43 protein-coding genes and 2 pseudogenes (1 of these 45 running past the window's edge) are annotated in these 49,554 nt (G+C 72.9%); 18 read left to right on the top strand and 27 right to left on the bottom strand.

Annotated elements, in window-relative coordinates; genetic code table 11:
• From AB0K00_RS05845 to AB0K00_RS05835, 3 genes are all read right to left on the bottom strand, one after another.
• Nucleotides 1-441: hypothetical protein (locus tag AB0K00_RS05845; protein ID WP_363515940.1), on the bottom strand; the 441-nt coding region annotated here is incomplete at its 3' end.
• Between the two features lie 5 nt (nucleotides 442-446).
• Complete coding sequence (locus AB0K00_RS05840; protein ID WP_363515937.1) at nucleotides 447-1,055, bottom strand: TetR/AcrR family transcriptional regulator; 609 nt, start codon at nucleotides 1,053-1,055, stop codon at nucleotides 447-449.
• A 40-nt stretch (nucleotides 1,056-1,095) separates the two neighbouring features.
• Entirely contained in the window at nucleotides 1,096-1,668 is a 573-nt protein-coding gene (locus AB0K00_RS05835) for a TetR/AcrR family transcriptional regulator (RefSeq protein ID WP_363515934.1), read from the bottom strand.
• A gap of 96 nt (nucleotides 1,669-1,764) precedes the next feature.
• On the opposite strand from AB0K00_RS05835, the gene AB0K00_RS05830 reads away from it, so the two are divergent.
• Nucleotides 1,765-2,709, top strand: a complete 945-nt coding sequence (locus AB0K00_RS05830) for a DUF2867 domain-containing protein (protein WP_363515931.1) — start codon at nucleotides 1,765-1,767, stop codon at nucleotides 2,707-2,709.
• A 25-nt stretch (nucleotides 2,710-2,734) separates the two neighbouring features.
• On the opposite strand, the gene AB0K00_RS05825 is transcribed toward AB0K00_RS05830, so the two are convergent.
• From AB0K00_RS05825 to AB0K00_RS05815, 3 genes are all read right to left on the bottom strand, one after another.
• The gene (locus AB0K00_RS05825; protein ID WP_363515928.1) at nucleotides 2,735-3,142 is read right to left on the bottom strand and encodes a VOC family protein; all 408 of its coding nucleotides are present in this window, start codon (nucleotides 3,140-3,142) and stop codon (nucleotides 2,735-2,737) included.
• A gap of 66 nt (nucleotides 3,143-3,208) precedes the next feature.
• On the bottom strand, nucleotides 3,209-5,605 hold the full coding sequence (locus AB0K00_RS05820) for an ABC transporter permease (RefSeq protein ID WP_363515925.1): 2,397 nt from the start codon (nucleotides 5,603-5,605) through the stop codon (nucleotides 3,209-3,211).
• Nucleotides 5,599-6,339: an ABC transporter ATP-binding protein gene (locus AB0K00_RS05815; protein WP_363515922.1), complete on the bottom strand. Its 741-nt coding sequence runs from the start codon at nucleotides 6,337-6,339 to the stop codon at nucleotides 5,599-5,601. Before AB0K00_RS05815 ends, AB0K00_RS05820 begins: the two co-directional genes overlap by 7 nt.
• Nucleotides 6,340-6,480: 141 nt before the next feature.
• Here AB0K00_RS05815 and AB0K00_RS05810 point away from each other — a divergent pair, with 141 nt between their 5' ends.
• Nucleotides 6,481-7,797 (top strand): condensation domain-containing protein, encoded by a 1,317-nt coding sequence (locus AB0K00_RS05810; RefSeq protein WP_363515919.1) that lies wholly within the window; start codon nucleotides 6,481-6,483, stop codon nucleotides 7,795-7,797.
• Here the strand turns inward: AB0K00_RS05810 and AB0K00_RS05805 are convergent, their stop codons facing one another.
• Both AB0K00_RS05805 and AB0K00_RS05800 read right to left on the bottom strand, forming a co-directional pair.
• Nucleotides 7,798-8,211, bottom strand: a complete 414-nt coding sequence (locus AB0K00_RS05805) for a hypothetical protein (protein ID WP_363515916.1) — start codon at nucleotides 8,209-8,211, stop codon at nucleotides 7,798-7,800.
• Complete coding sequence (locus AB0K00_RS05800) at nucleotides 8,208-8,987, bottom strand: helix-turn-helix transcriptional regulator (protein WP_363515914.1); 780 nt, start codon at nucleotides 8,985-8,987, stop codon at nucleotides 8,208-8,210. The genes AB0K00_RS05805 and AB0K00_RS05800 overlap by 4 nt, the downstream gene beginning before the upstream one ends.
• Before the next feature lie 78 nt (nucleotides 8,988-9,065).
• On the opposite strand from AB0K00_RS05800, the gene AB0K00_RS05795 reads away from it, so the two are divergent.
• Together AB0K00_RS05795 and AB0K00_RS05790 are read left to right on the top strand one after the other, a co-directional pair.
• Nucleotides 9,066-9,878 (top strand): SDR family NAD(P)-dependent oxidoreductase, encoded by an 813-nt coding sequence (locus AB0K00_RS05795; protein ID WP_363515911.1) that lies wholly within the window; start codon nucleotides 9,066-9,068, stop codon nucleotides 9,876-9,878.
• Between the two features lie 121 nt (nucleotides 9,879-9,999).
• A complete protein-coding gene (locus AB0K00_RS05790) occupies nucleotides 10,000-10,722 on the top strand; it encodes a LamG domain-containing protein (protein ID WP_363515908.1) in 723 nt (240 codons plus the stop codon).
• 412 nt (nucleotides 10,723-11,134) lie between these two features.
• Here the strand turns inward: AB0K00_RS05790 and AB0K00_RS05785 are convergent, their stop codons facing one another.
• Entirely contained in the window at nucleotides 11,135-11,809 is a 675-nt protein-coding gene (locus tag AB0K00_RS05785) for a GAP family protein (RefSeq protein ID WP_363515905.1), read from the bottom strand.
• Nucleotides 11,810-12,375: 566 nt separating this feature from the next.
• On the opposite strand from AB0K00_RS05785, the pseudogene AB0K00_RS05780 reads away from it, so the two are divergent.
• A pseudogene (locus AB0K00_RS05780) lies at nucleotides 12,376-12,534 on the top strand (transposase); the annotation flags it as partial.
• Between the two features lie 255 nt (nucleotides 12,535-12,789).
• Here AB0K00_RS05780 and AB0K00_RS05775 read toward each other — a convergent pair.
• From AB0K00_RS05775 to AB0K00_RS05760, 4 genes are all read right to left on the bottom strand, one after another.
• Nucleotides 12,790-13,077, bottom strand: coding sequence for a hypothetical protein (locus AB0K00_RS05775; RefSeq protein WP_363516455.1), 288 nt, complete (start codon nucleotides 13,075-13,077; stop codon nucleotides 12,790-12,792).
• Nucleotides 13,078-13,285: 208 nt separating this feature from the next.
• Nucleotides 13,286-14,095: an ROK family protein gene (locus AB0K00_RS05770; protein WP_363515902.1), complete on the bottom strand. Its 810-nt coding sequence runs from the start codon at nucleotides 14,093-14,095 to the stop codon at nucleotides 13,286-13,288.
• Nucleotides 14,096-14,099: 4 nt separating this feature from the next.
• Nucleotides 14,100-14,327: a hypothetical protein gene (locus AB0K00_RS05765; protein WP_363515899.1), complete on the bottom strand. Its 228-nt coding sequence runs from the start codon at nucleotides 14,325-14,327 to the stop codon at nucleotides 14,100-14,102.
• 1,130 nt (nucleotides 14,328-15,457) lie between these two features.
• Nucleotides 15,458-16,333: an endonuclease/exonuclease/phosphatase family protein gene (locus AB0K00_RS05760; protein WP_363515896.1), complete on the bottom strand. Its 876-nt coding sequence runs from the start codon at nucleotides 16,331-16,333 to the stop codon at nucleotides 15,458-15,460.
• 110 nt (nucleotides 16,334-16,443) lie between these two features.
• On the opposite strand from AB0K00_RS05760, the gene AB0K00_RS05755 reads away from it, so the two are divergent.
• Entirely contained in the window at nucleotides 16,444-17,154 is a 711-nt protein-coding gene (locus AB0K00_RS05755; protein WP_363515893.1) for a phenylalanine--tRNA ligase beta subunit-related protein, read from the top strand.
• Here the strand turns inward: AB0K00_RS05755 and AB0K00_RS05750 are convergent.
• Both AB0K00_RS05750 and AB0K00_RS05745 read right to left on the bottom strand, forming a co-directional pair.
• Complete coding sequence (locus AB0K00_RS05750) at nucleotides 17,115-18,116, bottom strand: hypothetical protein (protein ID WP_363515890.1); 1,002 nt, start codon at nucleotides 18,114-18,116, stop codon at nucleotides 17,115-17,117. The two genes, AB0K00_RS05755 and AB0K00_RS05750, sit on opposite strands and share 40 nt — an antisense overlap.
• Entirely contained in the window at nucleotides 18,113-18,460 is a 348-nt protein-coding gene (locus tag AB0K00_RS05745) for a PadR family transcriptional regulator (protein WP_363516446.1), read from the bottom strand. Before AB0K00_RS05745 ends, AB0K00_RS05750 begins: the two co-directional genes overlap by 4 nt.
• Before the next feature lie 150 nt (nucleotides 18,461-18,610).
• On the opposite strand from AB0K00_RS05745, the gene AB0K00_RS05740 reads away from it, so the two are divergent.
• The gene (locus AB0K00_RS05740) at nucleotides 18,611-20,893 is read left to right on the top strand and encodes a bifunctional diguanylate cyclase/phosphodiesterase (protein WP_363515887.1); all 2,283 of its coding nucleotides are present in this window, start codon (nucleotides 18,611-18,613) and stop codon (nucleotides 20,891-20,893) included.
• Between the two features lie 60 nt (nucleotides 20,894-20,953).
• Here the strand turns inward: AB0K00_RS05740 and AB0K00_RS05735 are convergent, their stop codons facing one another.
• From AB0K00_RS05735 to AB0K00_RS05720, 4 genes are all read right to left on the bottom strand, one after another.
• A complete protein-coding gene (locus tag AB0K00_RS05735) occupies nucleotides 20,954-22,000 on the bottom strand; it encodes a hypothetical protein (protein ID WP_363515884.1) in 1,047 nt (348 codons plus the stop codon).
• 45 nt (nucleotides 22,001-22,045) lie between these two features.
• Nucleotides 22,046-26,071 (bottom strand): bifunctional nitrate reductase/sulfite reductase flavoprotein subunit alpha, encoded by a 4,026-nt coding sequence (locus AB0K00_RS05730; protein ID WP_363515881.1) that lies wholly within the window; start codon nucleotides 26,069-26,071, stop codon nucleotides 22,046-22,048.
• Nucleotides 26,072-26,176: 105 nt separating this feature from the next.
• Entirely contained in the window at nucleotides 26,177-26,644 is a 468-nt protein-coding gene (locus AB0K00_RS05725; protein ID WP_363515878.1) for a nitroreductase family deazaflavin-dependent oxidoreductase, read from the bottom strand.
• Nucleotides 26,634-27,914, bottom strand: coding sequence for an MFS transporter (locus AB0K00_RS05720; protein WP_363515875.1), 1,281 nt, complete (start codon nucleotides 27,912-27,914; stop codon nucleotides 26,634-26,636). Before AB0K00_RS05720 ends, AB0K00_RS05725 begins: the two co-directional genes overlap by 11 nt.
• A 26-nt stretch (nucleotides 27,915-27,940) precedes the next feature.
• Here AB0K00_RS05720 and AB0K00_RS05715 point away from each other — a divergent pair, with 26 nt between their 5' ends.
• Nucleotides 27,941-28,822: a winged helix-turn-helix transcriptional regulator gene (locus AB0K00_RS05715; RefSeq protein WP_363515871.1), complete on the top strand. Its 882-nt coding sequence runs from the start codon at nucleotides 27,941-27,943 to the stop codon at nucleotides 28,820-28,822.
• A gap of 29 nt (nucleotides 28,823-28,851) precedes the next feature.
• Here the strand turns inward: AB0K00_RS05715 and AB0K00_RS05710 are convergent, their stop codons facing one another.
• Together AB0K00_RS05710 and AB0K00_RS05705 are read right to left on the bottom strand one after the other, a co-directional pair.
• Nucleotides 28,852-29,310: a pyridoxamine 5'-phosphate oxidase family protein gene (locus AB0K00_RS05710; RefSeq protein ID WP_363515868.1), complete on the bottom strand. Its 459-nt coding sequence runs from the start codon at nucleotides 29,308-29,310 to the stop codon at nucleotides 28,852-28,854.
• A 26-nt stretch (nucleotides 29,311-29,336) separates the two neighbouring features.
• A complete protein-coding gene (locus AB0K00_RS05705; protein ID WP_363515865.1) occupies nucleotides 29,337-29,726 on the bottom strand; it encodes a hypothetical protein in 390 nt (129 codons plus the stop codon).
• A gap of 86 nt (nucleotides 29,727-29,812) precedes the next feature.
• On the opposite strand from AB0K00_RS05705, the pseudogene AB0K00_RS05700 reads away from it, so the two are divergent.
• A pseudogene (locus AB0K00_RS05700) lies at nucleotides 29,813-30,255 on the top strand (IS5/IS1182 family transposase); the annotation flags it as partial.
• 147 nt (nucleotides 30,256-30,402) lie between these two features.
• Here AB0K00_RS05700 and AB0K00_RS05695 read toward each other — a convergent pair.
• Nucleotides 30,403-31,821, bottom strand: coding sequence for a WGR domain-containing protein (locus AB0K00_RS05695; RefSeq protein ID WP_363515862.1), 1,419 nt, complete (start codon nucleotides 31,819-31,821; stop codon nucleotides 30,403-30,405).
• 76 nt (nucleotides 31,822-31,897) lie between these two features.
• Between AB0K00_RS05695 and AB0K00_RS05690 the strand changes: the two genes are divergently transcribed.
• Both AB0K00_RS05690 and AB0K00_RS05685 read left to right on the top strand, forming a co-directional pair.
• Nucleotides 31,898-32,824 (top strand): DUF389 domain-containing protein, encoded by a 927-nt coding sequence (locus tag AB0K00_RS05690; protein WP_363515859.1) that lies wholly within the window; start codon nucleotides 31,898-31,900, stop codon nucleotides 32,822-32,824.
• The gene (locus AB0K00_RS05685; protein ID WP_363515856.1) at nucleotides 32,821-33,741 is read left to right on the top strand and encodes a small ribosomal subunit Rsm22 family protein; all 921 of its coding nucleotides are present in this window, start codon (nucleotides 32,821-32,823) and stop codon (nucleotides 33,739-33,741) included. Before AB0K00_RS05690 ends, AB0K00_RS05685 begins: the two co-directional genes overlap by 4 nt.
• On the opposite strand, the gene AB0K00_RS05680 is transcribed toward AB0K00_RS05685, so the two are convergent.
• On the bottom strand, nucleotides 33,738-35,708 hold the full coding sequence (locus AB0K00_RS05680; RefSeq protein WP_363515853.1) for a response regulator: 1,971 nt from the start codon (nucleotides 35,706-35,708) through the stop codon (nucleotides 33,738-33,740). The genes AB0K00_RS05685 and AB0K00_RS05680 overlap by 4 nt on opposite strands.
• Nucleotides 35,709-35,895: 187 nt before the next feature.
• Nucleotides 35,896-37,743 carry a glycoside hydrolase family 9 protein gene (locus AB0K00_RS05675; RefSeq protein ID WP_363515850.1) on the bottom strand — a complete coding sequence of 616 codons (1,848 nt, stop codon included), beginning with the start codon at nucleotides 37,741-37,743 and terminating at the stop codon, nucleotides 35,896-35,898.
• 254 nt (nucleotides 37,744-37,997) lie between these two features.
• On the opposite strand from AB0K00_RS05675, the gene AB0K00_RS05670 reads away from it, so the two are divergent.
• The 5 genes from AB0K00_RS05670 (at nucleotide 37,998) to AB0K00_RS05650 (ending at nucleotide 42,797) form a co-directional block, all read left to right on the top strand.
• The gene (locus AB0K00_RS05670; RefSeq protein ID WP_363515847.1) at nucleotides 37,998-38,510 is read left to right on the top strand and encodes an SRPBCC family protein; all 513 of its coding nucleotides are present in this window, start codon (nucleotides 37,998-38,000) and stop codon (nucleotides 38,508-38,510) included.
• 65 nt (nucleotides 38,511-38,575) lie between these two features.
• On the top strand, nucleotides 38,576-39,100 hold the full coding sequence (locus AB0K00_RS05665; RefSeq protein WP_363515844.1) for a PadR family transcriptional regulator: 525 nt from the start codon (nucleotides 38,576-38,578) through the stop codon (nucleotides 39,098-39,100).
• Between the two features lie 85 nt (nucleotides 39,101-39,185).
• Nucleotides 39,186-39,866, top strand: a complete 681-nt coding sequence (locus AB0K00_RS05660; RefSeq protein ID WP_363515841.1) for an ABC transporter ATP-binding protein — start codon at nucleotides 39,186-39,188, stop codon at nucleotides 39,864-39,866.
• Nucleotides 39,863-42,196, top strand: a complete 2,334-nt coding sequence (locus tag AB0K00_RS05655) for an FtsX-like permease family protein (protein ID WP_363515838.1) — start codon at nucleotides 39,863-39,865, stop codon at nucleotides 42,194-42,196. Before AB0K00_RS05660 ends, AB0K00_RS05655 begins: the two co-directional genes overlap by 4 nt.
• Nucleotides 42,197-42,230: 34 nt before the next feature.
• Nucleotides 42,231-42,797, top strand: a complete 567-nt coding sequence (locus AB0K00_RS05650) for a DUF4240 domain-containing protein (protein ID WP_363515835.1) — start codon at nucleotides 42,231-42,233, stop codon at nucleotides 42,795-42,797.
• 688 nt (nucleotides 42,798-43,485) lie between these two features.
• Here AB0K00_RS05650 and AB0K00_RS05645 read toward each other — a convergent pair.
• Entirely contained in the window at nucleotides 43,486-44,205 is a 720-nt protein-coding gene (locus AB0K00_RS05645; RefSeq protein WP_363515832.1) for a hypothetical protein, read from the bottom strand.
• 30 nt (nucleotides 44,206-44,235) lie between these two features.
• Here AB0K00_RS05645 and AB0K00_RS05640 point away from each other — a divergent pair, with 30 nt between their 5' ends.
• Nucleotides 44,236-45,138 carry a hypothetical protein gene (locus AB0K00_RS05640; RefSeq protein WP_363515830.1) on the top strand — a complete coding sequence of 301 codons (903 nt, stop codon included), beginning with the start codon at nucleotides 44,236-44,238 and terminating at the stop codon, nucleotides 45,136-45,138.
• On the opposite strand, the gene AB0K00_RS05635 is transcribed toward AB0K00_RS05640, so the two are convergent.
• A complete protein-coding gene (locus AB0K00_RS05635; RefSeq protein WP_363515827.1) occupies nucleotides 45,129-45,866 on the bottom strand; it encodes a peptidylprolyl isomerase in 738 nt (245 codons plus the stop codon). The two genes, AB0K00_RS05640 and AB0K00_RS05635, sit on opposite strands and share 10 nt — an antisense overlap.
• 19 nt (nucleotides 45,867-45,885) lie before the next feature.
• Nucleotides 45,886-48,645 (bottom strand): cellulose binding domain-containing protein, encoded by a 2,760-nt coding sequence (locus AB0K00_RS05630; RefSeq protein WP_363515824.1) that lies wholly within the window; start codon nucleotides 48,643-48,645, stop codon nucleotides 45,886-45,888.
• 113 nt (nucleotides 48,646-48,758) lie between these two features.
• Here AB0K00_RS05630 and AB0K00_RS05625 point away from each other — a divergent pair, with 113 nt between their 5' ends.
• Nucleotides 48,759-49,554 carry the 5' portion of a hypothetical protein gene (locus AB0K00_RS05625; RefSeq protein WP_363515821.1) on the top strand. It continues 281 nt past the right edge of the window, so the window shows 796 of its 1,077 coding nt (coding positions 1-796); the start codon lies at nucleotides 48,759-48,761; its stop codon lies off the right edge, out of view.

Below are 49,554 nucleotides of genomic sequence, written 5' to 3'. Positions count from 1 at the left end.
CGCTCGGCCAGGTGGTCTTCCTGCCCGGTCCGGTCCGGGTCGGGCAGATCGTCGCGGACGTCGGTGCCTCCGCGACACCGCCGGCATCCGGGAGCGCAGCAGCCACGAGTCGGTCTGGCAGCCGCGGCAGGTGCGCACGGCGCCGACCGGGACGCGGGTGTCGCCCCGCACGTATTCGAGGCGGTGCCGCTCGACCAGTGGCCGGCGGCACCGGGGACACTCGTCGGGGTCGGCACCGATCGCCGTGTAGGCGACCTCCTGGGTGGTGTACCGCACGGTCGAGTACGACTTCTCGTCACCGACGCGCAGGTCAGGGTCGCGCGGCGCGCCGGCATACGGGCCCATGTCGGCGTGGGAGACGGCACCCGCGACGCCGCCGAAGATCCGGAAGCGGCGGCGCAGCCACGCCATGAACTCGGACCGGCGCTCGATCGGCTCCATGCGGCTCACGTCCCTGGCTGGTCGGCGGGTGGCGGGAACAGCACGGCGAGGACGCCGCCGGCGACGGCCGCGACGTCGGTGCCGGGGTCGACGGCGTGCAAGAGGGCGAGCCCGCCGCCGAGCGCGCCCCAGGCGACGACGAGCTGCGGCAGCGACACCGCGGGCCGGATGCCGAGCCGCCGACAGTGCCGGTCGAGGTCGGCGGCGACGGTCTCGTCGAGGCGGTGCTGGGTGGCGGCGAGCGCGGCCGCGTGCTCGGGCCGACCGGCGACCGCGGCGAGATACTCCGCGGACACCGCGGTCCAGCGGGTGGCGGTGTCGTGCACGTAGCCGGCCGGGTTGAGCACGCGGAGCAGCTCGTCGCGGCTGCCGACCTGGTCGAGGGCGGCGCGGAGGCCCTGCAGGTGCGCGTCGGCGTGGGCGTCGACGATCGCCTGCCACAGCCCTTCCTTGCCGCCGAAGTGCTTGTAGACCGCGCCGCGGGTGTACCCGGCGTCGGCGGCGATCTCCTCGACGGTCGCGGCAAGGTATCCGCGCCGCAGGAACACCGCCAGCCCCGCCGCCAGGAGCTGCGCGTGGGTGCGGTCCTGCTGCTGCGCCCGGGTCAGTCGCACCGCACCCCTTGAGAAACGTCGTGTTTCCAGAAACGGTACGTTACCGAACGGCGGGTGACAACAGCACCGACAGCACGGTGTCCAGGTAGGCGCCCTGACTGCCGGCGTCGGCGGGGAGCAGCTCCGGCAGGCGGGCGGCGAGCTGGGCCTGCCCGACATACGCGGTGTACGCCAGCAGCGCCCGCCGGCGGGCCTCCCCCGCCTCGAACTCGGCCTCGGTGAACAGCTGCTCGACGTAGTCCAGCCGGCGGCGCGTGACCCGCTGCACGACCGGGGCGACGAGGGGGTGCTCGGCCACCGCGAGAACGTTCATCTCCAGGCGGCTGGATCGCGCGTGCCCGAGCACCGTGGTGAACAGCAGCGACAGCTTCCGCGGCGGATCCCCGGCCGCCTCGACCAGGTCGATGATCGCGTCGGTGCAGGCCCGCTCCCACAGCTGCATGGTCGCCTCGATGAGCGCGTCGCGGTTGGCGTAGTGCCAGTAGAAGCTGCCCTTCGTGGCGCCGAGCCTGGCCGCCAGGGGCTCCACCGCGACCGCGGCGAGCCCGCCGTCAGCGATCGCGGCCAGTGCCGCCGTGGTCCAGTCCTCCGCGTTGAGCCGCCGTTGTGCCATGCCCGTACGGTAGCGTACGGTGTGGACCATACGGCAGCGTATGGCGCCGTGGAGCAGCGGAACCGGCACCGCCGGTGAGAACGGCTGGAGGCAGTCATGCAGAACGTTCAACGCCGCACCATCGACGCGCCAGTGGACCGGATGGGCGCGCTGCTGGACCGGATCGCCGGCCCCGACGACCCGCTGTGGCCGGCGCGGACCTGGCCGCCGATGCGGTTCGACCGCCCGCTCGCGCCCGGCGCGACCGGCGGGCACGGCATGATCCGCTACACGGTCGTCGAGCACGTCCCGGGCCGGCTGCTGCGGTGCCGGTTCGACCCGGCGATCGGCGTGCTGGGCGAGCACGAGCTGCGCGTCGAGCCCGACGGCACCGGCACCGCCGTCGTGCACGTCATCCGCGGCCGGCTCACCGGCTCGATGCGGCTGCTGTGGCCGCTGGCGGTCCGGTGGCTGCACGAGGCACTGCTGCAGGACCTCCTCGACCACGCCGAGCGCGCCGGGACCGGCACCGTGCGCGACCCGGCCCGCTGGTCGTGGTGGGTGCGCCTGCTGCGCCGCGCGCTCGCCGGCCGCGGCGCGGGGCCGCGGCGGGTGTCGCTGCCCGGCGGCGCCCGGCTGGCCGCCGGCACCCTGGATCACGTCGACCTGATGGACGCCTGGCAGGGCACCCGCCCGGCGGGCGCGAGCGCCGACCCGGCTGCGTGGCGGGCCGCGATGTTCGGCCGCCCGCCGCGCTGGGTCGGCGCGCTGATGCGGCTGCGCAACCACATCCCGGGCCTGGAGCCGCTGGACACCCGGGACGTGTTCGCCCCGCTGGACGCCCGCGCCGACGAGGTCCTGCTCGGCGCCGACACCCGCCACTTCGACGTGCGGATCTCGCTGTTCGTCGACGCCGAGTCGGTGGTCTGCTCGACCCTGGCCCGGCCCCGCACCCGCCGCGGCCGCGCCTACCTGGCCGTGGTCGGCCGGGTCCATCCCCTGGTCGTCCGGACGATGCTGGCCCGCGCCCTGCGCGCCGCCCCGTTCGCCCCCGCCACCTGACGGGCCGGGCGGCCAGCACCGGACCTCAGGCGGCGGGGGTCTGCGCCATGATCGCGAGCAGGCCGCCGTCGGGGTCGGTGAAGAACGCCATCCACTCCTCGACGCCGCTCTCGTGCCGGTGGATCATGTGGGGTGCGCCCTCGAACCCGACCCCCCGCCCGGCCAGCCGCTCGTAGGCGGCGTGGATGTCCGGCACGAGGAAGTAGATGATCGACTGGGCGGCGGGTGCGCCGCCGCCCTCCGGCTGGCTCAGGAACAGCCGCGTGCCGGCGCAGTCGAAGAAGGCCAGGGTGCCGAACGTGTACAGGTGCGGCAGGCCGAGCACGCCGCCGTAGAAGTCGACGGCCCGGCCGATGTCGCTGACCTGCCTGGCGATCTGCCCGATCCCGCCGAGCCGGAACCCGTCATCCACTGTGGACTCATCAGGCATCATGACCTCCCACCGGTCGCAGGCCGCGCGTCCTGCCTGCCCCTGACGATAGGCCAGCGCACCAGGACGTCACTCCCGGACCGAGGACACCCGCCCGGGCGGCGTCCGCAGGGCGAGCGCCGCCGGCACCACGCTGGCGACGAACGTGATCGCCACGCACGCGGCCGCGATCAGCAGGATCGGGGTCCACGGCACCACCGTGCGCGGGTCGGCGACGAGGTGCCCGAGCCCGGCCCGCAGCCCGGCGAGCATCCCCGCGGTGACGGCACCGGCCAGCAGCACCCCGGTCACGCCGACGAGCAGCGCCTCCACCCCGATCATCGTCAGGACCTGCCGCGGCGTGCCACCGCCGAGGCGCAGCACGGCGAGGTCCCGGCCGCGCCCGCCGATCGCCATGACGAGGGTGTTCGCGATCGCGATCGACGTGTACACCAGGGCCATGCCGAGCACGGCGACGAGCGCCAGGTGGTTGAGCCGGCGCTGCTCCGCGTTGCGCTCGCGGAAGTACTCGGCGGCGGGGACGGTCCGGGCGCCGTCCACAGTGGACCCGGTGAGGTAGACCGCGTCGGCGCCGGCGCGGGGTGCGTGCGCGGCCCGCAGCGCCCACGGCAGCAGGACCGTCTGGTCGAGGTCGATCGACGGGGCCAGGACCGCCACGACCCGCAGCTTGACCGGGGTCGCGTCGTCGAGCCACAGCTCCGCGGTGCCGCCGGTGCGCCAGCCCGCGGACCGGGCCAGGCCCGCGCCGGCGACGACGGTGTCGGTGCCCGCGAGGTCGGCGACCGAACCCGACCGCACCGGCAGCCGCAGCACCCCGCCGACGCCGGGACCGGCGTACATCGCGTCGACCTCCTCCGCGTAGTCGTCGGTGCGCACGTACACCACGGACTGCGCCGTCGGCACGCCCGTGCCCGGGTCGGCGATCCCCGCGGAACCGGCCGGCAGGGCGAGCGCCGGCGCGGTGACCCGGGCCGCGGACGCGCGTTCCTCCGCGTCCCACAGCGTCGCGGTCGCCGCGAACGTCGCCGCCGCGATCCCGACCGTGACGAGGATCGGGGCGACCGTCGACGCGGTCCGCCGCACCCCCGTGCGGACGTTGTCCCGGGCCAGGGCGCCGGCGACACCGGGCACCAGGACCCGGCCGACGAGCCACGCCAGCGGCGGCGCCACGACCGGCGCCAGCAGCGCGATGCCGGTGATCGCGAGCTGCGCGTCCAGCAGCACCAGGGCGATCGCCTCGCCGCCGAGCCCCGGCACGAGGGCGAGCAGGACGCCGGCACCACCGAGGAACAGCACCCCGAAGACCCAGCGGCCGGCGGTCATGACCCGCCGGTCGACGGACGCCTCGCGCAGCGCCTCGATCGGGCGGACCCGGCCCGCCCGCCGCGCCGCGACGGCGGCGCCGGTGAGCGCGACGAGCAGGCTCACCCCGAACGCGGCCAGCAGCGGACACAGGATGAACCGCGCGGTGAACCCGGCCGGCGCGAACCCGGAACCGGCCAGCCACGCCGCGAACGGCGGCGCGACCACGGTGCCCGCGGCGCAGCCGGCCACCCCGGCGACGACCCCGACGATGAGGGACTCGCCGAGGACGAGGCGGCGCACCTGCCGCGGGGTGGCGCCGGCGGCCCGCAGCAGCGCGAGCTCCCGGCGGCGTTGCGCGACGGCGAACGCGAACGTGCCGGCGACCACGAACACCGACACGAACACGGCGACGCCGGCGGTGGTGCCCAGCAGCGACGCGGCGACGGCGAGCAGGTCCGCGTCCGGATCGGGTTCGGCCTGCGCGCGGCGGTCGCCGGTGAGGACCGCCGGCCCCGCCCCGATCACGTCGCGGACCTGCGCGGCGGTGACGCCGGTGACGGCGATCGCGTCGACCCGCCCACCGGCGAGCAGCGCCGCGGCCGGGTCGGCGAGGTACACGGCGGGCGGTCCGGTGACGACGCCCGCGACGGTCCACGTGCGGCGCCCCAGCGGGGTCTGCGCCTCGACCCGGTCACCCGGGCGGCGGTCCGTCGGGGCGGTGAGCACGACCTGGTCGTCGCCCTGCGGTGGGCCGCCGCCGAGGGCGGTGTACGGGTGCAGCCCCGCACTCGCCCACGGGTGCGCGTCCAGGGCGACACCGTCGACGTCCACGGGGACGGACCGGTCCACCACGACGGTCGCGCCCGGCAGCGCCGCGAGCCGCTCGGCCGTCCCCGCGGGCAGCTGCGCCGCCCGGCGGGTCCGCGACGTCGAGGTGTACACGTCCCCGTCGCCCTCGTCGACGGTGATGCTGACCGTCTGGTTGCCGGTGACCACGACGCCGGCTCCGGCGTACCACATCGGCGGCCGTCCCTCGGAGACCGTCGAGGCGATCGTCAGACCCGTCGTGGCCAGCAGGCACGCGCCGAGTGCGAGCGCCACGAACACCCCGGCGAACGACGCCCACCGGGCCCGCAGCGTCTGCCTGGCGATGCTCAGCACGGCGCCGCCTCCAGGTCGGTCATGTACGCGGCGACGGCCTGCGGGGTCGGGTGGCGCAGCTCGCCGGCGACGCGCCCGTCGGCGAGGAACACGACCCGGTCGGCGTGCGAGGCGGCGAGCGGGTCGTGGGTGACCATGACGACGGTCTGCCGGCCGTCACCGTCCACCATGGACCGCAGCAGCCGCAGCACCTCCCGCCCGGTCGTGGAGTCCAGCGCGCCGGTCGGCTCGTCGGCGAACAGCACCGCCGGCCGGGTGACGAGCGCCCGGGCGATCGCGACCCGCTGCTGCTGCCCGCCGGACAGCTCCGCCGGCCGGTGCCGCCCCCGGTCGCCGAGCCCGACCGCGTCCAGGACCGCGCGGACCTCCTTGCGCGCCGGCCGCCGCCCCGCCAGGCGCAGCGGCAACGCCACGTTCTGCTCCGCGGTCAGCGACGACAGCAGGTTGAACGCCTGGAACACGAACCCGATCCGGTCCCGGCGCAGCAGCGTCAACCCGGTCTCCGACAGCGTCGACAGGTCCGTCCCGGCGACGGTGACGGTGCCGCCGGTGGGCCGGTCCAACCCGGCCGCGCACTGCAGCAGCGTGCTCTTGCCCGACCCCGACGGCCCCATCACCGCCGTGAACGTGCCGGCCGCGAACCCGAGCGTGACCTCGTGCAACGCGGTGACGGCACCGTCGCCGGCGCCGAAACGCCGGTGCACCCGGTCGAGCGAGACGACATCCGATTCCATGCCGTCAATTCCACCGTCCGGGACCCCCTCCACACACGCCCGCACACCAGCCCAACGACGGTATGGCAGCCCCCACCACCCGCCGTATAGCAGGCCCGACCGCATGATCAGTTACGATCAGCGCCGCCGGAGGAGGTCACTGTGGATGATCGGGTCGTAGTCGAATTCGCCGGTGACGGCGCCGGGGCCGGTGCACTGTCGTGGGGGCAGCAGGACATCTGGCAGGCGATGGTGCGCCAGAAGTCGTGGCTGCCCAACGGCGCCTGGGGGCCGCTCGCCGCGGGCACGACCGTGCAGGACGTCGCCGAGCAGCTGCGGTACATGATGAGCCGGTTCCCGTCGGCGCGGACCCGGCTGCGGTTCGACGCCGAGGGGCACCCGACCCAGGTCGTGGCCGCGTCCGGCGAGATCACCCTCGAGATCGTCGAGGCGGGTGCGCAGGACCCGGCGGCCGTCGCGGAGGCGGTACGCCTGCGGCTGCAGGACACCGAATACGACTTCGTCGAGGACTGGCCGATCCGGATGGCCGCGGTGCGGTCCGGCGGTGCGCTCACCCACCTGGTCGTCGTCATGTGCCACCTGGTCGCGGACGGGTTCGGCACCCAGGTGCTCCTCGAGGACCTCGACACCCGGGTGAGCACGCCGATCCCGGAGCTGCAGCCCCTGGAGCAGGCCCGCTGGCAGGCCTCCCCGTCCGGGCAGCGGCAGAACACCCTCGCCCTGCGGCACTGGGACGGCATCCTGCGCGGCATGCCCACCCGGCGCTTCCCGGACACGGTCGACAAGCCCGAGCCGCGGCACTGGCGGGGCGAGTTCAAGTCCTACGCGCTCGGCCCGGCGCTGCAGGCGGTCACCGAGCAGACCGGGGTCGCCCCGGCGCCGGCGCTGCTCGCGGTGTTCGCCGTCGCGCTCGCCCGGGTCACCCGGATCAACCCCGTCGTGCTGCGCCCGATGGTCAACAACCGTTTCCGCCCGGGCCTGGACCGGGTGGTGTGCATGCTCGCCCAGTTCGGCCTGTGCCAGCTCGACGTGGCGGGCGTGTCGTTCGCGGAGGTGCTCGACCGGGCCCGGCGTGGGGCGATGACGACGTACAAGCACGCGTACTACCACCCGGCGGACCTCGACGACCTGGTCCGCCGGGTCGTGCTGGAGCGGGGCGCGGACCTGGAGCTGCCCTGCTACTTCAACGACCGGCGGGCCGACACCGGCAAGAGCGGCGCGGCGCCGGTGGCGTTGCGGGACGCGGCGACGCGCAGCACGTTCCGGTGGACGACCCGGCAGGACGTGCCGTTCGAGCCGCTGATCGTGCACATCGACGACGTCCCGGACGCGGTGCAGGCCATCATCTTCATGGACACCCACGTGGTGTCCCCGGCCGACGGCGAGGCGCTACTGCGCGGCATGGAGGCCGCCGCGGTCGAGGCGGCCCTGGACCCGAGCGCGCCGACCGGGGTGTGACTACGCCGTGGCCCGGGTGCCCGCGGCGTCCCGGGCCGGTCCGAGGTAGACGGCGTTGAACAGCAGCGCGCCGGCGAGCCCGGCACCGGCAAGGGCCACCCAGCCGAGGAGCGTGGCCGTCGGCGGCGAGTACGCGTCCGCGGCCTGCATCGGGCTGGCGAACCCGCCGGGGTCGATCCGGACGGTGGTGCGGTCGCCGGCCTTCCCGCCACTGCCGTTGCACGACATCCAGCCGAGCGGCCGCCCGTCCGCCGCCGCGACCTCGCAGATCGGGGCGCAGCCACCGCCGTTCTCCGCCACCTGGGCGCAGCCGGTGCGGACCACCACGCCGTCGGCGTCGCGGCCCACGACGCCCAGGTAGGCGTCGCCGGCGAGTGCCCCGGCCGCGAGCGCGAGCCCGCCGCGGGCGGTCACCGCATCAACTGTGCGAGGCGGAACGCGGACGGGGTGCCGGGGTCCGCCTGGTACGCCACGACCAGCTGGCCCGTGCCGGCGACCTCGAGTGCCTGCCGGCGCAGGGTGAGCTCGCCGACGGCGGGGTGCGCGAACCGCTTGACGTCCTGCCCCGTCGGCCGGGCGTCGTGCCGGTCCCACAGCCGGCGGAAGGTCGCGCTGCCCGCCGCGACCTCGTCCACGAGCGCCGCGACGGCCGGGTCATGCGGGTCGGCCCCGGCCCGCAGCGCGGCGACGGCGCCGGCGGCGAGGTCGTCCCAGTCCGGCAGCAACGCCCGGACCCGCGGCTCCAGGAACATCTCGCGGAGCAGGTTGCGGCCCGGCTCGTACATCGGCGACAACGCGACGGCAAGCGCGTTGCCGGCCAGGACGTCCAGGCGACGGTTGCGCACATACGCGGGCACCCCGGTCCACGCGTCCAGCAGCTCCTGCACCCCGGGCGCGAGGGCCTCGTCCACAGTGGACGGCGCCGGCCCGGCGGCGAGGGCGTGCAGGTGCGCGGCGGTGCCCTCGTCGAGCCGCAGGGCCACCGCGAGCGCGCCGAGGACCTGCGGCGACGGGTTGCGGTCCCGGCCCTGCTCCAGGCGCACCAGATACTGCTCGCTCACCCCGGCCAGCCGCGCCAGCTCGTCCCGGCGCAGCCCCGCCACCCGGCGCCGCCCGATCGCGGCGAGCCCGACGTCCTCGGGCCGCAGCAGTGCCCTGCGGGCCTTGAGGAACTCGCCGAGATCGTTCACCACCGCCAGTTTATTCCGTCCTGGGTGACCCTGGCACGGTACTGGCTGGCGCCGGCGCGAGCGGGCACCGTGGGGCGCATGACACTGACATGGTTCGTCACCGGCGCGTCGCGCGGTCTGGGCAGGGTGTGGACGGAGGCGGCGCTGCGCCGCGGTGACCGGGTCGCGGCGACGGCCCGTGACGCGCGCGCCCTGGACCCGCTGGTGGCGGAGTTCGGCGACGCGGTCCTGCCCATCGAGCTCGACGTCACCGACCGGCCCGCGGTGTTCGCCGCCGTCGACGCCGCGGCGGCCCGGTTCGCCCGCCTCGATGTCGCGGTCAACAACGCCGGCTACGGGCTGTTCGGCGCGGTCGAGGAGGCTTCCGAGGCGCAGGCCCGGGCCCAGCTGGAGACCAATCTCTTCGGTGCGCTGTGGGTGACGCAGGCGGTCCTGCCGGTGCTGCGGGCCGGGGGCGGCGGGCGCATCCTGCAGGTGTCCAGCATCGGCGGGGTGGCCGCGTTCCCGACACTCGGGCTGTACCACGCCTCGAAGTGGGCGCTCGAGGGCCTGAGCGAGGCACTGGCGCAGGAGGTCGCCGGGTTCGGTGTCCGGGTGACGATCGTGGAGCCGGGCCCGTTCGGCACCGACTGGGGCGGTTCGTCGGCGGCGCACACGGCCCCGTTGCCGGCGTACGACGAGGTCCGCGCCGCCCGGCAGGCCGGTGCCGCTCACCGGTCGCCCGCCGACCCGTCGACCACCGCCGCCGCGATCCTGGCTGTCGTCGACGCCCCGGAGCCCCCGCTGCGGATCTTCCTCGGCCCGTTCCCGTTCCCGGTGGTCGAGCGCGTCTACCGGGACCGGCTGGCAACCTGGGAACGCTGGCGCGCGGTCGCCGAGTCGGCCGCCTGACCGCCGCCCGCGTGGCTGCGGCGTTCCCGCCTATGCGGGACCCTTTCGGGGTCTACGATCTGTTTTGTCCGGTATGAGATCAGCTCCCGGATTGCGGATTTTGACGTGTTCGGGGGTACGCATGGTCTCTTTGACGCCTGGTCGGCGGGTCCTGGTGGTGGCCGCAACGGCAGCCGCCCTCGCGGGCGGATCGGCGACCACCGCCACCGCCAGCACCGGCCACTACCCGGTGGCAACCTGGTCGATGAACGAGGGTGCGGGCGCCCGCACGATGATCGACAGCAGCGGCAACGGCCTGCACGGCACCATCGGCAACGAGGTCCTCACCGACGTCGGCGTCCGCGGCGCGACCGGTTACCGCTTCACCCGCCTGCAGCCGGACAAACCGCCGGCCCACCCGCGGCACCTGGTGACCGTCGCCGATAGCTCCGCCCTTGACCCCGGCAGCCGCGACTACGCCGTCACCGTCAGGCTCCGCACCACCTACCAGTTCGGCAACATCATCCAGAAGGGCCAGGCAACCGCCTCGGGCGGCAACTTCAAGTTCCAGATCCCCGACGGCATCGTGCAGTGCCTGTTCCGCGGCTCGAACGGCACAATCATCGTGCAGGCATCCCGGCGGATCAACGACGGCTGGTGGCACGTCGTGCGCTGCGAGCGGACCGGCTCCGGCGTGGCCCTCACGATCGACGGCCGCACCGTGGCCCGCCGCAGCGGCTGGACCGGCCCGATCTCCAACGGCTGGCCACTGTCCATCGGCGGCAAGACCGACTGCGACCAGCGCGACGTCGGCTGCGACTACTACGCCGGCGACATCGACTGGGTCGAGATCGAGGCCCGCTGACCAGCCCCACCCCTACAGATCACGCCCACGCCGCCGATCGGGCCGCCACTCACGGGTCACACCCACGCCCGCCGGCCGAGTCCACGCCCGCTGATCAGACCGGCGCCCGCGGACCGGGCGACCCCGCCGATCAGGCCGACGCAAGTTGCGGTCGACGCCGGTTGAACAGGTCCAGCGCTGACAGGAGGACGACCGGGTGTGTGCGCCGCATCCGGTCGTCCCGGTGACGGGCTGGCTGCTTCACAAGCACCGTACCCTAGCCATCCAAATCGACATCCGGTCGCATCACCGCTCGTAATCAGCAGTCGCTTTCGGGGTTGCCAATGCTGATGTTGAGCCTCGGTGCGCGTGTCCGCTGTCAGCATGCCCCGTGAAGCACTCCTCGGTCCAATCGTAGGCCGTTGTCACGTCGCTACGGCATGACGGAGATGGCGTCGCCGAGGAGTTTGGCGCCGATGACCAGGCACAGGACGGACATGATGACCGCGTTGTTGCGGCTCATCCAGCTCTTCAGGCGAGCCAGCAGCCGCTCGGAGCGCGCCCCCATCGTCACGTACAGCACAACCGGCGCGGCCACGGTGACAGTCCCGATCACTGCGAACACCGCATAAGCCACCGCCTCCTGCCCGCCCGGGATCCCGGTCTTCGCGATCGCGGTCGCCGCCGCGACTGCCAGCAGCAGGTTCTTGACGTTGAGGCCGGACAGGAACGCACCTACGCCCAGCGAGCGCGCCGCGCCGAACTGTTCCACGCTGCGCATCCATCCGGGCATCGGAGCTTCGGCGCCCGCCTCGGGCCGGCCGCGGAACTGCCGCACCGACACGTACAGCAGCAGCACCCCGAGGGTCAGCTGCAGCCACCTGACCCAGGTCGCCGGATGCCCAGGCCCGCCGTGCGCGCTCGGCCCGATGACCGCGAGGACCAGCACACCGATCACCGCCAGGCCGGCCAGCCAGCCCACGACGAACGCCGGCCCGTTGCGCCGGGCGCCGGGCGTGGTGAGCAGCAGGATCACCGCGATGATCGGCATCGGGCTCAGCGCGACGCCCACCGCCATCTGCAAGCTCTGCCCGATCGCGGCACCCATCCCAACTCCCCACCCAGCGCCCCGCGGCGCACAAGACCAGACCAGCACAGATCAGGCCAGCGCCCGTCCCGGTCCGCAGCGGACCCCCGCCGATCCTGTCCACCCGGCCGCGCCCCTCGCCCCACCCGACCCGGAGGAACGCCACCCAGGAACACCGCCGCAATCGGCAGCGGACCGAATGCGCGAAGCGGACGAAACGGCCGCCGCCGGCAGGGCTGAACCGCCCGCAGACGCCAACACCCGGCGGATCTCCACAACCCGGTGGATCCCTGCTCCTCGGCGACCAGCAATCAACCGGGTCGTGCGCCGAGCGTTTGAGGTACGCGATGCGCCGCCGCGTCCGGCCCTGCGAGCCGTCGATTCACAACAGTTTCCAGGGCACCGCGGATCCTTCGGGTTGTCGGAACAAACGGGTTCTGGCCCTCTTGAGTTGATCGATGGTTGCCGCTGCGCGGCCGGTCGTGTCCACTGTGTACGGTCCTGCCGGTGCGCTGACGGATCGCTCATCGTGTTGTTGCCGCATCTCGCGAAGCTGGTGGTCGAGCGAGTCGAGGCCGTGGGCTGCAGTCGAGGTGCTGCCCGACCGGGAAACGGACACGCTCACCGCTTCGCTGCAGACGAATCCGGGCGCGCACGTGATCTGCCGCGACCGCGCCGGCGCCTACGCTGAGGCTGCCCGCCGCGGAGCACCGGACGCCATCCAGGTCGCCGATCGGTGGCACCTGCGGCACGACCTCGCTCAACACGTCGAGAAGGCCGTCCAAGATCCGCCACGTGGTGAACTGGCTGCGGCTCCACCCGTCGAACAGGGGATTACCGCACGGTACTGGCCGATCAGGTCGTGCTTGAGCCGTTCAGCCCGCGACACCGGCACCGATGACAGGCGCCATTTCCGGATTCCCCGATGGTCGCGCGACCGATTGCCGCTCGGACGGCGGCGGCCAGCCACGAATATTGCCGTCGGGGCCGCGATGTCGACGCTACTGCGGCGGGGGCCCAAGGCGCCGCCGGACGATCAGCACGCCGCCGACGCTGAGCAGGACCGTGCCGCCGCCCACCAGGCCGATCCGCATGACCCGGTTCTGGAATCTCATCTCGTCGTAGGTGGCCGGGTCGCCCCGGTGGCCCGCATTGCAGATGCCTCCCGGCTGCATCACCCGGTCGCCGCACGTCACCTTGTCCGTACTGAAACCGAGGAGACCGACGAGCACAGCGATGACGCCGAGCCCGAGCGCGCCGTACCGATTCAGGACGAATCCGACCAGCATGGTCGCCCACTGTACCCGCGGCGGCGGACCAGCCGCTGCCTCGGATTGCGTCCCGCCCCGCGAGGGCCAACCAGAGCGTCTGCAGGACGTGCCGGGCCGGCAACGTCCGCCGGCCGTAACGGTGGATCAGACCATCGACCTGCCAAGAGGGCCAGAACCAACAAATCCCCCGCGAACACGACCAAAAGCCCGTCACGCCGAGTGCGGCTCAGTGCAGGATCGCGGCCGGCGGCGAGTCGAGCAGCACCCTGGCACCGGCCAGTGGCGCCTCGTCCAGCGTCGCCTGGTGTACCCGCACCGCCTGATACGTCAGGCGTTCCGCCAGCGCCTGCCGCAGCGGCGGCCACAGTTCGCCGCGGCGCGAGGCGATCGAGCCGCCCACGGCGACGGCGTCCAGGCCGGCGGTGAGCGCGAAGTTGGCGAGACCGTCGGCCAAGTGCCGGGCGTACTCGCGCCAGAAGCCCGGGGCGTCGACGGTCTCCAGGCCGCGGCCGAGGAGCTGGCGCAGCGCGGCGCCGCCCAGCAGTGTCTCCAGGCAGCCGGTCTGCCCGCAGCCGCACCGCCGGTCGTTGCCGGCGACGAGCTGGTGGCCGGCCTCGGTGGTCACGGCCACGAAGTGGTCGCCGGCGCCGAGTCGCAGTGCCGCGCCGACGCCGGTGGACAGGGTGACGTAGCCGCACCGGTCGCTGCCGCGCAGGCTGCCCAGCGCGTGCTCGCCGAGCAGGCCGCAGGTCGCGTCGTGGGCGACCCGCACCGGTGCGTCCAATGTGGACTCCAGGTCGCGGCGCAGCGGGCGGCCCTCGTATCCGCGCAGGTGCAGGGCGACCCGCACGTCGCCGTCGGCGGTGACCCGGCCGCCGAACGACACCCCGACGGCCGTTGGCGTGCCCGGGATCGTGGCGCGCAGCAGCGCGAGCTGACGGTCGTAGTCGGGGTGGGTCGGGAAGCGCACGACCGTGCCGTCGCCGGTCGCGACGCGGGTACGGGTCCCGCCGACGTCGATCGCCACGACCCCCATGCCGCTACCGGAGCTCGGCGAGCGGCGCGGTGTCCGCCGGTGGCAGCGTGATGTACGCCAGGTCGGCGAGCCCGCCCGCGAGCAGGACCGCGAGCCCGGCCACACCCAGCCCCCGGGCCCGGGGGGCGAGCCGGTCCCGCCGCGCCCAGAACAGCACCAGGCCGACGGCGAGCGTGATGACCGCCGGCAACGCGAACACCACCTGCGGCACGATGTAGTACAGCTCCCCCATGCGCCAGACCGTAGCCGACGCAGGGGTGGGCCGTCAGCAGTGATCGTGGCGTACGACAGCGAACACCGGGACGGATACGATCGACCGCTGCCGGTGCTGCTGGTCGGGGCCCGGTGCCGCCGGCCAGGGTGATGCGGACAACCAGCAGAAGCATTGACGGTTGTAGTTGGAACGGAAGCCCACCGGTCGGATTGTTGACCGGCGGCAGATCATGGCGGAAGATCGGGACATCGACGATCTGACGTTCGAGCTGGTCGATGCCGCCGGCTCCGCGGCACCGTCGTGGTGGGCGTCCGCGGTCCGCGACGCCGAGCTGCACCAGGTGCGCGACTGGCCGGTCATGCGGACCCTGGCCGCGACCCGGCGCGGCCCCGTCCTGGCAGGCGCGTTCCGCGACGGCGGCAAGGTCGTCGGGCTCGCCTCGCTGCGCCTGCGCGGGATCCGCGGCCTCGCCGTCGCCGACGTGGACAGCATGGTCGTCGGCGCGTTCCCCGGCATCGCGCTGACCGGCGGGTTGCCCGGCACCCTGCACCCGACCGGCGGTCCGCCGCCGGAGCTGTTCGCCGCCGCGACCAGGGCGCTCGAGCAGACGCTGCGGCAGGTGTACGGCCAGCGCGTCCAAGCGGTCATGTACCGCCAGATCTACCGCCGCGAGCTGTCCCATCTGTTGCGCGGCGTCACCGTCGTGCGGGCCGGCGCGCCCGCGCTGCTGCTGCGCAACACATTCGCCGACTACGACGCCTACCTGCGCACGCTGCGCAAGTCCCGGCGGGTCGACCAGAAGCGCCTGGTCCGCAACATCGACGCCGACCCGTCCGTGACCGTGCGCTTCGGCCCGGCCGCCGACGCCGGCCTGGACATCGACACGTTCCACCGGTTGTGCATCGAGTCCGCCCGCCGCAACCGCGCCGGCCGGTGGCCGCCGATGCGGTTCTGGCCGAGGGAGCTGTTCGCGACCGTGCTCGCCCTGCCGGACGTGCTGGCGCTGAGCTACACCGGCACCGACGGCGGGCTGATCGCCGCGACCCTCACCTTCGACCATCCGGTCGCGCCGGTCCTCGGCCCGTGGGGTGCCCTGCCGCTGGGCACAGACCGGCGCAGCGGCCTGTGGTTCGACCACCTGGCCCGGCTCATCCGCTGGGGCATCGAGCAGCAGCGGCCGCTGATCGTCGGCGGGAAGGGCGCGCAGGGCCCGAAGGAGGCCCTCGGCTTCGTCGTCGAGCCGCAGTGGACCGTGCTGCGCCGGCTCTGACGGTGTGCACGAGCAGGGCGGCGTGGTCGGTGCCGCGCACCGGGTAGGTGACGGTGCCGACGTGTTCGAACGCCGGCGAGAACAGGTAGTGCTGGAACTCGCCGTCGCCCTTGCGGTGCCAGCCTTCGGGGACGCACCGCTGGGCGCCGGCCCGGCCGTCCCAGGTGAGGTTGAGGTCCGCGCCGAACACGGCGGGTCCCGGATACCGCGGCAGGATGCCGCCGGCGACGTACCGGCATTGCGCGAGCGCCACCACCGCGTCGGCGCGTTCGGTGCCGGACCGCGGGCTCTGCGGGTGGGCGGTGCACGCGACGAACGACACGAACCCGCCGCAGACGTAGCCGCGCAGCTCGTTGACGTCCCGGGCCTGCAGCAGCGGCGGGAACAGCCCGCCCCGGCCGACGGCGCGCAGCCGCTCGCGGGCCAGGACGGCGACGCCGTACCGGCCGCGCCCGCCGGAGCAGCGCATCCAGTCGGCCGCGGCCCGGTCCCAGACGGCCTGGAAGACGGCGCCGCCGGTGTTGCCGAGCGCCTGCCGCAGCGGCACCACGTCGCTGGCGCAGACCTCGTTGACGGTGACGACGTCGGGCCGGACGGTCTCGACCAGCTGCACGGCCGCGGCGAGAGACCAGCCGTCGCGGTAGCAGGCGACGCTCGCGTGGCCGCTGTTGCACAGGTTCAGCTGTAGCATCCGGAACGGCACGCCGGCGCCGCCGCCGTGCAGGGCGCCGGCGAGCATGAGCAGGGCGAGCATCCGCATGCACCTTCAGATGCGCGCGCCGTGCCGGGCATTGCCTTGGTACGGCCGGAAACCCGCCAAGTGGTCCTTCCCGCCGGCGGCCGGGCCGGGTGAGGCTGGAACGCGTGCAGTTCCGTCATCACCCGCAGCTCCGCGCCGACTTCCCCACGCTCGTCGCCGGCACCATCCGCATCGACGGGGTGAGCGCCGACTCCATCGTGGACGTGTCGCCATGGCTCGCCACGGCCCGCGAGCGGCTCGCCGGCTCCCCCGAAGGCCAGCTGCCGCAGGTGCAGGCGTGGCGGCGGGCGTTCACCGCGATGGGGCTCAAGCCCACCCAGTACCGCTGCGCGTCGGAGTCGCTGCTGCGCCGGCTGCGCCGGGAGGGGGACCTGCCGGCGCTGCACCCCCTCGTCGATCTGTGCAACGCGGTGTCCGCCGCGTTCGCGATCCCCGTCGCGGCGCTGGACGCCGACCGGATCAGCGGCGACCTGGAGGTGCGGCGGGCGACCGGCGGCGAACGGTACGACACCTTCGCCGGCGACGTGGAGCACCCCGAGCCGGGTGAGGTCGTGTTCGTCGACGACGCCGGCCGGGCGCACGCGCGGCGCTGGACCAACCGGCAGAGCGGCTACTCCGCGATCAGCGCCGCCACCAGCCGGGCGTTCATCGTCACCGAGGCGCTGCACGAGGGCGCCGCCGCCGACGTGCTCGCGCTGCTCGCCGACCTCGCCGCCGCCGTGCGCGCGACCTGGCCGGCCGCGACGCTGCTCGGCGAGGTCCTCCCCAGCGGCGCTCAGGGTTCGCTGGGCGCGGCGGCGACCTCCGGCCGGTGACGGCGCCCGCCCGCCACCAGGCAGGCGAGGGCGATCGCGGCGAGGCCGAGCAGGGGCACGCCGACGGCGTCGGTGTCGATGAACCCGACGTAGACCGGGGCAGGCGGACCCCAGGAGTCCGGACCCAGGACGATGCCCGCCCCGATCAGCAGGTAGGTGTGCAGGACCGGCAACAGCAGCACGAGCAGGGAGGCGAGCATGAGCGTGACGGCCGCACCCCGCCGCGGCCACGATCGCGTCCTGAGCAGTTCGTAGGCGGTCCAGGCGGCGAGCAGCCAGCCACCGGCGGCACCCGCCAGCCAGCCTGCGGCCACACCGAACGGCACGGCCGGCGGCGGCTCCGACCAGATGACGACGTCGACGGGGGCCAGCGTCGAAACCGGCCGGACGCCGTCAGGTGACGGAGGGGCAGGAAGCGGCCCCGACACCCGGACCCGCAGATCGCCGCGGCTCGCGACGAAGTGGCCGTCGCCGACGGATTCGATGCTCCAGCCGGCGGCGGTGAACCGGTCCCCGGCCGCGTCGCGGGTCCAGCCGGGGATGTAGCGCGGGTCGACGGCCTGGATCGTGACGGCCCGGCCCTGCCAGCCGTCGTCGCGGCTGAACCCGCCGGCATACGGCTCGCCGATGGCGAGCGAGGCGACCTGCGTGGCGGTGGGGTCGACGCGCAGCGGCGCGACGGTGCACCAGCCGAGGAACGAGCCGATGCCCGCGCCGAGCGCACCGAACAGCAGCGCGGCGAAGACCGCGACGGCGACCGGGGCCTTCCCGACCGGCAACCGGAAGCGCTGCCGCAGCCCGCCGCGCACCAGGTCGACGACGTCCCGCCGGCTGGGCCGGACCCGGTCGGGGCCGGCGGCGTCGAGCAGGGCGGTGAGCAGCTCGGCGCCGTGGCTGCGCCGGTACGCCGCCGGATAGGCCAGCAGCAGCCGCCGGTAGCGCCGCTCCAGCGGGGCCGTCACGCGAGACCCGCTTGCAGGTCGGGGGTGCCGGGCAGGGCGACGCGGCGGCGCAGGCCCGCGGCGGCCGCGTTGGCGTTGCGGCGCAACCGCTCGACCTCGGTGCTGAGCCGGCCGGCGCCCTCGTCGGTGAGCCGGTAGTAGCGGCGCAGCCGCCCGTCGACGGCCTCCTCGCGCTCCACGGCGATCAGGCCCTGCTCGGTCAGGCGGTCCAGGGCGCCGTAGAGCGTGCCGGCGCCGAGCACCACGGTGCCCCCGGACAGGGCGGTGACCTGCTGGAGGATCCCGTAGCCGTGCAACGGCTCGCCGGTGAGTGCGGTCAGGACGAGAAACGTCGGCTCCTGCATGGGCGGCATGACCAGCAAATTACAGTCACCGTGATATTACGTCAACCGTAATGTGCACCGCGGGGACTCGGGCCGGGCAAACGCTCATGGCAGCATTCGGGTGGTCGATGTTGGCAGCGCACTGGCGACGGCACAGGACGAGGAGACCGCATGGGCGCACTGCGACGGCTGCGGGCCATGTCCGGGCTGATGCGCGCCTCGTGCCTGGTCCTGGCCGTCTGCGCGGCCTGGTTCGCGGTCAACCTGGTGACGCCGGTGGGGCCGCCGGTGCTGCTGTGGCTGCCGACGCCCGTCTGCGCGTTGCTGCTCACCGCCGCGTTCCGCCGCACGTCGCGGGCGGCGGCGCTGCCCGCGCCGACCCGCCGCTTCTGGGGGCACCTGAGCCTGTCCGCGCTGCTCGTCGGGGTCGCGCACACCGCGCAGGCGATCGACGTGCTGAGCCACCCCGACGTCGGCGGCGGCTACAACGGGCCCGGCCTGCTGATCTTCGACAGCGGCGCGATCCTGCTCATCCTCTACGCGCTGTACCGCCTGCCGCTGTCCACCCGCAGCGCCGGGGAGCGGTTGCGGGTCACCCTCGACGGCGGCACGGTCGTGGCGGGCGCAGCGGTGCTGATCTGGCACTTCCAGACCCGGGTCGCGCTCGGCACCGACGACCGCAACCAGGTCATCGGCTCCCTGATCCTCGGCGTGCTCGCCCTGGTCGTGGTGCTCGCCGTGGCCAAGGTGATGCTGTCGGGCTACGAGTTCATCGACAAGTCGGCCCTGCAGTGGCTCGCGTTCGCGATCTTCGTCGGCGCGACGAGCTCACTGCTGCAGCCGCTGCTGTCGCCCGGCCACCCGCACCTCATGGTCACCCAGGTCAGCATCCCCGTGGTGTGCTGCTTGGCGTCGTGGGCCGCGGAGCGCCAGCGCCTCGCCGCCGGCCAGGTCGTCGCCGTTCGGCGGCGCCGCCCGTTCAGCCTGGTGCCCTACGCGGCGGTCGCCGCCGTCTACGTCCTGCTGATCCTGGAGACCTGGATCGGCGATCACGGCGACCAGAAGATGATGGTCCTCGGCGCCGTCACCCTCACCGCGCTGGTCATGGTGCGGCAGGTCGCCGCGTTCGTCGACAACGGCCGGCTGCTCGCCCGCCTCGATCACGGCGCCACCCACGACGCGCTCACCCACCTGCCCAACCGGTCCCTGTTCGGCCAGCGCCTGCAGCAGGCCGTCGACGGGCTCGAGCGGCGGCCGGTCAGCGTCGCGCTCATCGACCTCAACGACTTCAAGGAGGTCAACGACACCCTCGGCCACGAGGTCGGCGACCTGCTGCTGGTCGAGGTGGCGCGGCGCCTCGCCGGCTGCGCCGGGCCCGAGGACACGGTCGCCCGCCTCGGCGGCGACGAGTTCGTCGTGGTCCTGCCCGGCGCCGACCCGGCCGCCGCCAGCCGCGCCGCGGACCGCATGGCCGCGGCGCTGCGCGCACCCGCCACCGTCAACGGTCACGAGCTGCCGATCTCGGCCAGCATCGGCATCGCCGACGGCCGCACCGGCGACGACCCGAGCCTGCTGCTGCGCCACGCCGACATCGCCATGTACGCGGCGAAGAAGCTCACCGGCACCGCGTTCCTGCACTACGACAGCACGATGTCGGAGCCCGGCGGGGACCACTCGCAGCTGCGGGACGCCATCGCCGGCGGCCGGTGCTTCCTGGAGTACCAGCCGATCGTCTCCCTCGACGACGGCCGGCTCGTCGGCGCCGAGGCCCTCGTCCGCTGGGACCACCCCGAGCACGGTGTCCTGCCGCCGGACACGTTCATCCCCCTCGCCGAACGCACCGGCCTCATCGTGCCGCTCGGCCGGTTCGTGTTCGACGAGGCGTGCCGGCAGTTCGCCGAGTGGACCAGCCGCTTCGGCGCCGCCGCGCCGGCCGTGCTCAACGTCAACGCGTCCCCCCGCGAGCTGCGCGAGGCCGGCTACGCCGACTTCGTCGCGGCGACCCTCGCCACCCACGGCGTCGAGGCGTCCCGCATCGTCCTGGAGATCACCGAGACCCTCGCGCTGGACCTCGGCCCGGCGGTCACCACCCTCGACCGGCTCCGCGCGCTCGGCCTGCGGATCTCCCTCGACGACTTCGGCACCGGCAGCTCCACCCTGCGCCTGCTGCACGACTGCCCCGTCGACGAGGTCAAGCTGGACCGCTCGTTCACCCAGGCACCCGCGTCGGGTCGCGCGCCGGTCGCGGCCGCCGTCATCCAGCTCGCGCAGGCGCTGCGGCTGCACGCGGTCGCCGAGGGCGTGGAGACCCCGGAGCAGGCCGAGCAGCTGCGGTCCCTGGGGTACCGCACGGCGCAGGGCTACCATTTCGCCCGCCCCGTGCCGGCCGCTCGGCTCACCGAGTGGATGACGACTCCCCCGGCGGTCGCCCAGCCGTCGGGACTCGTCCGCTGAGCGCGGTGACGCCCGGCGGCACCGGTACCACCGCTGCCGCCGCCTACCGCAGCGGCCGGGCTATTTCAGGGTGAGGCGCTGCTGCGGGCTGGACTCGAGCTTCAGCGTCGCCGGCTTGCCGTCGCGGGTCAGCGCGCCCTTCGGCTCGAAGCGGAACGTGAGCGTCTGCACCGAGCCCTCCACGACGTCCATGCGCACCTGGTCGGCGACGGTGTAGTCGCTCACGGACATCGACGCCCGCTCGACCTTCGGGGTGGACGGCTCGACGGTGACCGCCTTCCCGCCGGCCGACAGCTGCAGGCTCTGCCGCATGTCGATGGTGCCGGCGAGCGTGCCGAACGCGCTGACCTTCAGGTCCACCCACATCCGCAGCCAGGTGTGCCCGGCCGGCGCCCACGTGCCGTTGAGCCGGTGGTCGTAGGGTTCCAGCGCCGCCGACACGGTGATCTCGACGTAGGTGCGGGCCGGCTCGCCGCTGATCTGCCCGACGAGCTTGTACGTCACCTCCCCGTACGGGCGGGGCTTCAGATACGCCGCGACGGCGTCCGGCCCGACGGCGCCGGTGCGCACGTCCACGCTCTGGTCCTTGCCCTCGTCGGTGACGACCAGCGTCACCGGGGCGCCGACCGGCACGAGCGCGACGAGGACGGCGCCGGGCACGACGAAGCCCTCGACGGGCCGGGGTTTGTCGCCGACCCGCAGCCGCGCCTTGACGTTCGGGGACGGCTCGCTCTTCACGCCCGGCACCTCGGCCAGCCGCACGAACAGGAACTCCTTGCCAGCCCCGGCCGCGATCGTGCCGGAGGCGTCCCGCGGCACCCCGGTCGCCGACTGCATCCTGCCGAACTGGGTGACGACGGCCGGCTCGAGATGATCGGCGGTGCCGACCTCCGCCAGCCGCACCGCGTAGTCCGGCCCGCCGATGGCGGCCTTCGCCGGCAGCTGCTTCGCCGCGGGCACCGCGAGCCCGCCGCCGGCCACGACGGCGAGGTCCTCGGCCACCGACACCGCCGACGGCACCGCCGACGCCGGGACCGGCACCGGGCTCCCCCCGCACCCCGCGAGCAGCCCGCACACCACGACCACAGCCCCGTGCACCCCGCGCATCGCTCCCCTTACGTCCCACGCCGACGACGCATCACCTTAGCGGTGTCAGTACACGTCCCGGACGTAACGTTTGTCGGCGCTGAGCTGCTTGACGTATGCCTCGGCGGCCTCGGGGGTCAGGTGGCCGTGCGCGACGGCGATCTCGCGCAGCGTGCGGTCGACGTCCTTGGCCATGCGGCTGGCGTCGCCGCAGACGTAGAAGTGGGCGCCGTCCTGCAGCCACGACCACAGCTGGGCGCCGTGCTCGCGCATGCGGTCCTGGACGTACACCTTGTTGCGCTGGTCGCGGGAGAAGGCGAGGTCGAGGCGGTTGAGGGTGCCGGTGTCGCGCAGGGCGAGCAGCTCCTCGGCGTAGTAGAAGTCGGTGTCGCGGCGCTGCTCGCCGAAGAAGAGCCAGTTCGCGCCGCGGGCGCCGCGGGCCTGGCGTTCGTGCAGGAAACCCAGGAACGGCGCGACGCCGGTGCCCGGCCCGACCATGATCATGGCGGTGGCGGGGTCCGCCGGCGGCCGGAAGTGCGGCGCCCGCTGGACGAAGACGGGGACCTCGCCGTCGGCCGGCAGGTCGGCCAGGAACGTGGACGCGACGCCCTTGCGGACCTGGCCGCGGACGTTGGGGAAGCGCAGCACGGACACGGTCAGGCTGACCCGGGCCGGGTCGAGCAGTGGCGTCGAGGAGATCGAGTACTGCCGCGGCTGGAGCCGTTTGAGCACGCCGGCCCATTCCTGGGCGGTGGCGTCGACGGGCCACTCGGCGACGACGTCGACGGCCTGCCGCCCCCACGTCCACTTCGCCAGCTCGCCCTGGTTGTCGGGGCGCAGCAGGGTCTTGAGCTGCGGGTCGCCGTTGCGCTCGGCGACGAACCGCAGCAGGTCCGGACTGATCTTGGCGATCTCGAGGCGGCGGTGCAGGGCCTCGGTCAGCGGGAGCGTGCCGTGCTGGGCGAGCTCGACCGGGTCGTCGGCGCGCAGGCCGGTCACCTTCAGCCACTCCCCGACCAGGTCGGGGCAGTTGACGGGCCAGACGCCGAGGGAGTCGCCGGCCTCGTAGGGCAGGACGCCGTCGCCGGCGTCGAAGGTGAACTGCCGGACCTCCTTCGCCGACCCGGGCAGGCTCAGCAGCCGGTTGCCGGTGAGCCGGGCGGTCACCGGCTGGTTGCGGGTCGGCACCGGCATCGGGGTCCGCCGGCCGGGTGCGGTCCGCAGCGCGGCGATGACCTGGTCGAGCCAGTCGGCGGCGGCGGGCTGGTAGTCCGGCTCGCAGTCGACGCGGGCGGTGAGCCTGGTCGCGCCGAGTTCGCTGAGGCGGGCGTCGAGGCGGCGGCCGTGGCCGCAGAAGTCGTCGTAGTTGGAGTCGCCGAAGGCGAGCACCGCGTACCGGCGGTCGTCGAGGCGTGGCGTGTCGGGCGCGCCCAGGGACTGCCAGAACGCGGCGCCGTTGTCGGGTGCGTCGCCGTCGCCGAACGTGCTGGTGATGATGAGCAGGTCCGCGGGGCCGTTGAGGGTGTCGACGCCGACGTCGGCCATGCTGCGCACGCTCGCCTGCCAGCCGGCCTCGGCGAGGCGCCTGCCGACGACGCCGGCGAAGTCCTCGGCATTGCCGGTCTGCGACGCCCACAGCACCTGGATCGCCGGCCCGGCAGCCTCCTCCGTGGTGGTCACCACGACCGGCGCGGTGTTGGGCACCCTGGAGTACCGGCCGGCGAGCAGGCCGTTGACCCACAGGATCCGCTCCGGGGCGATCGGCGCCGACGCGGGCAGGACCGGGACGGTGGTGTGGTCCGGCGGGGCGGCGGTGAGCGCGTCGAGGAACCCGGCCAGGTACCGTTTCTCGTCGTCGGTGAGCTGCGGCGGCGCGACCGGCAGGCCCAGCATCTCGCGCAGGTCCGACTTGTCGGCGATGTCGGCCACGCGGGCCAGGGACACCGCGCACACCTTCAGCTCCGGCTGGAACGAGATCGGATCGACGGCGTCGTTGGTGACGGCGTTGACGCTGAGGTACTCGCCGAACAGGTCGTTCCAGTGGAACGGCGCGAAGCATCCGCCGGGCATGACCCGGTCCGTCACCACGGCGGGCAGCACCGCCCGGCCGCGGCGGGACGCGACCTCGACCCGGTCGCCGTCGCCGATCCCGAGCCGGGCCGCGTCGGCGGGGTTGAGCTCCACGAACGGCCCCGGGTTGAGCTTGTTGAGCTTGCCGACCCGGCCCGTCTTCGTCAGCGTGTGCCACTGGTGCTGCAGCCTGCCCGTGTTGAGCAGGAACGGGTAGTCGTCGTCGGGCAGCTCCGCCGCCGGCAGGTGCGGCCGGGCGTGGAAGACCGCCCGCCCGCTCGGCGTCGCGAACGCCAGCCGCGGCCGGGAGCCGTCGGGGCGCTCCAGGAGCCGCTGGCTGACGCCGTCGTTGCGGTACCGGATCGGGTTGCGGGCGGGCCCGGCGGGTGCGGCCGGCCACTGCACCGGGCCCTCACGCAGCCGGTCGTAGCTGACCCCGCGCAGGTCGTAGCCGGTGGCCGGGTTCCAGAACGCCTGCAGCTCGGCGAAGACCTCCTCGGCACAGGAGTAGTCGAACGCGGCGCCGTACCCCAGCTCCGTCGCGATCCGGGCGATCAGCTCCCAGTCGGGCAGCGCGTCCCCGGGCGGCGGCACGGCGCGGTGCACCAGCGTCAGCGAGCGCTCCGAATTGATCATGATGCCGTCGGTCTCGCCCCAGATCGTCGCGGGGAGGATCACGTCGGCGTAGGCGTTGGTCTCGGTGTCGCCGTACACGTCCTGGGTGATGACGAGCTCGGCGGCCTCGAGGCCCTCGATGACGGTGCGGCGGTTGCCCACCGACGCGACCGGGTTGGTGCAGATGATCCAGCAGGCTTTGATCTGGCCGTCGGCCATCTTGCGGAACATGTCGACGGTGCCGGTGCCTACCTCGGTGCGCAGCGTGCCGCGCGGCAGCCCCCACCGGTCCTCGACGAACGCCCGGTCCTGCTCGACCAGCACGGAGCGCTGGCCCGGCAGGCCGGGGCCCATGTAGCCCATCTCCCGGCCGCCCATCGCGTTGGGCTGGCCGGTCAGCGACAGCGGCCCGCTGCCGGTGCGGCAGATCGCGCCGGTGGCAAGATGCAGGTTGACCAGGGCGTTGGTGTTCCAGGTGCCGTGCGTGGACTGGTTGAGGCCCATCGTCCAGCAGCTCACCCAGTCGCCGGCATTGCCGATCAGGGCCGCGGCCTGACGGATGTCTTTTTCGGAAATACCGGTTATTTCGGAAACGCGGTCCGGGGTGTAGTCGGCGAGGAACGCGGGCATCGCCGCCCAGCCCTCGGTGTGCTCGGCGATGAACTCCTCGTCGATATGGCCGCCCTCGACCAGCAGGTGCAGCAGCCCGTTGAGCAGCGCCAGATCCGTGCCGGGGTTGATCTGCAGGAACAGGTCGGCCTTGTCGGCGGTCGCGGTGCGGCGCGGGTCGACCACGATGAGCTTCGCGCCGGCCTTGATCCGGTCGAGCATCCGCAGGAACAGGATCGGGTGGCAGTCGGCCATGTTCGCGCCGATCACGAGGAACACGTCGGCGTGGTCGAGATCGTCGTAGGAGCCGGGCGGCCCGTCGGAGCCGAGCGACAGCTTGTAGCCGCTGCCCGCGCTCGCCATGCACAGCCGCGAGTTCGACTCGATCTGGTTGGTGCCGATGAACCCCTTCGCCAGCTTGTTCGCCAGGTACTGCGCCTCGAGCGTCATCTGCCCCGACACGTACAGCGCGACCGCGTCCGGCCCGTGCTCGTCGATGATCGCCCGCAGCCGCCGCGCGGTCTGCGTGATCGTGGCGTCGAGGTCGGCGTCCTGCGGCGCGGCGCCGCGCTCCCGGCGGACCTTCGCGGTGCCGAGCCGGCCCGGCGCGGCGAGCATGTCGGCGCTCGTCGCGCCCTTGGTGCACAACCGTCCGCGGTTGGCCGGGTGCGCCTTGTCACCGACCGACTTGAGCACCTTCGGCCTGCCGTCGGGGCCGCGGCCGATGTCCAGCACGATCCCGCAGCCGACGCCGCAGTATGAACACACCGTCCTGACCTGCGTGTCCAGTGCTGTCACACCCACACCCCTCGCTCCGGCCGACACCGTCGCGTCGACCGTGACGCTGGGGGGAGCATAGGAACGGCGCGTTACGCCCGCGTCACACCGATCATCGCCGCGTCGTTACGCCGGTCCCACATCGATCGCGGCAGGGGTGTGAACGCGCTCCAGCACGACCACCGGGATCTCGCGTGCGGTGGCCGCCTGGTACTGCTCATACCGCGGGAAGATCGTCACCATCGCCTGCCACAGCGCCGGCTTCTCCGCCGCGGTCGCCGTCCTGGCCCGCGCCGCGAACCGCTCGGTGCCGACCTGCACGTCGACGTCGGGCGTGTCGAGGAGGTTGAGATACCAGGCGGGGTGCCCGTCCGAGCCGCCACTGGACGCCACGACGACCACGTCGTCGCCGGCCCGGCCGTAGATGAGCGCGGTGCGCCGCAACACCCCGGACTTCCGGCCGCGGACAGTGAGCAGGAGCGTCGGCAGCCCGTGATAGAGGTGCCCCTTCGTGCCGCCGCTGTCGACATAGGTGCGGATGTGCTTGGCCACCCAGTCGGTGGCACTGTCCACGATCGGTTCTTCAGTCGTCATCGGCGTCGATGGTACGGCGCACCGGCCCGAAGTCCGTCAGATCCCGCAGGTGCCGGACCGGTGACAGCACCAGCACCGTGGGCGCGGCGCACACGGCCACGGCGAACAGCCACAACGTCACCCGCCCGCCCAGTGCCCCGGCGAGCGCACCCGCGACGAGGCCGCCGACGGGGATCGCCCCCCACGACACGAACCGCACCGTGGCCATCACCCGCGGCAGCAGCTCCGGCGGGCTGGCGATCTGCCGGTAGGTCCTGGTGGTCACGCTCAGCACGACGACCCCGCCGGCGAACACGACGTTGCCGGCCGCGAACGCCGCATAGGCCGCCCAGCCGGTGCCGGCCGGGATGAGCGCCGCCCCGGCGACCGTGGTGCACCCGGCCCAGACCAGTGCCCGCGCCGACCCGAGCCGGCGGGTGATCCGCGGCGTCAGCGCCGCCCCGATGAGCGAGCCGACCCCCTCCACGGCGAGCAGCAGCCCGACCAGCGCGGCCGGCGCGTGCAGCTCGCGGACCAGATACAGCGGGTAGACCGCCAGCTGCGCCCCGCAGACGAAGTTGACGGCGGTCGCGGTCCACATCCCGGGCCCCATCACCGGGTGCCGGACCACGAACCGCCACCCCTCCCGGATGAGCCCCCAGGTCGGGCCGCCGTCCTGCCCGCGGACCCTGCCACCCCGAGCCGGCAGGGTCCGCAGCAGCACCGCGGAGACGAGGTAGCTCGCGGCGTCGACCAGCACCGTCACCACCGGCCCGAGCAGCTGCACGAAGAGCCCGCCGGCGGACGGCCCGCCCAGCTGCGTCGCGGCGTGGGTGGCCGACACGAGGCTGTTGCGGGCCTGCAGCTGCTCCCGCTCGACGATCTCCGGCAGGAACGTCGCGTTCGCCACGTCGAAGATCACGTTCGCGAAGCTGACCACGAGCGCCACCGCGACCAGCTGCGCCACGCTGAGCCACCCGAACCACCACGCCAGCGGCACCGACCCGACCGCGGCGGCCCGGGCCAGGTCCGCGCCGATCTGCGCGCCGCGCAACGGCAGCCGTTGCACGAGCACCCCCGCCGGCAGCCCGATCACCAGCCACGCGACGTAGCCGGCGGCGGCGATGAGCCCCATCTCGAACGGCCCGGCATCCAGCACCGTCAGCGCCGTCAGCGGCAGCGCGACCGCACCTACCGCCGAACCGGCGGCGCTGGTGGTCCCCGCGGCCCACCAGGTCCAGAACACACCCGGCCTCGACCGGACCTGCTGCGGCGTCATAGTGAGTTCCATAATGGAACGCACTATAGTTGGTGGTTGTGGATCGCGCTGCCCTCGCCGACACCGACTGCGGCATCAGCCAGGCCCTCGGTGTCATGGGCGACGGCTGGACGTTCCTGATCGTGCGCGACATCGCCGGCGGCACCACCCGCTTCGACGCCCTGCAGCGCGCCCTCGGCGTGAGCCGCCGCGCCCTGACCGAGCGCCTCGGCCGGCTCGTCGAGCACGGCGTGCTGCAGCGGCGGCAGTATTCGGCGCACCCGCCGCGCTTCGACTACCTGCTCACCCCGAAGGGCGAGGGCCTGCTGCCGGTGCTGGTCGCCCTGCAGGACTGGGGCACCCGCCATGTCATGGGCTCCGGCACGCTGACCGCGACCGCCGACGGCGCCTCCGCCGAGGCCCGCAGGGTGCGCACGCTGACCGGCCGCCGCCTGCCCGCCGTCACGCTCACCGCGCACGACGGCACCCCCGTCGACCTCGGCACCCGCGTGTCATGGACGGTGCTGTACTGCTTCCCCGGCGCCTTCGCCCCGGACGCCCACGGCTACCCGCCCGGCTGGGGCGACATCCCCGGCGCCGCCGGCTGCACCCTCGAGTCGCTGACCTACGCCGCCCGCCACCCCGCGTTCCTCGCCAAGAGCACGGAGGTGTACGGCGTGAGCACCCAACGCCCCGACCAGCTGGCCGCGTTCGTGGCCCACGCAAGGCTGCCATTTCCGCTGCTGTCGGACCAGGACAGCGCCCTGGCCGCCGGGCTGCTCCTGCCGACGTTCCGCGCCGCGGGCGTCGACCGGCTCAAGCGCCTGACCCTGCTCGTCGACCCCACCGGCACGATCCGCGAGGTCCAGTTCCCGATCACCGACCCCGCCGCGTCCGTCGACGACGTCCTCGCCACCCTGGGCCGCCTGACCGCACCGTGACGGCCGCACTCACAGCGTCACGGCGGCACTCACAGCATGACGGTGGCGCGTCCGTCGGGTCGGCTGTCCTTGTCGAGGATCCAGTGCTCGCGGACCGTCGCCCGGTACATCCGGTAGATCCCGTCGCCCGTGACCTCGTCGACCGTCACCCGCCGCCCACCCTTGGGCAGCGCCGCGGCACCGTAGGCGGCCGCGACCGCGGCGACGGCCTCACCCGTGACCTCGGCGGCGACCCCGCACATGTAGACCGCCATGCCCGCGCCGGGCTGCACCTGCGAGTCGAACACGACAAGGCTCACGTCGGGCCGCTCCGCCAGATTGCGCGAGTGCAGCGCCTGCGGCGACGACATCCAGATCAGCTCGCGATACCCGCTCATCGTGTAGAATACCGGCGACACCCACGGCTTGCCGGCCCCGTCGGCCGTGCCGAGCACCACATACCGGTTCTCGTCCAGCACCGTCCGCGCGACGTCCTCGAATGCGACCATCCTCGCAGCGTATGACTGTCCCGGCCTCACCGCGACAGCACGAAGGTGACCTCACCCCGCTCGTCCGGATCGTGGACCCACACCTCGACCGTGACCGGCCCCTCCGCCACCGGCACCCAGTGCTCGACCGCGCCCACGGTCATCCCGACGTCGATCCCGCTGGCCCCGACGAGCAGCCGCGCCGTGTGCACCAGCGTCCACCCGTCCAGGTCGGGCCGCCCGTCATACACCCTGACCGCAACCGGCTCACACTCGTCACCCCACGTCGCCACCAGGATCACGCCGGTGCCGGACACCGCCTCCTGCACACCCGTGCCCCACTCCGGCGCGTCGAAGACACCGTCGGTGACGGACATCCTGATCTGCCCGTACTCCGCCTCGACCCCGACCTCAAGAAGCAGCTCAGCCTCCGCCACCGCCCGATCATCCACCACGCCCCACCGCCCGCGCCGCCCCTGCCGCACCGATCCGTTCCCGACAGGTGCGCAACGCCGCCCGCGCCGTGCTGCTTCCGACTCGATCCTGATGGCGGGGACGTGCCGGAGTGGTACGGGCCGTGGACGGCATGTCACGAACGGTTGCGACGGTGGACCGCGGACGGCACCTGCGACCGCTGTCGATCCTGCTGACCCCGGGTGAGGCCGGCGACAACCCGCAGCTGCTGCCCAGTTGGACGCGATCAGTGTCAACCGGCCCGGTCCCGGCGCGCCTCGGAAGCGTCCGGGCATGCTCCTGACCGACAAGGACTACGCCCACGACTCCGATCGAACAGCGCTGCGGCGTCGCGGCATCCGGCACACCATCCGGAACGCACGGACCAGGTCGCCGGCCGCGCAGCCGAGGCCAGCAACGACGGGCGGCCACCTGCCTTCGACAGGACTACGCCGACGCACCAGCCTCTACCGCGCGGGCCTTGTGCTCGCCGCCGCCCTCAGGTGGCTTCCGTGTTCGGCAGGACGCGCCCCTGGCGAAGCTCACAACGGGCGCTCTTCGAACCTCAGGCGGCGCCGTCCGTCTCGGCAGCAGCCGGGACGGACGGCGACGACCTGCGCGTCAACTCCTAGGTCGGCCCAAAGGTGACCTGGCCGGCGGTCAGACGAGGCGGCGGACCTCACCGTGGGCGCGGTAGAAGCCGCCGCGGCTCGCCTCGCGGATCTCCGGAACCACGTAACGCGCGTTCGGCTCGCGGATTCCCTTCGGGAACTGGACCTGCCAGTCGGAGTGGTAGCCGGGCGAGACGACCCGGATGCGGAGGCGGCCGCCCTCCTCGAAGCACTCGACGACGACGCCGCCGGCGGAGTCGGTGGCGATCTCGACGGTCGTGGACGGGGCCACGGCCTCCATGCGCGGGGCCTTCACGTCGACATACTCGGGGACGACGCCCTGCTCGGCGTTGCGGACGGCCTCCTCGCTGGCGTCGATGCAGGCCAGCGAGCCGTCGGTGGTGACGATGTAGAGCCGCTCGTTGTGATACTGCATCGAATAGGCGCTGCCGCAGCCGGTGCCGAGCTTCCACAGGCGGCGGCCGTCGGCGGCGAAGCAGTAGACCGAGGAGCTCGAGTCGCCGGCGAAGACATAGCGGCCGTCGGGGGCGGCGGCGCAGGAGTAGATGGTGTTGTCGCAGCGGAAGGTGACGCCGGCGCGGCCGTCCTTGTAGAACTCGAGGACGGAGTTGGAGGACATGCCCGCGTAGAGGGTGTCGCGCTCCTGCCAGCCGAAGAGGACCGCACCGCGGGTCGGCTGGTGCCACAGCTCCTTGCCGGTGCGCCAGTCGTAGCTGGTGACGCCCTTGCTGTGGCCGTGGTGCACGGCGTTGGCGTCGCAGCGGACCATCCAGCCGCTGGAGCCCTTGCCCTGCTGGCGCCAGAGGAACTCGTCCTCGTGGTCGATGCTGCAGATGCCGCCCTGGGCGTCGGCGACGCCGAGGACGCCGTCGTGGATGTCGAGCCAGTAGATGTCGATGTCGGGGGCGATGGCATAGGCGATGCGCGGGATCTTCCCGGACAGGTCGTAGACGTTGCCGTCGTCGCAGCCGGCATAGAGCCAGTCGTCGTCGGCCACGATGCACTTCACGCCGTCGGGGAGCTTGAACTGGCGCTGGACCTCGGCGTCGTGGGAAAGGGTGGTGACGACGCCGGCCTCGTTGCCGACCATGCAGACGCGGTCGTCGACGAAGATGCCGAAGGCCGAGGAGCCCGACTTGTAGCGCCACAGCACCGGGGCGGTCTTCGCGGTGGAGCGGGCGCTGACGATGACGCGGCGGGAGATGGAGCGCTTCGCGCGCTGGCCGACGACGGCCGGAGCGTAGCCCTTGCGGACCTTCTCGCCGATCTTCTTCGCCGCCTCGGCGGTCGCCTTGGCGTGGTCGGGATAGCTGGTGGTCTTCAGCGTGCCGGGGTCGCCGATGCGGCCATAGCGGATCGACATCTCGGCGCCGTCGACGGTCACCTCATAGAACTTGTGGGCGCTACCGCTGTCCTCGGACAGCTCGAGATAGGTCGTCTGGGGCATCGGTCACGGCCTTTCGAAAACGGAACAACGAGGGGGCGCCGACAGCGTAGCGACGACCACCGACAAAAATTGAGGGGTGCTGCATCTGCGCGTCATCTCCCCACCGGACCGCACCGACGAGGTCGTCCGCATCATCGAGGCCGCCCCCGGCGCGACGAACCTGGTCGTGCTACCGGGAGCGGCCCGCCAGCCCGACGGCGACCTCGTGCTCTGCGACGTCGTGCGGGAAGCGGGCAGTCAGGTCCTGGCCGCGCTGCGCAAGGAACGCATCCACGAGGTCGGTTCGATCGCGATCGACCACGTCGACGTCGCGTTGTCGCACGTCGCGGCCGCGGCCGCCGACGCCGCGCCGGGCCTGGCCAGTGACGCGGTGGTGTGGGACGAGATCGAGCAGAAGACGGGCGACGAGACGGAGCTGTCCGGCACGTACCTACTGATGTTCGCCATCGCCACCATCATCGCCGGCATCGGCGTGCTGCTCGACCAGCCGATCCTCATCGTCGGGGCGATGGTCGTCGGCCCCGAGTTCGGGCCCCTGGCCGCGCTGTGCGTGGGAATCGTCAGATGGCGGCCGACGTTCATGAGACGGGCGTCGATCGCGCTGGTGGTCGGGTTTGCGACAGCGGTCGTCGCGACGATCGGGACCACGTACCTGCTGGACCTCGCCGGCCTGGTCGACAAGAGCATGCTGCTGCGCGACCGGCCGCTGACCGACTTCATCTGGCGGCCCGACGCGCTGTCGTGGGTGGTCGGCTTCCTCGCCGGGATCGCCGGGATGCTGTCGCTGACGTCGTCGAAGGCCGGCCCGCTGATCGGCGTGCTGATCTCGGTGACGACCGTCCCGGCCGCGGCCAACATCGCGGTCGCGCTGGCGTACAAGACACCGGACGAGGCGCTCGGCTCGGCCGTGCAACTGCTGCTCAACCTCGCCGCGATCGTGACGGCGGGCGTGCTCACGCTGCTGGCGCAGCGCTGGTTCTGGAGCTGGAAGGCGAAGGCGTGACCGACCTGCGTGAAGCCCTCGACCGGCTCCTCGAAGCCGTCCCGCCGAAGCGGCTGGCCGAGTCGGTACAGCGGCTCATCACCGACTACCGCAGCGGCCGGCCCGCCGACGAGCCGCTGCTGCGCAACATGGTCGACGCGACCGCGTACGCCGCGTACCGCATGCCGGCCACCCACGCCGCGGTGGCAGCGGTCCTCAAGCAGTTCACCGCGAGTCCACGCAGCATGCTCGACGTCGGCGGCGGCTCGGGAGCGGCGACCTGGGCGGCGCTGGACGCGTTCCCCAGCCTGGAAACCGTGACGGTCCTGGACCAGGTACCGGAGGCGCTGAAGCTCGGCGAACGGATGCTGCCCCGCGCCAGCTGGCGGCAGTGGCGGCTCGGTGAGCCACTGGACACTGTGGACCTGGTGCTGGTGTCCTACGTGCTGGGCGAGCTCACCCCGGAGGCACAGCACTCCCTCGTCGACGATGCCGGTGTCGCCGCCCGGGAGGCCGTCGTCATCGTCGAGCCCGGCACTCCCCTGGGGTACCAACGCATCCTCGACGCCCGCGAGCGCCTCATCGCGGCCGGCTGGACGGTCGCCGCCCCGTGCCCGCATCAGCTGCGGTGCGGGATGACGGGCAAGGACTGGTGCCATTTCGCCGCCCGCGTGAACCGCTCCGCCCTGCACCGCAAGCTCAAGGAGGCCGAGCTCGGCTACGAGGACGAGAAGTTCTCCTACGTCGCGCTGACCAAGGGCGACAACCAGGGACGGGGCCGCGTGGTCCGGCACCCCGCGTTCCGTAAGGGTCTCGTCACGCTGCAGGTCTGCAACCCGGACACGAAGGTCGGCCCGACGCTGGTGTCCAAAAGGGAGGGTCCGACCTACAAGGCCGCCCGGGACGCCGAATGGGGCGACCCCTGGCCGCCCGCCTAGACGGCGCTCACCACGGGCCGGGCGATGAGGGCGTCCAGCGCGGCCAGCAGGTCCGCCTTCGTGAACGGCTTGCCCAGCACGGTCACGCCCGCCTCCAGCAGGCCCTGTTCGGTCATCAGTGGCGCGGCGTAGCCGGACATGAACAGCACCGGGATCTCGGGGCGGATGCGGTGCAGCGCCTCGGCCAGTTCGCGGCCGTTCATCACGGGCATCACCACGTCGGTGAGCAGCGCGTGGATGGTCTCGTCGTGGCGTTCGGCGATGGTGAGGGCGTCGCGGCCGTTGGCGGCGGGCAGCACCTCGTATCCGGCCCGGACGAGCAGCCGCACGACGGCGTCGCGGACCCCGTCCTCGTCCTCGGCGACCAGGACCGTCCGGCCCGCGGCGGCCGCGCCGGTACCGGTCGGCGGCGGCTGCTGCGCGGGCTGGTCGGTGGCCGGCAGGTAGATGTGCATGGTGGTGCCGTGGCCCGGGTTCGAGTCGATGACCAGGTCCCCGCCGGCCTGCTTGATGACGCCGTACGACGTGGCCAGCCCCAGCCCGGTGCCCTGCCCGCGGGGCTTGGTGGTGTAGAACGGCTCCATCGCCTGGCGGGCGACGTCGGCGGACATGCCGTGGCCGGTGTCGGTGACGGCGACGTGGACGTAGTCGCCGGCGGGCAGCCCGGCCAGGTGCGGGCAGGCCCCGGTGGACGTGTTGGCGGTGGACAGGTGCAGCCGGCCGCCGTCGGGCATCGCGTCGCGGGCGTTGACGACGAGGTTGATGAGGATCTGGGTCAGCTGGCTGGCGTCGGCGAGGACGGGCCGCAGCTGCGCGTCGAGCCGGGCGCTGACGGTGACGTGCCGGCCGATGGTGCCGCCGACCAGCTCGCAGACCTGATCGACGAGGCTGTTCAGGTTCACCGGGGCTGGTGTGACGACCTCCCGCCCGCCGAACGCGAGGAGCTGGTGGGTGAGGTGCGCCGCCCGCTGCCCGGCCCGGTGGATCTGCTCGACGTCGTCGAGGATGGCCCGGGCCTGCTCGGCGGTGAGGAAGGTGCCGCCGGCCTCGGTCACCGCCTCCTGGACGAACTCGCCGAAGGACAGCACGACGTTGAGCAGGTTGTTGAAGTCGTGCGCGACGCCGCCGGCGAGCCGGGCAAGGCTGTCGAAGCGGGCGGTCGCCTGCCGGCGCGCCTCACGTTCGCGTTCGTGCTGCTCGTCGTGGCGGCGCTCGTCGTCGGCGACGACCTCGGTGACGTCGTCGATGGTCGCGACGAAGCCGGTGGCCACGCCCTCGCGGTCGCGGACCGCGCGGACCAGGACCGTCAGCCACCGCACCGTCTCGCCGATGGTGATCCGCTCCTGGTGGCGGCGCCCGTCGGCGCCGGTGTGCAGCGCGCCGCGGTGCTCCTCGCCGAGGCAGCACTGCCAGCCCTCGCCGAGGAGCTCGGCGGCCGGGATGCCGGTGATCTCGCTCAGGCGCGGGTTGACGTAGGTCGCCCGCCCGTGCCGGTCGCCGATGACGATGCCCATCGGGCACGCCTCGGCCATCGCGGCGAAGCGGGCCTCGCTCTCGTCCAGCGCCTGGGCCTTCTCCAGCAGCTCGGCGTTGACGGTGGTGAGGTGCCGTGCGGCGTCGACGGCCTGCAGCAGCTCGGCCGGGCCGGCGGACTTCGACAGGACCCGGCTGACCCCGCACGCGCCGGCGAGCGGCTGGGCCTCGTCCTCCCGGCAGGTCGCGGTGTAGAACAGCACCGGGATGTCCGCGGTGGCGGGGTCCTCGCGCAGCTCGCGGACGAACTGGTAGCCGTCCATGCCGGGCATGAGCACGTCGGTGAGCACGACGTCGGGATGGTCGCTCCTGGCGATCGCGAGGGCCTGCCGGCCTTCGACGGCCTCGAGCACCCGGTAGCCGCCGCGGTCGAGGGTCGCCCGGGCGATCTCGCGGTTGGTGGCGCGGTCGTCGACGACCAGAACCGTGGTCATGGCGCCCACCTCCTCGTCCCAGCCCATGATTTCTATGTTGTCCCGCTTGTCCCGCTTCTATGCAAAATTTCGTCATACTGAGTAACTGAGAGCGTGCGCAGCGTAAGCGCGTCCGGACCCGCAAAACCGTGCGGCCCGGCCGCTGACGGATCAGCGGCCGGGCCGGGGCGGTGCGGAGACGGTCAGGTCAGGTCTGGTCCGCCGCGAAGGAGGAGACCCAGGCCAGGGACGAGTTCCAGTTGATGGTCAGCTCGTTCGTCGACCACGACTTGATGTCGTCCATGTAGCACAGCTGCGGCTTGCAGCCCTTCAGCGCCGCCGAGGCGACCTCGTCCTGCAGCTGCGAGTTCGGGCCGCCGGCCAGGGTGCCGCGCGGCGGGTTGGGCAGCTTCGGGTCGAGCTGGTGGGCGTACCAGCGGCTGTGCTGGTTCTTCGACGCCTTCTCGCCGTAACCGGTCACGTAGGACTGGTTGAGCGCGTTGCGGCCGAAGATGTAGTCCATGCCCGAAAGGACGCCGTCGCGGTACTTCGCCTCACCGGTGAGGTCGAAGGCGGTGCCGACGACGGCGAGGTTGTTGAGCATCTGGCTGTTGGAGGCCCAGTCGTAGGCGCCGCCGTTGGGCGCGTACGCCTGGCCGTACGCCTGCGAGTTGAGCGTGGCGAGGTGCTTGTCGGCGCCGGCGACGACGCTCGCGCGGACCCGCTCACGGTCGGGCAGCTTGTTGTCGACGGTGGCGAGGTCGAGGCGGCCGAGGGCACCGACCGCGCGCCAGTCGAAGGCGTTGGCGAAGACGTCGGACTTGTGCACCGGCGACGCGGTCACGACGTTGGCGAACTTCTTCTCACCGGTCGTGATGTACAGCTCGGACGCCGCCCAGTAGAACTCGTCCTCGACGTCGGTGTCGCCGTAGGCGCCGCCGCCGACCGAGTCGGAGTCCGGTGCGTACATCTTCGGGTTCGCCTGCGCCGCCGCGAACGCGGAGCGGGCCACGGTCAGCAGCTTGTCGGAGTAGGACTTGTCGTACGCCTTGAACACCCGGGCGCCCTGCGCGGCCGCGGCGGCCAGGTTGAGGGTCGCGGCGGTCGACGGCGGCTTGAGCACCCGCTGCTGCGTGTCGGCGGCGGGGTCGGTCGGCAGCCCGGTCCAGGCGACGTCGGTCACCTTGTGGTGCGCCATGCCGGCGAGCTTCTGCCCGGCCGGGACCTGCATCTTCATGAGGAAGTCGAGCTCCCAGCGCGCCTCGTCGAGCACGTCAGGGGTCTTGCCGCCGGCCTCGGGCTGGCGCAGCGTGCGGGCCTGCGACGCCTTCGGGGACCGCTCGTAGGCACTCATCAGCTGGGCGACGGAGATGCCGCCGTTGACGACGTACTTGCCGTGGTCGCCGGCGTCGTACCAGCCGCCGCTGACGTCCAGGGAGTAGTCGCAGGAGCCGGGCGCGCACGGGACCTTGGTGTCGCCGCCGTTGGGGCTGTCGGCGGTGTGGCCGGCGGCGCGGCCGTAGCCGGGAGCGATCTTGTCGTCGATGGCGACGCCGCTGCGCTGCGGGTAGTAGAACGACATCGCGTCGATCGCGAGCTGCCGGTAGGCCTTCGGGTCCAGGTCGAAGGGCAGGCTCGCCTTGCCGTCGACCTCGAGGGTGTAGGTCTGGCCGCTACCCTGGTACGCGCTGAAGTCGACCGTGTGCGTGCCCTGGCCGGAGCTGGCGTCCATGCCGTGCGGGGTGCTCTTGCCGGAGGCGACGACGGTGCCGGCCTTGTCCTTCAGCTGCCACGGCAACGGGGTGGCCGAGTCGCTGATAACAGTGGCCCGCTTGGGGCCGTCCGGCAGGTAACCGACCTGGTTGACCCGCACCGGGGTGTCCGGGATGTGGTCCGGGGTGGCAGGGAACGCGTATGCCGCGTCACTGCCGGATCCGACGCCCGACAGGCCGCCGTCCCTCGTGGCGAACGCGATCGGCAGGGCGACGGCGGGGACCGCCACGATCGCCGCGACGGCAGCGAGTTTGGCCTTGGTGGACAGGTTCGGCAGGCGCACCGGCTCTCCTTCTCGGTCGGGTTGCAGGGTTCGCCGCCGTCACCCTTTCGTAAGAACCGCAGGAGAAATCGGGTGATCGGCGGCGTGTCCGGGCGAACCTACCGAGTGACATGTCGGGGGAACCGGACAAAAAGCCCGCCCTGTGACCTGGGCCACAATGGGCCTTGCCGGTTGGCACATTTGCTCCTACAAACGCACGATCACAAGTGTGTATAACTAGTGAGGCATATAATCGCGACGGCATAGGAGGCACGATGTTCGACCCCGGACCCCCCGCGGCGGTCACGTATGAGCAGGAGCTCGACGATCGGTGGACGCTGCGCTTCACGCGCGACTTGCGCCATCCGCCCGAGCGGGTGTGGCAGGCCCTGACCGATCCGTCGCTGCTCGACCAGTGGGCGCCGTTCACGGCGTTGCGGGATCTCGGCACGCCCGGTGACGCGACCCTGGTCATGGTCGACGGCGAGACCCGGGTGCCCCTCGACGCCACGGTGCGGGTCGCCGAGCCGCCGGCGCTGCTGGTGTACGAGTGGGGCCCGGATCTCCTGCGCTGGGAGCTGGCCCCGATCGACGGCGGCACCCGCCTGACGCTGCGGCACACCACCGGCGGCCGCGACATGCTCGGCAAGGTGACGGCCGGCTGGCACCTGTGCGTGCGCGTGCTGGAGCTGCTGCTCGACGGCACCCCGCACGGCGTCATCCGCGGCGGCGACGCGAAGCGGTTCGGCTTCGACGACCTCTGCGCCGCCTACGAGTCACGCATCTGACCAGATCAACGGCTCTACATCATGTGTATACACACTAGGTATACACATGGTGTAGAGTCGCCGGCATGTCCATCGGTCAAGCGTTCCTGGGGCTGCTCGAGTCCCAGCCCCGCCATGGTTACGACCTGAAGCGGGCCTACGACGAGCGGTTCGGCAGCGACCGCCCCCTGGCCTACGGTCAGGTCTACTCGACCCTGTCCCGGCTGCTGAAGCACGGCCTGGTCACCGTCGACGGCGTCGAGCCGGGCGAGGGCCCGGACCGCAAGCGCTACGCGATCACCCCGGCCGGCGTCGCCGACGTCGAGCAGTGGCTGCGGCAGCCGGAGAAGCCGGAGCCGTACCTGCAGAACACCCTCTACACGAAGGTGGTCTTGGCGCTGCTGACCGGCCGGCCCGCGGCGGAGCTGCTGGACACCCAGCGCGCCGAGCACCTGCGCCTGATGCGCGAGCTGACCCGGCGCAAGACCGGCGGCGACCTCGCCGACCAGCTGATCTGCGACCACGCCCTGTTCCACCTGGAGGCCGACCTGCGGTGGCTGGAGCTCACCGCCGCCCGCCTCGACGAGCTCGCCGGGAAGGTGCGCGCATGAGCGCCCCGGAGCGCAGCGGAGGCGGCGCGAATCAGCAGCGCAGGTTTGGCTCAGGCCGGCGCCGAAGCGAAGCGGAGGTGACGGCATGAGCATCCCTCTGCTGTCCGCGGTCGAGTTGACCAAGTCGTTCGGGTCCACGCAGGCGCTGTCCGGCGCGTCCATGTCGATCGCGGCCGGCGAGATCGTCGCGGTGATGGGGCCGTCGGGCTCCGGCAAGTCGACGCTGCTGCACTGCCTCGCCGGGATCGTGCGCCCCGACGGCGGCCAGGTCCTCTACCGCGACCAGGAGCTGTCGGCCATGTCCGACGCCCAGCGCAGCGCGCTGCGGCGCGGCGAGTTCGGGTTCGTGTTCCAGTTCGGCCAGCTGGTGCCGGAGCTGACCTGCCTGGAGAACGTGGCGCTGCCGCTGCGGCTGTCCGGGCACCGGCGCAAGGACGCCCAGCGGCGCGCCGCCGAGTGGCTGGAGCGCCTCGAGATCACCGACGTCGCCGGCAAGCGGCCCGGCGAGGTCTCCGGCGGGCAGGGCCAGCGGGTCGCCGTCGCCCGGGCCCTCGTCACCGGGGCGCGGGTCGTCTTCGCCGACGAGCCGACCGGCGCGCTGGACTCCCTCAACGGCGAGCGGGTCATGCGCCTGTTCACCGAGGCCGCCCGCGACAGCGGCGCCGCGGTCGTCCTGGTCACGCACGAGCCCCGGGTCGCCGCGTACGCCGACCGCGAGATCGTGGTCCGCGACGGCAAGGCCCTCGACCTGGCCCGGCACGCATGACCGGGATCCTTGAGGCGGGCCGGCACGCACCGCCCGCCCCGGTGCACACCGGGCGGCTGCGGCGCTGGGCCGCGGAGGTCGGCCTCGGTGCCCGCCTCGCGCTCACCGGTGGCCGCGAGGGCCTGCTGCGCACCGCGCTCACCGCCGTCGGGGTCGGCCTCGGCGTCGCGGTGCTGCTGCTGTCCGTCTCCGTGCCGGCGATGCTCGACGCGCGCTCCTCCCGCACCGCCGCCCGCGACGACGACCGCTACGGCTCCGAGCAGATCACGCCCGGGGACAGCACCGTCCTCACGTTGAACATCAACACGTCGTACCACGGCAAAAACGTCCGCGGCAGGCTCGTGCGGCCCGACGGCGCCCACCCGATCCTCCCGCCGGGTGTCAGATCCGTGCCCGCCCCCGGCACCATGCTGGTCTCCCCCGCGCTGCGGGACCTCCTGGCCTCCCGCGACGGCGCACTGCTGCGCGACCGGATGCCGGGCACGGTCGGCGGCACCATCGGCAAGGACGGCCTGTCGGGCCCGAACGAGCTGGTCTACTACGCGCTGCGCGACGACCTCGCCTTCGGCCAACCGAACGTGCAGCGGCTCGACCGGTACGGCAGCGCCAACGTCCACGAGCCGCTCGACCCGTTCCTGCTCATGCTCGTCGTGGTCATCTTCGTGGTGCTGCTCATGCCGGTCGCGATGTTCGTGGCCGCCGCGACCCGCTTCGGCGGCGAACAACGCGACCGGCGCCTCGCCGCGGTCCGCCTCGTCGGCGCCGACAGCGGCATGACCCGCCGCATCGCCGCCGGGGAGGCCGTCATCAGCGCGGTTCTCGGCCTGATCGCCGGTGCCGGGTTCTTCCTCATCGGCCGGCAGTTCGTCGAGTACTTCGAGGTGGCGCAGCTGAGCGTCTACGGCTCCGACGTACGCCCGCCGCTGCCGCTGCTCGCCCTGCTGGTCGTGTCCGTGCCGCTCGCGGCCCTGGCGATGAGCCTCGTCGCGCTGCGCCGGGTCGTGGTCGAGCCGCTCGGCGTGGTGCGGCGCGCGACCGCCCGCACCCACCGGCGCCTGTGGTGGCGGATCCTCACGCCGCTCGCCGGCGCCGCGCTGCTCGCCCCGCTCACCGGCAGCCACGGCGAGTTCAACCCGTGGCAGGCCGTCGGCGGCGTGTCCCTGGTCCTGCTCGGCGTCGCGCTGCTGCTGCCGTGGGTGTTCGACCGGCTCGTCGGCCGGCTCGGCGCCGGCGGCGGGCTGGCATGGCAGATGGCCGTGCGCCGCCTGCAACTGTCCGGCGGCAGCTCCGTGCGCGCCGTGGGCGCGATCGCGGTGGCCGCGGCCGGGACGATCGCGCTGCAGATGCTGTTCGTCGCCGCCGACGCCGCCTACACCAAGAACACCGGCCAGGACCCGGCCCGCGTGCAGGCGGTCACCACCGTCACCATGTCGGCGCTGTCCTCGGAACGGGACGCGGCCGGGCTGGACGCCCGCCTCCGGGCCGCCGGGATGCCGTCGGTCAGCACGTACCGGCGCGATGTGGCCCGCTTCGGCGAGGACGGCTTCGTCAACGTGGCGATCGGCGACTGCGCCGTGCTGCGCGAGCTGGCCGTGCTCGACCAGTGTGCCGACGGCGACGTGTTCCTGCTCGACCAGCCCGAACTGCGCGGCCAGACCGTCGGCATCGGCGACCCCGACCGGCCAGGTCCACCGTGGACGGTCCCGGCGACGGCCCGCACCGCGACGCCCCGCCTCGACCCCTACGGCCAGCCGGTCACCGGCCTGCTCATCACCCCGGCCGCCGCACCGGCCGCGCGGGCCGATCCGTCGTACATCTCCTACGTCCGCCTCGCACCCGGCGACCCGGACGCCGAGGAGCGGCTGCGCAACGCCGCCATGGCCATCAACCCGACGATGGACGTCTCGATCATGCGGTCCCGCGCCGCCGACAGCACCTTCGCCGGCATCCGCCGCGGCCTGTTCGCCGGCGCGACCGTCACCCTGCTGCTCGTCGGCCTGAGCCTGCTCGTCGGCACCGTCGAGCAGCTCCGCGAGCGGCGCCGCACTCTGGCCGCCCTGATCGCCTTCGGCACCCGCCGCTCCACGATGGGCTGGTCGATCCTCTGGCAGACCCTCGTCCCCGTCGCCCTCGGCCTGGTCCTGGCCACCGCGCTCGGCCTCGGCCTCGGCGCCCTGCTCCTGGCCACCGTCGACGTCCCGTTCCACGCCGACGTGGCCGGCATCGGCATCGTCTGCGGCATCGCCGGCGGCGTCGTCCTGCTCGTCACCGCGGCCAGCCTGCCGGCCCTGTGGCGCCTCATGCGCCCCGACGGCCTGCGTTTCGAGTGATTTTCTGTCGTACCCTGCGGCTACCGTCTCGGGCATGGAGTTGCGGGAGTGGTGGGACCTGATCGAGTCGGCGCGCTCGTCATGCGGCGAGCGCGCCGGCGACCGTGACCCCGCCGACGACCCGTTGCCGGCCGCGGTCCTGGACCGGGTCGCGGCCCTGTCTCCTTCGCAGATCATCGCCTTCGAACGCCGCTTCACCACTGTCTTCGAGGCCGCCTATCTGGCGCCGCTGTGGGCCGCCGCCTATCTCATCGAGGGCGGCTGCGGCGACGACGGCTTCATGGACTTCCGCGCCGGCCTGATCCTGCAGGGCCGTCCCGCGTTCGAACAGGCCGTCGCCGACCCCGACACCCTCGCCGACCTGCCGGTGGTGTCCCGCATGGCGACCACTGACAAGGGCTGGCTGGGCTGCGAGGCGATGCTGTATGTCGCGCGGACCGCCTATGAGCGCCGGACCGGCTCCGCCGCCGGCTACGACGAGGCGTTTGCCGGACCTGCGAGTGCTCCGACCCGGGCCGGCGGCGACCGCTGGGACGTCGAGGACGACGATGAGATGCGCCGCCGGCTCCCCCGCCTGTCGGCCTTGTTCCTGCCCCTCTGACCACCGGGGCTCGTTGAGCGCGCTGGCGGCGAACTCGGCGCACTCATCGACGCACGCCCTACGTCAGAGCCGCAAACGGCGGCCGGGCCACCAACGGCTGCTGACTGACGCCTGGGCCGGACGGGTACACGTGGTGCTGGCTTACACCACAAGCTGGCTGACCAGGAAGCCGCAGGAGCACGAAGACCTCATAGATCTAGCCAACGATCACCGCACGTGGTTCGAGTACGTCCGATCATCGTCGTTTGAACTGAACACAGCCCAGGTGCGGCGCATCGCCCGGACGCTGGCCGCCCAAGATGCCGGTGAGGCCGAGGAGACACCTGAATGGGGTAGCGCGGGCCAAGGTGCCGGCGGCCAAGGCGGGCAAGTACAGCGGCAGCCCTAGGCCCTGGCGCCCGCCGCCAAGCCGTTCCGCAACACCCTGATGCACTACAACCTGCACTCCAACGTGGATAGGTCACGCATCGACCTCGGGGCGCCGCTGTTCGGGCTCGTCCCCGTCTACATCCAGGCGTATGACCCTGCAACGTTCGCGGCGAGCGGAATTGATCGGGCGAACCTTCGGGCGCGGGCTGACACCGTGGAAGACGCCAGCCACACCCGCGTTGCCGTTGCAGTGAAGACATCGACGGTTACGGGCAACAGCGCTGTCGGACGGCGAGTGAGCGCCTGGAGTGCAGAGGCGCTACCGGTCCGGGGTGCTGGGCGCGGCAGGGGCAGCGAGGTCGGAAGAGGCCAGCAGTGCGGTCAGGCGCTGGTGTTCCTCGGGGGTGCCGATCGCAGCACGGTGTGCGGGCTCGGCCCAGTAGTGGTCGACCGCCCGGGCCAGGAAGCGGGCGTCGATCCAGCGCAGGGACCGCGGGTCGGCGACGAGTTCGGAGGCCGCCCGGCTCCACGGCAGCTCGACCTCGGTGTCCCAGACCTCGCGCACGATGAGCGCGTCGGGGGTCAGCGTCACCGTCCGGCGCCAGGACCGCCAGGCGACCACCGTGGCCAGCAGGCTGGCCAATACTGCGAAGGTGCCCGGCACCCGGAGGGTCGAGTCGGGTGCCACGAGTTGCCAGCTCAGCAGGAACACCGGCACCGCTCCCCAGGTTGCCAGTGCCACCTGGGTGGTGACGACCCGTAGCCACGGTGCCGGGGGCGCCACGAAGCGGCCGGGCATGACGAGGAAGGCCGGCGGTGGTGGCGCGTAGCGGCGGGCCATTCGCAAAGGAAGGTACGCCGCCAGCGCGAACACCCCGGACGCGAGCAGGTCCAGCGGCAGGTCCAGCCACCGCACGAGGTCGCCGGCGTCCGCCCGTGGCTGTAGCCAGAGCTGCCGGAACGCGAACACCAGGTCCACGGTGGCCGCGCTGACCACGGTCGTGGCCCAGATCCGCCAACTCGCCGAGGGGCGCCGCATGCCCCGAGTGTAAGGGCGCAGACTACGGGCATGGGGGCATCGATGCGGTGGGTGCGGTCGCTGGCGGCGCCGGAGGGTATCGCAGCGCTCGTCGCGCAACGGTGCGGGCTGGCGGTCACCGGCTGCAAGCTGATCCGTTCGCTGACGAACGACGTGTACCGGGTCGAGACCGCCGGCGGCGCAGCCTATGCGTGCAAGGTGTACGCCGCCGGCAGCGCGCACGTCGCGTGGGAGCAGGACCTTGCCGCGCACCTCGCCGCCGCCGGGGTCACCGCAGCCGCGCCCGTCCCGCTCGACGACGGCTCGTTCGTGGGCGGCCTGGACGCGCCGGAGGGGGTGCGGGCGTTCACGGTCACGGTGTGGGCGGGCGGTGACAAGCCCCGGCCGCCGTGGAGCGACGGGCTCTTCCACCGGTACGGCGCCGCCCTTGCCCGCCTTCACCTCGCCGCGGACGGGTTCGGCAGCGCCCATCCGGCCAGGGTCGACCGGCCGACGTCCACATTGGACACCGCGTTGCGGGGCATCGGCGACCCGATGGTGCACGAGATGGCGGCGGTCGCCCGGCGGCGCCTCGACGCGGTCGTGCGGCCCGACATCGGGGTGCGGCACGGGGACGCCAGCCTCGACAACGTGCACCTCACGCCGGGCGGCGGGGTCCTGTGGCACGACTTCGACCTCGCCGCGGTCGGCTGGCGGGTCGCCGACCTGACCGGCCCGTACGGCGGGGTGCACTGGCCGGCGTTCCTCGAGGGGTACCGGACGCTGCGCCCCGTCGACACGGACGCGGTGGTGGCGGTGCGCGTGGTGGAGCTGGTGCGCAACATCGGCTGGCACCTGACCGCCAAGGTGGCCCTGCGGGGCACCGAGTCGGCCGGTGAGGGGTGGGTCGAGCGGGAGCTGGCGAGCCTGCGCGCGCTGCGGGATCAGCTGTAGGCGACCGTCACCCGCTGCAGCTTCACCTGGTTCTTCGGCGCGCCGTCGGCGTCGCCGTTGATGCCGGAGGGGGTGATGCCGGCGGCGGCGATCTGGTCGAGGACCTCCAGGCCGCGGGTGATGGTGCCGAACGGCGTGTAGTCGGGGTTGAGCTGGCCGTCCTTGATCATCATGAAGAACTGGGAGCCGTTGGTGCCGGGATCCTGGGTGCGGGCCATGGCGACGAGGCCGCGCTTGTAGCCGCCGGTCGACGGGCCGACCGAGGCGAGGTTCTCCTCCGCGAACTGATACGCGGGGCCGCCGGTGCCGGTGCCGGACGGGTCGCCGCACTGCAGGACGGCGAGGGTCTCGGCGGCGGTGAGGCGGTGGCACGGGGTGTTGTCGAAGAAGTGCTTGCCGGCGAGGTAGTCGAAGCTTGCCACGGTGCAGGGCGCGCCGGCCGGGTCCAGGGCGACCTCGATGACGCCGACGTTGGTGGTGATCGTCATGACCGCCTTGCCGGCGGCACGGGCCCGCGCGGGTGGCTTGCCGACGTCCTTCACCGCCGAGGTCGCCGGGATGCTGGTGTACGTGCAGGCAGCGGTGCCCCCGGAAGAAGGCGCCGACGCCGAGGTGCCGGTCCCCGCGGGCTGGGCGAGGGACCGGCCCGCCGCCTGGCCGGGTGCGTCGTAGGAGCACCCGGCCAGGGTGGTGGACAGCAGCAGTGCGACCGCGAGACGCTTCTTCACGCGGGCACACTACCCCGGGCTACCCGACGGCGCAGGTCGTGCCGTTGAGGGTGAAGGCGGCGGGTTTGGCGTTGGTGGTGTTGTTCCAGGAGGCGATGAAGCCGAAGTCGACGCTGCCGCCGTTGGCGCCGATCACCTTGGTGTAGTCGGCGTTGGTCACGGTGACGTTCGCGCCGGTCTGGCTGTTGACGCCGCCCCAGATCTGGCTGACGACCTGACCGTTGGCGTAGGTCCACTTGAGACTCCACCCGTCCACCGGGGTGGCGGAACGGTTGGTGATCTTCACCGCGCCCTGGAAGGCGCCGCCCCACTGGCCGGTGACCGAGTACGTGACCGTGCAGGCGGCCGACGAGGACGCCGAGGCCGAGGCGGACGGGGACACCGAGCGGGACGGCGACACCGACACCGACGGCGACACGGACCGCGACGGTGACACGGACGGCGAGACCGACCGCGACGGCGACGCGGAGAACGACGTCGGCGGGGCGCCGGTACGGTCGCCGTAGATGATGCCGCGGCCGTTGGTGCCGAGGTAGACCCGGCCGTAGACGCGCGGGTCACCGGTGATGGTGTCGCCGATGTTGCCGTACTGGTGCTGGTCGTCGTTGATCCGCAGCCAGGAGGCCGCGGTGTCGTCGGAGCGGTAGACGCCCTTCTTCCCGTCGACCTGCGCCACGGCGAAGACCGCGACGTTCGGCCGGCCCGGCGCGCCCTTGCCGAAGCCGACGGCGTTGGCCGCCTGTACCGTGGCCACCTTGGCAAACGTGGTGCCACCATCCGTGGAGCGGAACAGGCCCGAGGTGCCGCCCGCGAGCCAGATCTCGCCCTGGACGCCGGGGACGGCCTTGAACGTGCCGGTGGCCGGCAGACCACTCGCAAGCGCGGTGAAGGTGGCGCCGCCGTTGGTGCTGCGGTAGAACGTGCCGCCGGAGAAGCCGTAGAACGTGTTCGGGTTGACCCGGTCGGACTCGACGACCGCGTTCTGCGGCAGGCCCGACGCCTGCGTCCAGGTGTTGCCGAAGCCGACGGAGTACACCGGCGCGCTGTTCTTCGGCGACCAGACGAACCTGGAGCCGTCGGCCGCCGCGGCGATCGTGCCGCCCTCGTTGATGCCGCCGGGTTCGCTGCCCTGGAACCAGTTCGCGCCGCCGTCGGTGGAGAACGCGGCGTGGCTGTCGTTGGGCCGGTCGCTGTCGGCGAAGTTGCCGGCGCGGGCCATGACGCTCGGGTTGAGCTCGGCGTAGTCGAGGCTGGTGGTGCTGGTGAAGTACGGCGACTGGAACATCATCGGGGGCACGGCGTCGAGGTTGGTGTGCCGGAAGCCGCCGATGTCACCGAGGCCGGAGATGAGCGACGCGCCCGACGGCGGGCTGATGAGGTCCAGCACCGCGGTCTCCTCCAGGCCCGCGGCCATCGGCTTGATGGTGATCTGGCCGCCGGTGTCCCAGGTCTTGAGGTCGGTGCTGCCGTAGATGGTGGCGCCGGTGCCGTACATGAACCGGTTGGAGTTGAAGGGGTCGATCTCCAGGGACTCGGTCATCCAGCCGAGCTTCGGGGAGACCTCCGGCGGTGCCGGGTTGGCGCCCAGCGACAGCCACGGTGAGCGGGTGACGTCCATCTTGTACCGGAAGCTGCGGTTCGGGTAGCTGGTGAAGTCCCAGATCCGGGTCCAGGTCGCGCCGGCGTCGGTGCTGCGGAAGAAGATGACGTCCGGCCACCAGGAGATCTGTGTGGCGACCATGATGGTGTTCGGGTTCTGGCGGTCGATGGTGAGGCCGCTGTAGCCGAAGTAGTCATCCGCGCTGCTGGACGGGATCGGGGTGATCTGGGTCCAGACGCCGGTGGCGGTGGCGTATTTCCACACGTCGCCCTTGGCGCCGTCGTACGGGCCGCCGGTGTCGCTGGTCGCGATGTACAGGTTGCCGCCGGAGGTGTCCAGCACACCCTTGTGCGCCAGGTACCCGGTCGGCTGCCCGGGAACGCGCTCCCAGGTGGTGCCGCCGTTGGTGGTGCGGTAGACCGTGTTCTGCTTGTCGGCGACGCCGACGTAGATGGTCTGGGTGGTGTTGCCGGCGGTGCCGGTGCGCTTGTCGAACGTCACCCAGGTGACACCCTGGTTGTCGGTGAGGTAGCCGTTGGTGTCGTTCGGGTCCTGGACGTAGTTGCCCGGGTTCGGGAAGGCGGTGACCTTCGCCCAGGTGACGCCGGAGTCGGTGCTGCGCCACAGGCCGTTGCCGCTGGGGGCGCCGAGGTACAGGATCGAGTTCTTGTTCGGGTCGATCGCGAGGCGCTCGCCCATGCCGCGGCCGGGCATGTTGCCGCCGAGCTTGAACGGCAGCGGGGTGGCCTGCCAGGTGGCACCCATGTCGGAGGAGCGCAGGACCGCGCCGTTGTTCGGGTCCCAGCTGTTGGTGTACATGCCGGCGGCCACGTACACCTTGTTCGGGTCGACGGCGTCCGTGGCGAGGCTGACAACGCCGTTGTAGCCCCAGTTGTCCTGGCCGACCCAGTCCAGCAGCGGGATCCAGCGGTTGGTGGCGGCGTCGAGGCGGTAGGCCCCGCCGATGTCGGTGCGCGCGTAGACCAGATTCTGCTGCGTCTGGTTGAAGATGATGCCCGGCACGAAGCCGCCGCCCTCGATCTGGACGTTCTTGAGCGTGTACGGGTCCGCGGCCGCGGCCTGCGCGGGGCTGGTGGCGGTCTGCACGACGACGCCGACGGCGACGACCGTCACCACCCCCGCCAGCCCGGCGACGAGCCCTCTCAGCTTGGTTCGCATGGGCCGCATGGTGTGAGCGCTCACTGTCCCGGGTCAACGAACCGGGTGTCCCGGTCCAGGTCACGGCCGCGGCAGCCGTGAAACTCTCATGACCTCCCGTAAGGTGGTGCCCCGTGAGACCGGCCCGACCGCTGATCGCTCTCGCCGCCGCGCTCGTCGTCGGCGGCTGGCTGCTGTTCTCGCCGACGTCCCACGACGCCCCGCCGGGTGTCGCGCCGGCCGTGGCGCCGTCCGGGGGCGGGACGGTGATGGCGACGCTGCAGCCGGGGGTGACGCCGGCGCGGCTCGCCGACGGCGCGATCTACACCCCGCTGCTGTACCTGGACACCGGCACCTCGGTCGGCACGGCACCGTCCGCGGACGGCCGCACGGAGCGGCTCCTGCTGCGGGGCGCCGGCGCGCCGCGCGAGCTGCGCAGCGTGCCGAAGGACCGGTTCCCGCAGTGGCTGGGGCTCACCGCCGCGGACGGCATCCTGTACTGGGCGGAGTCCTCGGCGACCGCGGCCGGGCCGTACGAGACGCGGCTGTGGCGCGCCCCGGTCGCCGCGGCCGCGGGCCCGCCGGTCGCGCTGACCGCCGACACGGGCGGGATCGTGTTCTTCGAGTCCCAGTACGACCTCGTCGTCGCCGAGGGGCGGCTGCACTGGGTCGCGGCGACCCCCGACGACGCGCCGAAGACCGAGGTGCGCTCCGTCGCGCTCGGGGGCGGCGCCGTCACGACGGAGGTCATCGACGGCCGGTTCCGGTGGAGCGCCTGGCCCTGGCTCATCAGTGTGGACCCGGGTGCGCCGACGCTGCTGAACCGGGCCGACGGGCGGCGGCAGCCCGTGCCGGCGACCGCGGCGGAGACGGTGCTGTGCACCCCGGAATGGTGCCGCGCCATCGCGGAGACCGCGAGCGGGCGTAATC

Origin of the sequence: Dactylosporangium sp. NPDC049525 (assembly GCF_040676755.1) — a bacterium.
Classification (GTDB): Bacteria; Actinomycetota; Actinomycetes; order Mycobacteriales; family Micromonosporaceae; genus Dactylosporangium.
Note: the sequence above shows the minus strand (reverse complement) of the source record. Positions and strands in the feature narration are given on the sequence as shown.

Bases quoted from the DNA above. Each gene is read 5' to 3' on its own strand.
- AB0K00_RS05835 (WP_363515934.1), bottom strand. From the start codon at position 1,668: ATGGCACAACGGCGGCTCAACGCGGAGGACTGGACCACGGCGGCACTG.
- AB0K00_RS05830 (WP_363515931.1), top strand. From the start codon at position 1,765: ATGCAGAACGTTCAACGCCGCACCATCGACGCGCCAGTGGACCGGATG.
- AB0K00_RS05825 (WP_363515928.1), bottom strand. From the start codon at position 3,142: ATGATGCCTGATGAGTCCACAGTGGATGACGGGTTCCGGCTCGGCGGG.
- AB0K00_RS05815 (WP_363515922.1), bottom strand. From the start codon at position 6,339: ATGGAATCGGATGTCGTCTCGCTCGACCGGGTGCACCGGCGTTTCGGC.
- AB0K00_RS05795 (WP_363515911.1), top strand. From the start codon at position 9,066: ATGACACTGACATGGTTCGTCACCGGCGCGTCGCGCGGTCTGGGCAGG.
- AB0K00_RS05790 (WP_363515908.1), top strand. From the start codon at position 10,000: ATGGTCTCTTTGACGCCTGGTCGGCGGGTCCTGGTGGTGGCCGCAACG.
- AB0K00_RS05785 (WP_363515905.1), bottom strand. From the start codon at position 11,809: ATGGGTGCCGCGATCGGGCAGAGCTTGCAGATGGCGGTGGGCGTCGCG.
- AB0K00_RS05775 (WP_363516455.1), bottom strand. From the start codon at position 13,077: ATGCTGGTCGGATTCGTCCTGAATCGGTACGGCGCGCTCGGGCTCGGC.
- AB0K00_RS05770 (WP_363515902.1), bottom strand. From the start codon at position 14,095: ATGGGGGTCGTGGCGATCGACGTCGGCGGGACCCGTACCCGCGTCGCG.
- AB0K00_RS05765 (WP_363515899.1), bottom strand. From the start codon at position 14,327: ATGGGGGAGCTGTACTACATCGTGCCGCAGGTGGTGTTCGCGTTGCCG.
- AB0K00_RS05760 (WP_363515896.1), bottom strand. From the start codon at position 16,333: ATGCTCGCCCTGCTCATGCTCGCCGGCGCCCTGCACGGCGGCGGCGCC.
- AB0K00_RS05745 (WP_363516446.1), bottom strand. From the start codon at position 18,460: ATGCAGGAGCCGACGTTTCTCGTCCTGACCGCACTCACCGGCGAGCCG.
- AB0K00_RS05740 (WP_363515887.1), top strand. From the start codon at position 18,611: ATGGGCGCACTGCGACGGCTGCGGGCCATGTCCGGGCTGATGCGCGCC.
- AB0K00_RS05735 (WP_363515884.1), bottom strand. From the start codon at position 22,000: ATGCGCGGGGTGCACGGGGCTGTGGTCGTGGTGTGCGGGCTGCTCGCG.
- AB0K00_RS05725 (WP_363515878.1), bottom strand. From the start codon at position 26,644: ATGACGACTGAAGAACCGATCGTGGACAGTGCCACCGACTGGGTGGCC.
- AB0K00_RS05720 (WP_363515875.1), bottom strand. From the start codon at position 27,914: ATGGAACTCACTATGACGCCGCAGCAGGTCCGGTCGAGGCCGGGTGTG.
- AB0K00_RS05710 (WP_363515868.1), bottom strand. From the start codon at position 29,310: ATGGTCGCATTCGAGGACGTCGCGCGGACGGTGCTGGACGAGAACCGG.
- AB0K00_RS05695 (WP_363515862.1), bottom strand. From the start codon at position 31,821: ATGCCCCAGACGACCTATCTCGAGCTGTCCGAGGACAGCGGTAGCGCC.
- AB0K00_RS05680 (WP_363515853.1), bottom strand. From the start codon at position 35,708: ATGACCACGGTTCTGGTCGTCGACGACCGCGCCACCAACCGCGAGATC.
- AB0K00_RS05670 (WP_363515847.1), top strand. From the start codon at position 37,998: ATGTTCGACCCCGGACCCCCCGCGGCGGTCACGTATGAGCAGGAGCTC.
- AB0K00_RS05665 (WP_363515844.1), top strand. From the start codon at position 38,576: ATGTCCATCGGTCAAGCGTTCCTGGGGCTGCTCGAGTCCCAGCCCCGC.
- AB0K00_RS05660 (WP_363515841.1), top strand. From the start codon at position 39,186: ATGAGCATCCCTCTGCTGTCCGCGGTCGAGTTGACCAAGTCGTTCGGG.
- AB0K00_RS05655 (WP_363515838.1), top strand. From the start codon at position 39,863: ATGACCGGGATCCTTGAGGCGGGCCGGCACGCACCGCCCGCCCCGGTG.
- AB0K00_RS05650 (WP_363515835.1), top strand. From the start codon at position 42,231: ATGGAGTTGCGGGAGTGGTGGGACCTGATCGAGTCGGCGCGCTCGTCA.
- AB0K00_RS05645 (WP_363515832.1), bottom strand. From the start codon at position 44,205: ATGCGGCGCCCCTCGGCGAGTTGGCGGATCTGGGCCACGACCGTGGTC.
- AB0K00_RS05640 (WP_363515830.1), top strand. From the start codon at position 44,236: ATGGGGGCATCGATGCGGTGGGTGCGGTCGCTGGCGGCGCCGGAGGGT.
- AB0K00_RS05630 (WP_363515824.1), bottom strand. From the start codon at position 48,645: ATGCGAACCAAGCTGAGAGGGCTCGTCGCCGGGCTGGCGGGGGTGGTG.